A 56,073-nucleotide genomic window follows, 5' to 3' on the forward strand; every position below is an offset into this window, starting at 1 on the left:
CCCGAACGCCGCTGGCGCTCACCCTGGTGGTCACGACCCTGGCCGTCGCCGCGGGCCTGCTGCACCAACGTCGCGCCGACCGGGTCGCGGCGATGACGCCGGTGAAATAGCCACCGGCAGAACAGGATCAGACGCCGTCGGCGGCGTATACGCCGAATTCGCCCAGCAGTCTCTCCTCCTCCAACAAGGTCTCGCGGACCTCACGGCCGAGGAGGTGCGCCACCGCGCCGGACAACGCCTGGACGATCGACGTGAAGGCGGTGATCGAGCGCAGCACGCTCGCGCTCGACGCCTCGACGTAGAAGGTCTCGTGCGCCGCCGCCGCCAGCGGCGAGGCCGGGGTGTCGGTCAGGGCCACGACGTGGGCGCCACGCTGGCGGGCCCACCGCGCCGCACGGACCGTGTCGGAGCTGTAGCGATGGATCGATATCGCCACGAAGCAATCCCCCGCGCGAACACGGCGCAGTTCGTCGGTCAGCGACCCCCTGGTCCCCGTCACGGTCGCCACGTCCTCACGCAACAGACCGAGCAGGTAGCCCAGCAGATAAGCAGGCGCGTGGCACTTGCGCAGGCCCATCACGTGGACGCGGGGCGCGCGCGCCAGCTGGGCGGCCACCGCGTCCCAAGTGGTGTCCGCGATGCCCGCGAAGGAACGCGCGATGTTCGCCTGGTCCAACACCACCTGGCTCTCCCGCAGGCCCGCACCCTGCGCCACCAAGTGTTCGAGATTCTCGAAACGGCGCAGCAACTGCGCCCGCTCCTGCAGCCGCTCCTGACACAGGCGGGCCAAGCCGGGATATCCCTTCAGCCCGAGGCCATTCGCGAACCGCACCACCGTCGCCTCGTTGACGCCGACCGCGCTCGCCAGATCGGACACGGTCATGAACGCCACCGCCTCCGGGTCGGACAGCACGCGCTCGGCCAGCTTCTTGTGCGAGGCCGACAGCGAATCCCATCTGGCGCGGATCTCGGTGACCAGATCGTCGAATGTCGCCGGACCCGTCGCCGACTCCGCACTCGCGCCCACCGCGCCTCCTCCACCACTTCGCCCACCACGGATTCTTTCCCAATCTATCCGACCGAGCCGAGCGGCCCCCCGGGGTCGGCCCCCGATCCGGGGCGCAGGAAATCGGTCCCGCTGGAGCGCACATCCCGTCCCCACCGCCCGGCTCGCACCGGATTTCGCGGCATTGTCGCGTTCGCCGTCTGATGCACACCACGAACACGACTTCATTGGTGATGCCAATCAAAGGTAGGTATAGTTGGCACCGCCAATGTTAGTGGCGCCAACGAAAGGGGCTCTCATGTCCACGAATACCCTGATCGCCGATCGGATCGAGATCGCCGATCTGTTCGCGCGCCTGGCGCGCCTGCTCGACGAGAAGCGATGGGAGGACGCGGCCACCGTCTTCGCCGACGATGTGGCGATCCACTCGCCCCGCAACGGCGACCTCCAGGGCATCGACAACCTGGTCGGCCTCATGCGACAAGCCGAGGTCGCGGAGGAGCACACCCAGCACGTGACCACCGACCTGTTGGTGGACGTCCACGGCGACCAGGCTGCCGCCTCGGCGAACTCGCTCGTGTACTTCTTCCGTGAAGGCCGAGCACCCCATCGAACGAGCGGCCTGCGCATGGCCTGCACCGTCGTACGGACGCAGGCGGGCTGGCGACTCAGGGAGTCGCGGACCACACTTGCCTGGATGCACGAGGAGTGATCTCTCCCCACCCCGCCGGCTCGGCCCGGCGGGCTCCGGATCGTTACCGCGTAACCGGATCAGGACGCGGTCAGCTCGGCGGCGAAGAGCTCGCGCACCCGCTGCCAGGAATCCTCGGCGGCTTGCTTGTCATACACCTCACGGCCGGGGAAGAAGAAGGCGTGCCGAGCCTCGGGATACACCACCACGTCGTGCCGGACACCCGCCGCCGACAACGCCGCACCGATCCGCTCCCGCTGATCGGCATCGATGATGTGATCCTGCCCGCCGAAGAACAGCGCCAGCCGAGCGGTGATACCAGGCGTCGCCGCCGACAGCGGATCCGGAACGCTCAACGCCATACCCGAGTCGGGCACCCATCCCGGGTAGTAGATGGCGGCGGCGCGCAGCGGCAGCCGGGTCGCCGCGAAATAGGTGACGTGGCCACCGAGGCTGAAGCCCAGCATGCCGACCCGGTCACCGGCCCCGGCATGCTCGCGGGCATGGTCGGCGGCGGCGCGCAGGTCCGCCTCGACACCGTCGCGGGTCAATCGGCCCAGCAGTTCGAACGCGCGGGCCCGGTTGGCATCGCTCTCCTCGAACCCGGCAGAGGTCTCGGGACCGCTGCGGTGGTACAGATTCGGCGCGATCGCCACATATCCCAGGGCGGCGACATCGCGCACGACGGCCCGGACCTCATCGGTCAACCCCCACAACTCGGCTCCGACCAGGACGAGCGGGTAGTCGCCCGCCCCCTCCGGCCGGGCGAGATAAGCCGCCATGGGTGTCGCGTCATCCTGGGGGATTTCGATCTGCTCGGCCGTGATCTCGTATGTCACGAGGCCACTCTAACCGCTTCGGATCTCCACCGCGCCAGAGGAAATCGCGCACCGGCTCTCCGGAATCACGGGCACTGCGCCAGGACGCCTGGCGGACCGCACCCGGGCGGCGGATCCGGCCCGACGTCCTCGGCTGCGCCGGGATCGTCAGCGACCGCCTATCCGATGTGTAGCGGCGCCCGCCCCGGACCGCGAGGGCCCCCGACTCGAGCGGCGAGGGTTCGCGCCGCACACCGTCACAGGTGGCAAGTCGTCCGGTTGCGGCGAGGTCGCTGCTGGGCCTGTAATGAGCGCGAGCACCCGCTGAGGCGGGGTGATACCCAGGTGGACGGCGTGGCGGTCCGCCGACCGCGAGGAGTGCACGATGACAACCGGATACGTGTGGAACACCCTCTACGGGTGGGCCGACACCGGCAGCGGCAGTTTGTTCCCGTCCGACGTCACGGTCGGTCTCCAGCCGATCGGCCATCACCTCGCGCATCCCGACACCAAACGACGCTTCCACGAATTGGTCTCGGTGTCCGGACTGCTGGACGAGTTGCACTCGATCAAGGCGGAACCGGCCGACGAGGCCGACATCTTGCGGGTGCACACCACGCAACATCTGGAGCGCATCAAGACCGAGAGTCTGCAGCCGAAGGGCGGGGATGCCGGCGACGGCGTCTCGTCCTTCGGCAAGGGCGGATACGAGATCGCCGCGCTTTCGGCGGGCGGTGCGATCGCACTCGTGAAACATGTGCTGGCCGGGACGGTCGACCATGGTTACGCGCTGGTCAATCCGCCTGGGCACCACGCTACCCGCGCTACCGGCATGGGCTTCTGCGTCTTCAACAACATCTCCATTGCCGCCGCCTACGCGAAAGACGTACTCGGCGTGCGACGCGTCGCCGTCGTCGACTGGGACGTCCACCACGGCAACGGCACGCAGGACATCTGGTATGAGGATCCGTCGGTCCTGACCATCTCGATCCACCAGCATCTGTGTTTCCCACCGGATTCCGGCTACCGGGAGGAGCGCGGCACGGGCGACGGACACGGCTACGCGATCAACGTGCCGCTCCCGCCGGGTAGTGGAGACGCCGCGTATCTCCATGCGATCGACCGAGTCGTCGAACCCGCGCTGCACGCCTTCGCGCCCGAGCTGATCATCGTCGCGTCCGGTTTCGACGCGAGCATCCTCGATCCGCTGGCTCGGCAGATGGTCACCAGCGGCGGCTTCCGGCACCTGACCCGCCGGATGCTGGACATCGCCGCCGCGACCTCCGCGGGCCGGATCGCCTTCGTGCAAGAAGGCGGCTACAGCCCGCACTATGTTCCGTTCTGCGGGCTGGCGGTGCTCCGCGAACTGCTGGGCGAACCGTTCGTGGACGACCCGTACACACCGATCGTCACAACGCAAGGCGGCGACGTCCTCCTCGACCACGAGGCGGCCGCGATCGAAGCGGCCGCCGCCTTGGTCGCCGATCTCTGACCCCAGTCGGCCCATGGCGACACCTGCTGTCCGGCGCAGATTCAGAACGGCTCGGCGGGACGCGGTTTCGTCGAACCGCCGCACCGGGATTCGCTGGACAATCGCTACTGGTGACGACGACAACTGCGCCTCCGCTGGAGACATCGTTCAGTTCGCGGCGAACGCTTCGCCACGAATCCACTTCAGCAGGGTCGGATTGTCCACGGTGGTGATGACGCTGACCTCGTGCCCGGCATCGAGCGCCTGGCCGGTGAGCAGACGGCCGGTGGGACCATTGGCTCCGAACACCGTGATACGCATGGCAACTGTTCCTTCCCGAGCACGACACGCACTGACAATCGGTTCGGAGGGCCGTGCACAGCCGAGTGACGCCTATCGCCCGTGCCCGAAAGGGCTTCGGTCACGGCCACGGCGACGATCTCGACCGTCACGACCAACCGAGCGACCACAAGACGCCGTTGACGGCGCCCGCGTGACAGGTACGGACGCGTGACATGTGTCACCTGAAGGGGCGACACCGGTTGGACCAGGTCCAGCGCCTGGCGCATCGGTCGGTCTCGGCTCGGAGTCACCTATGCCGAGGAGGCGAGGACGCCCGGGTTCACACCGTGCCGGCGTGCACCAGGTGCGGCACCGAATTCGCAGGCCGAGCGGCGGCTCCGACGCCATACGCGCTCAACAACTCTGTCGCAGTACGGTCTTCGATCCGTGTGAAGCCGAAGGACAGCAACGCATCGCGGATCTCCTCCGCGGTGAAGAAGCTGAGCCACGGCTCACCGACCGCGGCGACGCGATCCGCGCGTGCCTGCCTGTCGTCGGCCGCGACGTCATGCGGCGCCGAGGAGGGCGGGTACAGATAGTCGAAGACCACCTCCGCGGCGGCGCCGTGACCGGCGATGTAGCGCAGTGTGTCATCGATCGATGCCCTGGTCAGGTACATGACAACACCCAGCCAGACGAACAACGCGTCGCTGCTGCGGTCCAGACCGGCCGCGGCCAATCCGGCGGCGAGCGTGGACTCCTCGAAGTCGATCGGGGCGAAAGTCAGCGATGGCGGGACGGCGATTTCGGCCTCGGCAAGCCTGCGCCGCTTCCATTGCTGGGTGTCGGGATGATCGACCTCGAAGAATCGCACGTTCTCGTGGGCATTGCGGTAGGCGCTGGTGTCCAGCCCCGCACCGAGGACGACTACTTGGTTGGTCCCCCGGGCCACCGCGGCCGCCACCACGTCATCGGCGAAGCGGCTGCGCGCCGCGATGAACAAGCGCCGTCGACGAGCCAGATCCTGGTCGATCCCTCGCTCGAATTCGCTGGCGCCTATGGCTGCTTCGCCGACGATCCGCACAGCCAGCGGATCCGTGAACACCCGCGGCTCGTCGGCGATTTGATGGTGGGCCCTCGCTCGCGCTACGGCCATGGCGGTTCTACTCGGTTCCCCGACCTGCATTCCGCCACCCTACCGATCGGACCGGATCACCCACACACCAGACGGTGACCGTCGCCGCTTGACGCATCACCACCTGAATGAGAGCATTGCTCTCAAGAAAGAGCGGTTATCACTGGAGGTAGTTGTGCTCGGCGCGGTCAAAGCGGCCAATCTCGGCCTGATGTTCTTGTTGGAGTTGAGCGTGCTGGGGAGCGCCGGATATTGGGGTTTCACCGTGAATGCGCAGTGGCCGATCAAGATCGTGGCGGGCATCGGCGCACCCCTGCTGCTCGCGGTGCTGTGGGGACTGTTCGCCGCAGGCGGCGGAACCAATGCCACGTACCCTTTACACGGTTTCGCTCGAATGCTGTTCGAATTGGCCTGGTTCGGCACCGGCGCATTGGCGCTGTACGGCGCCGCGTCACTCACCCCGGCCGCGATCCTGTTCGCCTGCTACCTCGTCAACGGCGTGCTGCGCGTGGCATGGAACCAGGGGTGACGCGGCACCGACGCAGCTCCACGCCGAGAAGCCCGCCGAAGACCAGTTCCCCGCGGAGAACGGCGATTCGAATCCCGAGCGCGAGCCGGTCGTCCCATTCCGCGCTCCCGGTCGCGCGGCCCGCAGTCGGGCGCGCTGTCCACGATGGTTCACCGATCCCGGCCGCCGCTGGTGAGTAATGCCGCGCCGCAACTCTATTCGATGAGAGGATCCTCGACGACGGTGTCCAGGTGCGTCGACAGGTCGTCGACCAAGCGACCGAGCAGGCGAACGAGGTCGCGCTGATCGGACGCCGACCATCCGGACAGGGCCTGGTCGAACCATCCGTCGATGACTCGCAGATAACGGCCGATCAGCTTCTCCCCGGCCGGAGTGAGGGTAATCAATCGGGCGCGTTGGTCGTCCGGGTCCGGGACACGCTGCACCAAGCGGCGCCGTTCGAGACCGTTGAGCTGGCGCGTGACGTGCGGCCCGGCCACCTGCATCCGGGCCGCTATCTCCCCTACCCGCAACGGTCGCCCCGCGGATTCCAGGATCACGAGTATTGTGACCGCGGGCCGCTCCAGGGTGATTCCGGCTGCCGCCGTGGCTGTTTCGAACAACTGCCCACGACCCAGCGTGTTGCTCAGCTGCGTCATGCGCGGCAGCAGCCCCTTCAGCGCGTCGTTGTCGCCGCTCATTTCCCACCTTGTTCAGATACCTAAGTTAGGTATATAGTACTCGGCATCCCATCCCTCGACAGCGACGACGTGCGGTCGAAAAATAGATACCTAAGGTAGGTAGATGAAAATGCAGACATCAACGGACATCCTGATCGTCGGCGCGGGCCCGACCGGTCTGGCCCTCGCGATCGACCTGGCCCGCCGAGGCGTCGGTTACCGCATCGTCGACCGCGCCGCCGGACCCAGCACGGCGTCGCGCGCCAAGACGATCCAGCCCCGGGCCTTGGAGGTCGCCGACGACCTCGGCGTGATCGATCGAGTGTTGGAGCTGGGGCGGGTGCATGTGCCGACCCGGCACTACGACCGTGACCGCGTGATCTCCGAGGCCGTGGAGGCCGCGCTGGGCGTACGCGATCCAGGGGTGCCGTACCCGCCGGTGTGGTTGTCACAGCCGCTGTTCGAGCAGATCTTGCGCGATCGGCTCGCCGAACTCGGCGGCCGGGTCGAGTGGGGAGCCGAGGTGACGGCCGTCGCGCAGACAGCTGACGCCGTGGAGGTGACCGTGTCCACGACCACCGGTGATCGGCGAATGCGCGCCCTCTACGTCGTCGGTTGCGACGGTGGGCGCAGCGTGGTCCGGGAGCGGATCGGCGCCACACTCGCCGGGGTGTCCTATGGCGACCACCGCTGGTGGCTCGGCGATGTGCGGATCGAGGGCTTGGACAATCGCTGCCAGCACGTGTGGATGAGCCCCGAGCACGGGATCCTCTCGCTGTTCCCGCTGCCCAGCACCGATGTCTGGCAATTCCAGGCGTCCATTCCCGCCGATGACCCCGATCCTGCCGCGCCGACGCTCGACCTGTTCCGGCGCCTGTTCGCCGAGCATTCCGGACTGGGAGAGGTCCGCATCGAGGATGCCGGTTGGTTGTCGCTCTACCGGATCAATGTCTGCCTGGCCGACCGTTACCGGGTCGGGCGGGTCTTCCTCGCCGGGGATGCCGCGCATATCCACTCCCCCGCCGGTGGGCAGGGCATGAACACCGGCATCCAGGACGCCTACAACCTCGGCTGGAAACTCGCCGCCGTTCTCGACGGGGACGATGAAAGCCTGTTGGACACTTATGAACTCGAACGCCGCGCGGTCGCGCGGGCCGTCCTCGACGACAGCACCGACCGTATGCACGCACTCATGCGCTCCGCGGGCAACGGCGACGGAGCGTCGGCCGTCCGCAGGCTCACCGACGATTTCACCACCGGGCTCACCGTCGCCTACCCCGACAGTCCGCTCACCGGCCCCGGCCCGAGGACCGGCCGCGTTCGCGCCGGTGACCGCGCTCCCGACGCCGTCGGTATCAAGGCCTCGTCCGGTCGCGAAGTCCGGGTGTTCGATCTGCTGCGCGGTCCCCATTGGACCCTGCTCACCTTCGACCAGGGCAACGCTCCCGACCGGACCGACGCCCGCGGCACCGCAGCGACGCGAACGATCCGGATCACCACCGACACAGCCGCTACCGAGGCCGACACTCTGATCGATGGAGACGGCAGTGTCCACCGCAACTACGAGATCACCGGTGACACCGCGGTACTCATTCGTCCCGACGGCTACATCGCAGCCGTGTTCCGCGACGAACCCACGGTCGCGGGACGGCGGCACCGCTCGGCCGACATCGGAGAGGACGTGCGGCCGGGCGTGGAGAACCAGGACTCGACGCGATCGGCATAGGGGGGATGACAGAGCAAACCCGTCCTGAGCGGCCCGCTCCCATCGCGGGTCGAGGCGGTTAGCCTGAGCGGGTGGGACCGATCGGGCTCGAGCATGACACCGGGTGGGATTTTCGCCGTTCGGCCGGTGACGCGCCGGTGGGCGGCACGGCGATGATCGGGTATCGCGCTCATGGGGCCGGCGGGTTGGACCTCCGGGTCACCGCGCTACCGGCGGTCACGGTGCTGATCGAGTTCGGGGAGAACGAACTGATCGTCGACAGCACGGCGGGCCGGCAGGCACTCAGCGGCTTCGTCTCCGGGTTCCCGCACGGGACGATGCGGGTGCGCACCGAGCGGGCCGAATGCATCGAGGCGCGCTTGTCGCCGCCGCAGTTCTATTCGTTGTCGACTATCGATCCGGTCGATCTGGGCCGCACGGTCGTCGGCTTGGACGATCTGTGGGGTCGCGGGGCGCTGTTGCTGCGTGAGCGGCTCGCCGGTGCCGCGACATGGGAGGAGCGTTTCGCGCTGACGAATTCGTTTCTGCGGCAGTGCGCCGACCCGACCCGGACCCCGGACCCGGAAGTCGTCGCCAGTTGGCGGCGCATCGTCGCGAGCCGAGGGCAGGTCTCGGTCGGCGGACTCGCCGGATCCTGCGGATGGAGCCGCAAACGGCTGTGGTCCAGGTTCGAAGCCCAGATCGGACTGACCCCGAAGCGGGCCGCGATGCTGGTCCGGTTCCGGCACGCGGTCGAAGGCCTGCTGACGGGCCTTCCTGCCGCCGACGTCGCGGCGACCTGCGGCTACACCGACCAGTCCCACCTCTGCCGGGACGTGTCGAGCTTCGCGGAGATCACGCCGGGTGCGCTGACGGCGGAGCCGCTCACCGCCATCTCGAAACACCGCTACCGAGTGTGGGGAACATTCTTCCGGTGAACGGCTTCAGCTCCTATTGGGGCAGGCGGAGGGCCGATTCCGCGCATTCGACGCCCGATCACTCCCGACGGGAACGATCGCGTCGCCCATTTCGATCCGGCTGACTGTAATGCTGGCCGCACCGGGGTGGGCGTGGTTTCCTCTGACCCGATCATCCGGTTCGAGCGAAAGGCCCTGGTATGTCCGCCGATCACACAGCCGGCATCGCATCCGCTCCGCAGGTGGTCGGGTCAGGCGGTCACGTCGGCGCGCCGAGCACCGTGATGGCGGGCAATGCCGGGCTCCACTCGACGGTCGACCCCGTCGCACAGGCGGCATAACCCGTTCTCGTGACCAGAGGACTCGTGCCCACAGAACTCCTGTCCGGCAAAGAATCGGTTACGGTCGAAAAGGAGCGCGAAATCGGTCGTGCGGCGATTCGCTTTCCGCGCGCCGCCGGAAATCGAACCCGCAGTGTCCACGACTTTTCGCCGGCTCGCGCGGCTGTACACGGACAGGTACCGACCGGTCTTCGGCTGACGATGGGAATCCCGTGAATTTATGGAGCTATATCCGGGGGCGGGGCGAAGTCCTGGCGTTCCTGACCTATCAACACGCCTCCCTGGCGTTCCAAACCGTGCTGGTCGGAACCGTGGTCGCCGTCCTCATCGCGGTGGCGGTCTATCGGCTGCCGCTGCTGTCCGCGCTCTCGCTGACCACCAGCCGGGTCGCGCTGACGATTCCTTCGCTGGCACTGCTGGCGATCCTGCTGGTCCCGTTCGGGCTGGGGGTGGTCCCGTCGTTCGTGATGCTGGCGTTCTTCGCGGCGTTGCCGGTGGTCGGCAACGCGATCGTGGGGTTGCGGTCGGTGCCGGCCTCGGTCGTCGAATCCGCCCGTGGGATCGGCTTCTCGCGCCGGCGCATTCTGCTGACCGTCGAATTGCCGATCGCCTGGCCGGTGATTCTCACCGGTATCAGGGTGTCCACCCAGATGATCGTCGGGGTCGCCGCCATCGTGGCCTACGTCCTCGGACCTGGCCTCGGATCGCTGATCTTCAACGGACTCTCCCGCCTCGGCGGCGCGAACTCCCTGGAGATGGCGCTCACCGGAACCATCCTCATCGTCATCATCGCGCTGGTGTTCGACGCACTCCTCGTCCTGCTCGGACGCCTCACGATCGCAAAGGGACTGTCATGACCGACGATGTGACCACCGGGCCCGCTCCCGCGCCGACGCAACGCTCGGTGACCGGCGCGTCCATCACACTGGACTCGGTCGTCAAGCGCTACAAAGGCCAGGACAAGCCTGCGGTGCGGCGCCTCGACCTCGAGATCGAGGCGGGAGACATCGTCGCGTTCGTCGGCCCGTCCGGGTGCGGCAAGACGACCACTTTGAAGATGATCAACCGCTTGATCGAGCCGACCGAGGGCCGCATCTTCATCGGCGGCCGCGATGTCACCAGGGAGGACCCGGACAAGCTCCGGCAATCGATCGGATACGTCATCCAGTCCGGCGGCCTGTTCCCGCACTGGACCGTCGCCAGGAACGTCGGCGCCATCCCCCGGGTGCTCGGGTGGGACAAGAAGCGGATCGCCGAACGCACCGAGTACCTGCTCGATCTGGTCGGTCTGGATCCCGCCACCTTCGCCGACCGGCTGCCGAAGGACATGTCCGGCGGACAGCAGCAGCGGGTCGGCGTAGCGCGTGCGCTCGCCGCCGATCCGCCGGTGCTGCTCATGGACGAGCCGTTCGGCGCGGTCGATCCGATCACCCGGGTTCGCCTGCAGGACAGCTTGATCGCGATCCAGCAGGAACTCGGCAAGACCATCGTGATCGTCACCCACGACTTCGAAGAGGCCACCAAGCTCGGCGACAAGGTGCTCATCCTGTCCGAAGGCGGTCAGGTCGAGCAGTACGCGAGCCCGGAGGAGATCCTCACCGATCCGGCCACACCGTTCGTGGAGGAGTTCGTCGGGTCCGGCGCGAAGCTGGCCTATCTGACCGTGTCGCGGGTGCGCGACGTCGCCTACGACGACGTGATCACCGCGCGGATCGGCGAGTCGGCGCAGGGCGTGATCGACCGCGCCGAGGCCGCCGGACAGACCTGGGTCGTCGTCGTCGACGAGGCCGGGCGGCCCCGGTCGTGGCCTTCGCTCACCGAACTGGCGACCAAACCGGAGGTCTCCGACTACCTGGATCGGCGGTTGCCCGTGGTCGCACGATCCTCGACGCTCAACGACGCGCTCGACGCCATGCTCGCCACCAGCCAAGGCGCCGCCCTGGTCACCGACGGCCGCGGCGCGGTCCTCGGCTCGCTCAGCATCGACACGGTCACCGACGTGATCCGGACCAAACTCGCCGAAGGCCGCGCCGACGCGGAGGACCTCTCCTACGTCACCTACGTCGACGGAACCGATCCGGCGCCCACGCCGGTGGTCGCCGCCGACGAGGAACCCGGATCGGACGAGCCGTCATGAGCCGTCTGCGCCGCCTGCCGATCGACGTGTGGTTCGAACCGATCGTCATCCTCGTCATCGCTGTCGGATATGTCCTCTGGTACCGGTCGACGACATTCACCGCGACCGAGCAGGCGTCCCTCGGCTGGGACAACCTGCAGACCACGATCGTCCAGCACATCGAGCTGACCGTAGTGGCCACGGTGATCGTGGTGGTCGTCGCGATTCCGCTCGGCATCGCGCTGACCCGCCCGGCGCTGCGGCGGCTCGAGCCCATCGCGGTCAATATCGCCAATATCGGCCAGGCCGCGCCCGCGGTCGGGCTGCTCGTGCTGTTCACCTTCTGGCTGGGCACGGGATTCCGCACGGCGATCGTCGGTCTCGTCGTGTACGCGGTGCTGCCCATCCTGCAGAACACGATCGTCGGGCTCCGGCAAGTCGATCAGCGCACCATCGAGGCGTCCCGCGGCATCGGCTATTCCGCCGCGCGCACGCTGTTGCAGGTCGAACTGCCGCTCGCGGTCCCGGTGATTCTGAACGGGGTGCGCACGGCGTTGGTGATCCTCGTGGGCACCGCGACGTTGAGCACGTTCATCGGCGCGACCAGCCTCGGCACGCTGATCACCACCGGCGTCACCCTCTTCCTGCCCAAACTGCTGGTCTCCGGCGCGATTCTGGTCGGACTCCTGGCGTTGACCATCGACTGGCTCGGCCGACTGGTGGAACTGGCCGCGACCCCACGAGGTATCTCATGAGGTCGCCACGAGCCCGGCTGGTCGCCCTGCTCTGCGCACTCGTCGTATCGGCGGCGGCGCTCGCCGGGTGCGGTCTGGTGAGCTCCTCGGGAACCTTCCACGACGCGCGCCTGCCCGGCGGTGACCGGCCGCTGGACGGCGCCGAGCTGGTCGTCACCTCCAAGAGCTTCACCGAGGGCGTGCTGCTTGGCAAGATCACCGCGACCTACCTGGCCGCGGCGGGCGCGAAGGTCACCGACCTGACCGGGGCGCCGGGCTCGGCCTCGTCCCGGCAGGCTCAGCTGGGCGGCGACGCCGATGTGCTCTGGGAGTACACCGGCACCGGCTGGGTCAACTACCACAACCGGACCGAGACGATCTCCGACCCGACCGAACTCTGGCAGCGCGTGCACGACATCGAGAAGCGCGACCACGATCTGGAGTGGCTGCCGCCGGCGAACTTCAACGACACGTACGCCTTCGGCGCGTCGACCCCGACCGCCGAACGCCTGCGCGTGAAGTCGCTGTCCGACGTGGCCGCGCTCCCCGTGCCCGACCGTACGTTCTGCGTCGACGACGAATTCTTCAGCCGCTCCGACGGTTTCATTCCGATGCTGCAGAAATACGGTATCCCCTACAACGATCCGAACGGTGTCCCCTCCGGCAACGTCACGCGGATGGACGCCGGTGTCGTCTACACAGCCACGGCCAAGAGCGCCCCGTGCAATTTCGGCATGATCTACACCACCGACGGCCGGGTCAAGAACCTGAACCTGGTGGTCCTCGATGACGACCGGAAGTTCTTCCTGCCCTACAGCGGCACCGCAGTCGTGCGCGGCGCGATCATCGATCGGTACCCGCAATTGCGCGCGCTGCTCGCAACCATCTCCGAGCACCTCACCGACGAGCTGATGCAGGATCTCAACGGCCGGGTCGACATCGACGGCGAAGACCCCGCCGACGTCGCCTACGACTGGCTGAAGAGCGCGAGGCTGGTCGAGTAGGGCCGGCACGATTTCGGCCGCCGCGACATGCCCGGAATGGACCTCGCCCTTCGGACAGTTGCCATGCACATGACCGAGTTCGACAAGGACAGACTGGCTTCCGACACCGACGCGCTGGACGGCTTCAACCGCGGCATCGTGGAAGAGTTCCGCGCCAACGGCGGCGAGGTCGGCGGCTTACCGGGCGGCAGACTACTGCTGCTCCACACGACGGGCGCGAAGTCGGGCGCGCCCCGGCTGTCACCGCTGGCGTATGTGACCGTCGACGGGCGGATGCTGGTCGTCGGTTCCTACCTCGGCTCGCCCAAGGATCCGGCGTGGGTGCACAACCTGCGTGCCGACGCGCGTGCCCGAGTCGAGGTCGGCACCGATGCCTACGCCGTGATCGCTCGTGAGTTGCCGCGCGACGAACGCGACCGGTATTTCGAGCGAGTCGTCGAGCTGGCACCCGTTCTCGCGGAGTACCAGGCGAAGACCGAACGCGTCATTCCGCTGTTCGAACTCACCCGCCTCTGACCCCCTCCACCTACAACCTATAGCGCACCCGGGGGCTTGCGGCAAGACCCGGGTGGTGCCGCAGAATCGCTGGCTGCGGCGTTACTGCTCGATGTGATCAGGCGAGCAGCGGCGTCCGCGCGGGATCGTCGAGCCACGAAACGGAGGGGCCTGTGTCAACTCAGGGGTACGAGGACGAATTGCGGTCCGAGCGGAGCTACGTGGCCGGGCTCTACACGCGGCTCGACGCCGAGCGCGCGCGAGCGAGGCGCGGATACACCGCGGCTCTGCGCGGGAACGGCGGAACGCCGATGGAACGGGATGTCGAGGTGCGCACGCTGGCCAGGGAGGTGAAGCGGCTGGACGTAGCGGACAACGGGCTGTGTTTCGGGCGATTGGACGCCTTGTCGGGCGAACGTTCCTACATCGGCCGGATCGGCCTGTTCGACGCGCAGAACGAGTACGAACCGCTGTTGCTCGACTGGCGGGCCCCCGCGGCGCGCGCGTTCTACGTCGCCACCGCCGCCAGCCCGGAGAACATGCGCAGGCGCAGGCAGTTCCACACCCGCGGGCGCCGAGTGGTCGATTTCACCGACGAGGTCCTCGGCCGCCCCGGCGGCGCCGAGCGCGGCGACGCGGCGCTGCTCGCGGCGGTCGACGCGCCGCGTGGCGAGGGGATGCGCGACATCGTGGCGACGATCCAGGCCGAACAGGACGAGATCATCCGGCTCGACCACCCGGGCGTGCTGGTGATCGAGGGTGGCCCCGGCACCGGCAAGACCGTCGTGGCGCTGCACCGCGTCGCGTATCTGCTCTACACCCAGCGGGAGCGGATGGAACGCCACGGCGTGCTCGTGGTCGGCCCCAATCCGGCGTTCCTGAACCACATCGGCCGCGTTCTGCCGTCGCTGGGCGAGACGAACGTCGTGTTCACGACCACCGGCGACCTGGTGCCCGGCCTGCACGTCACCGCGGAGGACGACCCGGACGCCGCCCGGCACAAAGGGTCGCTGCGGATCCTGGACGTGCTCGCGGCGGCCGTAGCCGATCGGCAGCGGGTGCCGGAGCATCCGCTGTCGATCGAGTTGTCCGACGTCACCGTGCGAATCGACGCCGAAACCGCGGAGTGGGGCCGGGAGGAGGCGCGGGCGAGCGGGCTACCGCACAACGAAGCTCGCGCCGTGTTCACCGAGATCGTCACCTGGGTGCTCACCGAGCGGGCGATCGCCCGCATCGGCCGGGGCTGGCTGACCCGCGACGACCGCGAAGCATGGGAGAACCTGCGGTCGGACCTGCGCGCGGAACTCGCGGACAACGACCGGTTCACCGCCGCGCTCGACGAACTCTGGCCGATCCTGGCGCCGGAGACGCTGTTGGCGGAGCTGTACGAATCCCCGGAACGGCTGGCAGCGGCGGGCGCCGACCCGGCCCTCTTGCGCCGCAGAGGCGATGCCTGGACGGTGTCGGACGTGCCGCTGCTCGATGAATTGGTCGATCTACTCGGCCGTGTGAAGCGGGACGACGACGCCGAGCGGGAACAGCAGGCCCAGGCCGAGTACGCGGCGGGTGTGCTGGATATTCTGGTCAGCCGCGAGGACATGATGGACGACGAGGACCACTTGTTCGCCCAGGACCTGCTCTACGCGGAGGATTTGGCGGATCGCTTCCTCGAGCGCGACAGCCGGGAACTCGCCGAACGCGCGGCGGCGGACCGGGACTGGACCTACCGGCACGTCGTGGTGGACGAAGCCCAGGAACTGTCCGAAATGGATTGGCGGGTGCTGATGCGGCGCTGCCCCGGGCGGTCTTTCACGATCGTCGGCGATCTCGCCCAACGCCGGGCGGCCGCCGGAGCGACCTCGTGGGGCGCGATGCTGGATCGGTACGTACCGGGCCGGTGGGTCTACCGATCGCTGACGGTGAACTACCGCACCCCGGCGGAGATCATGACCGTCGCCGCCGAGCTGCTCGCCACGTTCGCACCCGGCGTCCAGCCACCGGAGTCGGTTCGCGCATGCGGCGTACGGCCGTGGTCCAGGCAGGTCGCCGCCGACGAAATAGGTTCCGCCATAGACGAATTCGTCCGCGACGAAGCCTCCCGCGAAGGCACAAGCGTCGTGATCGGGCCACCGGACGCGCCGGGCGCGGTGGCGGCGGCGGAGACCAAGGGTTTGGAATACGACGCCGTCCTGGTCGTGGAGCCGGAACGAATTCTGGCCGACGGCCCGCGCGGCGCGGCCGAACTCTACGTCGCCCTCACCCGCGCCACCCAACGTCTCGGCGTGCTGCACCAGGGGCCACTGCCGCAGGCGCTGACCGGCCTCGCCGAAACCTCGACGCCCGTCGGGGCCGGAGACCGTCGGCGCGATCAGCCTTCCGGGTAGAAGACGAACAGCGTGCAGCCGGTAGCAGTCCCTGGCACGTGCCACGATCCGGCCGGGGCGTGCAGGAACGTCCCGGCCGGGTAGTCGCGCGCGCCGTCGTTGAAGGTGCCCGCGACCACGTAGACCTCCTCGGGGCCGGGCTCGTGGACGTCGCGGCGCGGCCACGACGTACCCGCGTCCATCTCCAGCACGTTGGCGCTCGCACCGGACGGCCCGGTCCAGAGGTGCCGTACCCGGATTCCGGGAAACAGCTCCCGAGCCGGAGATTCCGCGACGGACACAGCGGTGTAGCCCTCCTGGGCGAGGATTTCGGAATGCATGGCTTTCACGGTGCCGCGCGGAAGCAGGCCGAGAAAGTGTCCAGTCGGACACCACCGGGTACATTCTTGCCATGCATCGCGTGGTGGCCCTGGTGCGGCCGGTGCAGTCGACATTCGAGCTGGGCTGCGCCGCGGAGGTATTCGGCACACAGCGGGCCGGGGTGCCGCACTACTACGAGTTCGAGGTGTGCGCGGAGACGCCAGGACCGGTACCGACATCGGCCGGGTACACGCTGGAGGTGTCGCAGGGCCTTTCGGCGCTCGCTTCCGCGGACACCGTGCTCATTCCGGGCTGGGCGCCGGTGGAGGCGCCACTCTCGGCCCCCGTGCGCCACGCGCTGCTGCGGGCGCACGCCCGTGGGGCGCGGCTCGTGACGATCTGCTCCGGAGTGTTCGCGCTCGCCCGCACGGGCTTGCTGGACGGACGCTCGGCGACCACGCACTGGGCGCGCGCCGCACAGTTGGCGCGGGAGTTCCCGGAAGTTCGGGTGGAACCGGACGTGCTCTATGTGGACCACGGCGATGTCGCCACGAGCGCCGGAGCGGGCGCGGGCATCGACCTGTGCCTGCACCTCGTCCGGAAGGACCACGGGGCCGCGCATGCCACCCTCGTCGCGCGGCACATGGTGACGTCGCCGCACCGCGAGGGCGGCCAAGCACAGTACGCCCCGCCCGCACCACCCACGGACGCGCTCGACGGCCTGCTCGAGTGGGCAGGCGCGCGGCTCGGGACAGCGCTGTCGGTTGGCGATCTGGCCGCGTACCTCAGCGTCTCGCCGCGCACGCGGGCCCGGCGTTTCGCCGATCAGCTCGGCACGAGCCCGGGGGCATGGCTGCTGTCGCGCCGGGTGGCCGAGGCGCGCACCCTCCTGGAGGAGACGAACCTGCCGGTGGAGGCGATCGCGGCACGGGTCGGCCTGACCTCCGCGGTCAACCCGCGCCGCCGCTTCCGCGCCCAGGTGGGCACGACCCCGGGCGCCTACCGGCGAGCGTTCCGTGGCTCGGGAATACGGATGTGACAGGGAAAGTCACCGAGGCGACCGCTCATCCGCGGGTAGTCGGCAACCCACGGTCGCGGTGATCGTCATCGACCGGGCATCGGCGAACACCGACAGCTCGGTGTTGCTGTCCCACTCGGCCCCATCCGAGCCTTCGAACGTGACGTACCGGTCCGGCGACGATGCCGCGCTCGGCAGCATGTCCGTCGCACCCACGGACGCGGCCAGCGCTCGGGCCGTTTCCTGGAACCCGGGCCAGGCTCCTGCGGGCAGGGAACCGTCGGCGCGATAGCGCGGCAGGACGACACGCCTGCCGCCGGTGTGCGCATAGGGCCCATAGCAAGGTCCCACGGCGCGGTCCTCGCTTCGGATCCACCGCAGCGCCGGTTCGATCGCCGAGGCGGCGTTCGCGATCTCCTCGACGACCGACGCCATCCGCTGCTCGGCCACCTCCGAAGCCGGCAGTCCGGCCAATTCCGCTGCTGCGGCGGCGATCTCCTCGGGCGAAGGCGGCGGGGCGGGCTCACCGAGCAAGGTCGCGCATCCGCCCGTCCAAGCCGCGACCGCGAGCACGGCGGACCAGCGCAGCGCTACGGTCGGCCATCGCGGTCCGGTCATCGTCTCCCACGCTTCCCGCGGCCGCACGGATCGCGAGTCCGCCTCCCGCGCAATTCTATTCGTGGCGGGTGATACGGGAGCGACAACATGGCGCGGCGACGAACGCGACCGGTGTCGCGGCCGCACTCTTCGAATCATTGACTCAATGACACAGTCTTTGTATGTTTGTATCATGAGCGAGGGTTCCGACGGCGTCGACGAACGGATCATGGACGCCGCGCTCGAACGCATCCTGCAGGTCGGGATCCGCCGGGCCAGCCTGGAGGACATCGCCCGCATGGCCGAGCTCAGCCGGATCACCATCCACCGCCGGTTCGCGGGCAAGGACAACCTGATCCAAGCGGTACTGGCCCGCGAGACCCGGCGCATGCTCGCGGAGGTGACCGCGATCGCCGCCGGCGCCACCGGCGTGGACGCCCAGATCGAGGACACCATGCTGTACGTCCTCTTGCAGACCCGCATCCACCGGCTGGTCACCCAGCTGCTGCGGGTCGCCCCGGACGAAGCGTTGCGCTTCTCCACCGTGCAGGGCGAACGCCTGGTGTCCATCGGCATCGAGTACATCGTCGGCATGCTCACTCATGCCCAGTCCGCGGGCCTCGTCGACGAGTACGACCCGCGCCCGGTGGCCGAACTCGTCGCCCGCCTGGCCCACTCGCTGATGCTCACCCCCGGCGGCGGCAGCGTCGACTTCACCGACGACGACCGCGCCCGCGCCTTTGTCCGCACCACCATCGTGCCTTTGATGAAACACGGCATCACCCGCCCCGACGAGGAGCCCACCCATGACGACGTCCGCGACAATCCCGGCCCGGCATCCCGATCGGCCTCGTAAGGCGCCCGGCCTGGGCCCGTTCGCCGCGCTGCTGCGCATCGGGAAACCTTCCCCGCAGCGCTGGCAGTTGCTCGGCGCCTCGTTGCTCGTCGGCGACGAGCCGATGGACAGCCTCGTCGAGTGGATGTACACCGAAGGCGTGGCCGTCACGCGGCCGTTGTTCGAGCAGGCACTCCGGTCGGGCATCGACAGCATCCCCGGCGCGCCCGCGCCGCTGCGCGAGTTCTTCACCGCCGTCGAGGACACCCCCGCCTGGGTCGACCCGAAGTTGTTGCGCGACGGCGAGCGTGTGTTCCGTTCCGGCGGCAACGACGGGCTGTATTTCGCCCGTGACGTCTCCTTCATCGGCGGCTATCTGGCCTCCGGTTTCAACAAGACCCTGCTGCGCACCGGCGCCCTGGAGAAAGGCCCCGCCCGCCGGTTCGCCGAGACCCTGCAATGGGCGATGGACGTGTCCACCGAGAACGGCATGGACCGTTACGGTGTCGGCTACCGCTCCACCCTGCACGTGCGTCTCATCCACTCGCTGGTCCGCAGGCACGTCGCCGCCATGCCCGACTGGCGCACCGAGGAATGGGGCCTGCCGATCAACCAGACCGACATGGCCGCCACCCTCGTCGGCGCCCTGCTCGCACCCGTCGTCGGCGGCATGGCGCTCGGCGTCATCCTCGCCCCCCGTGAGCTGGCCGCCGCCGCCCACCTCACCCGCTACGTCGGCTGGCTGATCGGCGTCGAAGAGCAATGGCTGCCCACCAGCTTCCGCGACGGCATCGCCATCCTCGACCACTGCCTGACCGCCATCACCAATCCCGACGAGACCAGCCGCCAGCTCGCCCTACCTATGGCCGATGATCCACTGAACTGGTCCTATCCCAACCTGCCCGCGCTGCGCGGCCGGCTCGCCCGCGCCCAGCACCTGTCCGTCAGCAGCGCCTTCCTCGGACCCAAGGCGATGCGTATCCTCGGCTTGCCCGCCTATGTCCCGCCCTGGTACCTCGCGCTGCGCATCCCCGTCAACCTCGTGCGCACCGCCTACACCCACCTGACTCCCGGCGGCCTCGACCGCGCCGCCATCCACGGACGCGAGCAGCAGGAAGCCTTCCTGCGGCGCCTCATCGGCGAAACCAGCGCCACGATAGGGCATTCCGCGCCGCGGCTGGATCGCACCGCCTGACCGCCGATCCGGCAGCGCGACCCCGCAGGCGCTGCCGGACAACCCACGTCGGCGGCGCGTCGGAGAATCTCGACGAGGAACTCGACTTCCCCGAAGACGGGAAACATCCTGGGACGGATTGCGCGACAACGGAATCGGGACCATCGACACCGATGCCGCAGCGGTCGCCGCCTCCGCCGTCGACGGGTATTACGCAACCGGGCTCCTGCGGACCGAGCTTTCCGGCTGACGCCGCCCGGGAAAGGCCGCCGCCGCTGGGTTCACGCTTGTCAACACGTCCTGATGCCGACGCCGCCCGCGCGGGTCCGAGCACACACGGCGGGGAGCAGGCCCGCCGCAGCGCCGACCTGGACGAACAACCCGCGGCAGTCGGCGAGACGGTGAACCGAGCGCGGTAGCAGAGGCCGTGGGTTCGGACATGCGACGCGGACGAGTATGCGCTGTTGTCGACAACGTCACCGGTCGATCTATCTACACTGACAACGCTGAGCACCACCGGATCGACGCCTGGTCCGAAACCACACTTCGACGGAGAAGTTCTATGTGCGGCCACCGGAACCCCAAGCGCAACAACAACTCACGTCGTCCGGACACCGTACCGGCGATTCGGTATCCGGCCCGATCCGTCATCGACATCCTGCTGCCCGCCATGATCACGCGCCGCAGCGGTGCGCCCACCACCGACACCGGCCTCGTCCACATCTGGGGTTTCACCGGCACCGGCGAGGACGACAGCGCGAGCGCGGCGGGCTTCGCGGAATTCTCGCCCAACGACACCCCCACCGTGGCGGGCTCTCCCATCCTGGACATCGCCGGGCGGATGATGGCGGGTATGAACGGCCGCCTGTGGGGATTCGGGCTGGCCCACCAGGCCGCCGCGGACGCCGTCGTGCACGGGATCGACAACCAGCCCGACACGATCACCTCATCGCCGGACGGGCCGGAAGAATCCTCCACCACCGAGGAAGTGTGGGCCGCCAGCATCTTCGACGCCCGCGGAAGGGAGATCACCCAGCTGCGCTACGTGCATCTGCCGGAGCTCGAACCGATCACCTTCGACAGCGACACCCTCGATCGGCGCAGCACCATTCACGACTGGATCGACCGAGTCCAGACCGGAGTCATCTCGGCGCACGTCTGGGCGGCAGCCCTTGCTCTGGACGCGCAACGCAACCGAGCCGTCCTCGCGCAACTGGAACAGCGACTGCTGAGCTGACCGCAGCGCCCGCCGAACCCGACCCGGCGATGTCACCCACGGCGTCACCGGGTGCGGCGCGGTCCGCGCGAATATCAGGTGTGGGCGCGAGCACCGAACCAACGGGCCAGCGATTCCTCGAGGCCGTCCAGGTCGCCGCCGTCGGCAGCCCACGCCACACAGCCGTCGGGACGGACCAGAATCGCCGAAAGCTCGCGCGGCTGAGCGGCTTTCGCGGTGACGACCCGCACCCGCCCGGACCATCCCGCGGCGCGGGATCGCAAGTCGCCGGAATCGACGAGGTCGAGCAGAATGCCCTCCGCGTCGGTGAAATACTCACCGAGGCGGGTGCCGTCGGCCAATTCGATGTCGGGAGCGACCGATCCGACGAGCGAGTGCCCCCCGCCGATGTCGTAGCGATGCCGAACACCGGAGATGTTCTTGAACACGCCGGTCGCGCCGTCGCGCGAGGCGAGCAGTTCGGCGGCGACGGCGCGCAGGGCACGGCTGCGGATATCGGTGCGCATCAAAGCGACCTGCGCGCGCGTCCAATCCAGCACCCACGCGCCGATGGGATGGCGTTCGGCGGTGTAGGTGTCGAGCAGACCGCCGGGCGCCCATCCGCGCACTTCGGCGGCCAGTTTCCAGCCGAGATTCACCGCGTCGCCGATACCGAGGTTCAGGCCCTGACCTCCGAAAGGTGAGTGCACATGCGCGGCGTCACCGGCGAGCAGCACCCGACCCTTGCGGTAGTCGGGGACCTGGCGGGTGTTGTCGGTGAAACGGGTGGCCGAATGCACGGCAGTGACGACCACCGGGACTCCGCTCACGGCACGGATGCTCTGCTGCAATTCGGCCGCCGTCACCGGGGTCTCCCGGTCGGCGGGCGGGCCGTCCAGTTCGACGGTGAGCACGCGGCCGGGCATCGGTCCATAGGCGTAGATACCGGTCTCGGTGGCATTCCAGCTCATTCGAAGGTTCTCGGCTCCGGTCATGTCCACGATCGCCTGATGGCCGGTGATCTCCGGGTCGAGGCCGGGGAACTCGAACCCGGCGAGCTTGCGGACCGTGCTGCGCCCGCCGTCACAGCCGACCAGCCAGCCGGTGCGCACCCTGCGGTCACCGCAATCGACGGTGACACCCGCGCCGTCGTCGGACAGCCCGATGACCTCCACCCCGCGCCGGACCTCCACGCCGAGTTCGGCAGCGCGGCCACCCAGGATCGCCTCGACGGACTGCTGGGCCACCAGGAAGACCTCGGCGGCCGGACCGACCTCGGCGAATTCCAGATCATCGAAGTCGACGGCGTCCGAATTCAGCATGATGCCCGCGAAGTGACCCACCGCAGGCCGCCGCCCCCGGTCGATCGGCGGCATGCCGCCATCGCGACGGAACTGCGCGAACCGGGCGAATGCGGCGTCCTGCTCGGCGCGCAGCTGCGGCAGCAGCCCGCGCCGGTACATGGCCTGAGCGGTGGGCACATTGATCGCCCCCGCTTTGATCGTGCGGTCCGGCTCGGCGAGGCGCTCCACCACGAGCACATCCACCCCCGCGAGCCGCAGCTCACAAGCCAGCATGAGCCCGACCGGCCCGGCGCCGACCACCACCACTTCACGTGTCTCGTTCATACGAAACACGCTGCGGCGAAAGCATTGCCCGGCACTTGCACCGGCTTGCACGCCGCTTGCGCGGAGTCGTCACCGCCGGAGTCGACAGACACTCGAAGCGCCCGCTGGATATTCCCGCCTTGTCACAGCTGGGGAGAGAATGGCGGACGTTTGCGCTGGTCATGCGAGAATCGTGGACATGGGCTCCCCCTACGACCCGTTGCAGGCGGATCCCTGGGGGCGGGCACGATACGGTCTGCTCGCACTACCGGCCAAGGTACTCGGGGCGGATCCGACCCCGCAGGCGTCTTCGGCGGTCGCCGATACCCGCAAACAGATCGAGAGTCTGATCGCCCCACCACAAGCCTCCGCCACGCTGCGGAAAGTCATCGAATTCACCCGAAACGCTTTCGATCTCATGGTCGACCAACTCGGTAACGGCCACCCCGAGGACATTCCGGACCTGATCGTCCTGCTCGATAAGGCCGACTTGTACGACGTAGCCAACGAGTCCATCGTCACCACGCATTACAACGAGAAGTCCGGAAAGCTGGCCCGCCTCGCCGACGATCTGAAAGCCCAAGCCACACGGATATCCGGCAAGGTGGGCGACGTGGCGAAGGACATCATCGCGTTGATCGGAACGATCAGAGACGAGGCGGCACGTCTCGCACCGGTGCTGCAAGCTGCCACGGTGGCGGTCTCGGCACGCTCGAAGAAATTGTCGCCGACCGAGGAGAAGTCACTCCTGACCGAAGTCGTCGCGACACTCGTGCGGGTGGAGACGAAATTCGCCGCGGTCGCCGGGCACAATGCCGACCGGGCCGGGACAACGGGCCCGCTGACCCTGGAACAACTGGAGCGGATCTTCCCCGGCACATCCCGCGCGAAATTGCAGGAGTACCTGCCCTACCTCGACCAGGCGATGCGCGACTTCGGGATCGACACGCCGAAGCGGGAAGCCGCTTTCCTAGCCCAGATCGGGGTGGAAACCGACGACCTGAAAACGCTCGAGGAATACGGTGACGACGAATACTTCAACCGCCTCTACGGGCCCGGCTCCGGCGTCGGCCGAAACTTGGGCAACAACAAGCCCGGCGACGGCGCCCGCTTCCACGGCCGTGGCGCGTTGCAGTTGACCGGTCGCAACAACTACCAGGAGGCGGGCGAGGCCCTCGGTGTCGATCTCGTCGGCGATCACAAGCTGGCCGCGGATCCGAAGTACGCCTTCGCAACCGCCGGGTGGTTCTGGGACGCCAAGGATTTGAACGACCGGGCCGACGAATCGGATGTCGGCGCGATCACCAGATCGATCAACGGAGGTTCAAATGGCGCTTCGGAGCGCAAGGAGAACTACGACCGTGCCCGCAAGGTACTCGACGCGGAATGAACCCGAATTGTTCGCCACGCATCCGCGGCCCCGGTGAGCTCGGCGATGGATCTCCGTTCGGCGGTCAGAGCGCTCCACGAGTCGGTGCGCGGTCCCGTGCGTCTTCTGACCGTCCCCGGCGCCTACGATCCGGTCATGGCGGAGATCAGGAGTGAGCGGCGGGACAAGGTCGCGGTCATCACCGTGCACGACCCGGATCGGCGGAACGCGTTGACACCGGCGCTGTCCGAACAACTGGCCGCCGCGGTGGCCGAGGCCGAGCGCGATACCGGCGTGCACGCGGTGCTCGTCACCGGAACCCCGCCCGCATTCTGCGCCGGAGCCGATCTGAGCGCGCTCGGTGCGGCACGCGAGGAGGGGCTGCGGGTGATCTACGACGGATTCCTCGCGGTCGCGCGCTGCGCACTGCCCACCATCGCGGTGGTCGGCGGCGCCGCCGTCGGCGCGGGACTCAATCTGGCGCTGGCCGCGGATGTCAGGGTCGCCGGTCCTCGCGCGCGGTTCGACGCGCGATTCCTGCGACTGGGCCTTCATCCCGGCGGCGGGATGACCTGGATGCTGCAACGCGCCGTCGGACCGCAACGGGCCGCCGCGATGACGCTGTTCGGGGAGATCCTCGACGCCCAGGCGGCGCTGAGCGCAGGATTGGCGCACCGGGTGATCGACGGCGATCACGACGCGCTGCTCGCCGGAGCGATCGACTTCGCCGCCGGCGCGGCCGAAGCGCCGCGCGATCTGCTCATCACCACCAAACGCACCATGCGCCACACCGCGAATCTCGACGCCCACGCCGATGCCGTCGACGCCGAGATCGTGCCGCAGGTCGCCTCCCTCGACTCCCCGGAATTCGCCGCGCGCCTGGCGGCGAAGCAGGCCGAGATCGGCGGATCGAGATGAACGGCGGCGGCGCGGTGTGGGCGGAGGTCGTCGAAGCGGGACGGAAACGGTTTGGCGTTTCCGGCGGCGGGTAGCCGCTCCGAGACCGCATAGGAAGCGCACGACTCTGCGGCCGATGGTTCGTATCCGGATCGCAGGGGCCTTTCGTGTGTGCCGGGTGTCTTGCGACCACGGAGAGCGAGAGGAGGGCCCTATGCACTACATCGATGACACCAAACACCTGCTCAGCGATCTCGTGGGACGGGTGATCGAGTCGGCGACCAGCTACTCGGGCAGTCAGACCGTGACCATCGCCCGGCCACGAGCCGAGGTCGAGCAGTTCTGGCGCGACCCGACGAGCCTGTCGGAGGTACTGGGCGACGTCGCCGAGGTCAGATCTCCGGCTCCGTCGACCTACGAGTGGAGGTTGTACGCGGGCGCCGACGGACACACGACCTGGAAGACCACACTGCGCGAGGAGGACGGACACTTCCGGTTCGTCGGCTCCGCCGACCAGGACGCAGGCCAGGGTCTCGAAATCGAACTCACCTTCCGGGAAGCACCGCGGAATCTCGGGACCGAAGTGACGATGCGAGCCCGGACCCCGCTGCCCGACCTGCTGACCGGCGCGGGTATGTTCACCGCGCTCTACCGAGCCCGAGCCCGGCTGCAGACCGGCGAAATGCCCACCCTGGCCCACAATCCGAGCGCCCGCTCTTCCGCTCGGTGAACAGGAGGAGACATGCACGCGCTCTGCTGGAACGGCGTCAACGAACTCGCCGTGGAAACCGTCCCCGATCCGGTTCTGGTCAATCCGCACGATGTCATCGTCCAGGTCCGCCTGACCACCACCTGCGGGTCCGATCTGCACTTCATCGACGGATATTTGCCGGGAATGCGGGAAGGCGACGTCTTCGGACACGAGTTCATGGGCGAGGTCGTAGAAACCGGAGTCGAAGTCACCTCGATCGCCGTGGGTGACCGTGTCGTGGTCCCGTCCTTCATCGGATGCGCATCGTGCTGGTATTGCGACCACGAACTGTATTCCCTTTGCGATACCACCAATCCGAACAGCGCTCTGCAACAACCGCTTTTCGGCTACCCGACGGGCGGCATCTACGGTTACACCCATCCCTTCGGGGGTTATCAGGGTTCCCATGCGCAATATGTCCGTGTTCCCTTCGGCGACACCAACTGTTTCCGGATACCGGAGGGCATCACCGACGAACAAGCATTGTTCCTGTCCGATGCCGTGCCGACGGGACTGATGGGCGCCGAATTCTGCGACATCCACCCCGGCGACACCGTCGCGGTATGGGGCAGCGGCGGCGTCGGATTGATGGCCGGGCACACGGCACGCCTGCTCGACGCCGAGCGGATCTTCGTCATCGACCGCCTTCCCGAGCGGTTGCGCGTGGCGGAAGAGCAGTTCGGCGCGGAAACCATCGACTACACCGCCGTCGACAGCGTCCACGAGATCCTGCGCGAAAGTACCGGTGGCCGCGGGCCCGACGCCTGCATCGAGGCCGTCGGGATGGAAGGACACGGCACCGGACTCCAGCAACTCTACGATCGGGCCAAACAGTTGCTCCGGCTGGAATCGGATCGGGCGACACCGCTGCGGGAAGCGATTCTCGCGTGCCGGAAAGGCGGCATCGTCTCGGTGCTCGGCGTATACGGTCTCACCGACAAATTCCCCATGGGCGTCGTGACGAACAAGGGTCTCACCATCCGCACGGCACAGCAATACGGCCAGCGGTTCGTACCCCGCATGTTCGATTACATCCAACAGGGCGATCTCGACCCCTCCTACCTGATCACCCACGACATGCCGCTCGACGACGCGGTATACGGCTACGACATCTTCAAGCACAAAAAGGAAGGCTGCATCCGCTCCGTTTTCCGGCCCTGAGCGGGCCCATGGGGCCGCAGCGCCGAGATAGCTCGCTGGTTGCCCATCCGATCCGGTAGCCGGATCATCCGCGCCTCGTCGGCTCGATCGAATCGCCGCAAACGCCCACGTGCTCTGCGCGGCAGTGGGTACGCTGCCCGACGAGCCCTCCGGGGCGGCCTCCGCGCGGCACGTACCGCGCAACTTCCGAACAAACTCTTGACTCGTTCCAGAAAACGGACGAGACTTCCGAGCATGCCAACGGCCTCGGAATTCCAGCAGATGCTGCGAGGAGTTTCGCTACGTGTGACCCGCCCGCGGGTCGCGGTGCTCAGCGCGGTCCACGACCACCCGCACGCCGACACGGAGTCGATCATCCGCGCTGTTCGATCCGCGCTGCCCGAGGTGTCCCACCAAACGGTCTACGACTCATTGAACGCACTCACCGCCACCGGCCTGGTCCGGCGTATCCAGCCGTCCGGGTCCGTCGCCCGCTACGAATCGCGGGTCGGCGACAACCACCATCACGTCGTATGCCGAGGATGCGGGGTGATCGCCGATGTCGACTGCGCCATCGGCGAGGCCCCGTGTCTGACCGCGTCCGATGACAGCGGGTTCTCGATCGATGAAGCCGAGGTCATCTACTGGGGCCTGTGCCCCGATTGTGTGGAATCACAGGCTTCCCGATCACATTCGTGATCGCAGCCCACATCACTCATTCAGGAAGGAATGCTGTGTCATCCGATAGCCGCCCGCCCAATCCTGACACCAAGACCCACAGCGCGAGCGAGAGCGAGAACCCGGCGATCCCGTCGCCCACCGCGAAGACGGACCACCGCCCCCGCAGCAACAAGGACTGGTGGCCGGAGCAGATCGACGTCTCGGTGCTGCACGCCCATACGTCCAAGTCCAACCCGCTCGGAGAGGACTTCAACTACCCAGAAGAATTCAAGAAGCTCGACGTCGACGCCCTCAAGGCCGACGTCGCGGCGGTCCTGACCAATTCGCAGGACTGGTGGCCCGCCGACTACGGCCACTACGGCGGCCTGTTCATCCGGATGAGCTGGCACGCCGCGGGCACCTACCGCATCTCCGACGGCCGCGGCGGCGGCGGTCAGGGCGCGCAGCGTTTCGCGCCGCTGAACAGCTGGCCGGACAACGCCAACCTGGACAAGGCGCGCCGGCTGCTGTGGCCGGTCAAGCAGAAGTACGGCAGCAAGATCTCGTGGGCCGACCTGCTGGTGTTCGCGGGCAACGTGGCCCTCGAGTCGATGGGGTTCAAGACCTTCGGCTTCGGCTTCGGCCGTCCGGACATCTGGGAGGCGGAGGAGGTCTTCTGGGGTCCGGAGGACACCTGGCTCGGCGACGAGCGCTACAGCGGTGACCGCGAGCTGGCCAACCCGCTCGGCGCCGTCCAGATGGGCCTGATCTATGTGAATCCCGAAGGGCCCAACGGTCAGCCGGATCCCGTGGCCGCCGCGCGCGACATCCGCGAGACATTCGGCCGCATGGCGATGAACGACGAGGAGACCGCCGCGCTGATCGTCGGCGGCCACAGCTTCGGCAAGACCCACGGCGCGGGCGATGCCGGCCTGGTCGGCGCCGAACCGGAAGGCGCTCCCCTCGAACAGCAGGGCCTGGGCTGGAAGAGCGCGTACGGCACCGGCAAGGGCAAGGACGCCATCACCAGCGGCCTGGAGGTCGTCTGGACCGCCACCCCGACCAAGTGGGGCAACGGCTTCCTGCAGAACCTGTACGGCTACGAATGGGAGCTGACCAAGAGCCCCGCCGGGGCCTGGCAGTGGAAGCCGAAGGACGGTGCGGGCGAGGGCGCGATCCCGGATCCGTTCGGCGGGCCCGCGCGTACGCCGACCATGCTGACCACGGACCTGTCGCTGCGCGAAGACCCGATCTATCGGGAGATCACCCGGCGCTGGCTCGATCACCCCGAGGAGCTGGCCGAGGCGTTCGCCAAGGCGTGGTACAAGCTCCTGCACCGCGACATGGGCCCGATCAGCCGCTACCTCGGCCCCTGGGTTCCCGAGCCGCAGCTGTGGCAGGATCCCGTTCCCGCCGTCGATCACGAGTTGATCGACGAGCAGGACATCGCGGAGCTGAAGAGCAAGGTGCTCGAGTCCGGCCTGTCGGTCGCGCAGCTGGTCAAGACCGCCTGGGCCTCGGCAGCCAGCTACCGCAGCACCGACAAGCGCGGTGGCGCCAACGGTGCCCGGATCCGGCTCGAGCCGCAGAAGAACTGGGAAGTCAACGAGCCGGACGAGCTGGCCAAGGTGCTGCCGGTGCTCGAGCAGATCCAGCAGAACTTCAACGGTTCGGCCTCCGGCGGCAAGAAGGTCTCGCTCGCCGACCTGATCATCCTGGCCGGGTCCGCGGCGATCGAGAAGGCCGCCAAGGACGCGGGCCACGATGTCACGGTGCCGTTCGCACCCGGACGGACGGACGCCACCCAGGAGAACACCGACGTCGAGTCGTTCGCGGTGCTCGAACCGCGGGCCGACGGGTTCCGCAACTACACGCGGACCGGCGAGAAGGCTCCGCTGGAGCGCCTGCTGCTCGACCGGGCGTACATGCTGGACGTGACCGCTCCGGAGCTGACGGTGCTCATCGGTGGTCTGCGCGCTCTGGGCGCCAACTACGGCGGCACCGACCACGGTGTATTCACCGACCGGCCGGGCGTGCTGACGAACGACTTCTTCGTCAACCTGCTCGACCAGAACACCGAGTGGAAGGCGTCGGAGTCGGCGGAGAACGTCTACGAAGGCTTCGACCGCGCCTCCGGTGCGGCGAAGTGGACGGCGACGGCCAACGACCTCATCTTCGGATCGCACTCCGTGCTGCGGGCGGTGGCCGAGGTGTACGCGCAGGACGACGCGAAGGCGAAGTTCGTCGACGACTTCGTCGCGGCGTGGGTCAAGGTGGTCGAAAACGACCGGTTCGATCTCGCCTGATCGATATTCGACGATCCGGGCCGGTTCTTCGGGGCCGGCCTGGATCGTCTCGTCACCCGCCGTCCGATGGACCGTCGAGCGCAACGAATTCCGTTCCGCGCACCCATGATTCGCGGTCCTATAGCGATTGCGCGACCTCGTCGTCCTGGCGGCGCCCGGTGGTCATGTACAGGGTGCGGCGACCCACCTCGACGGCGTGGTCGCCGAAGCGTTCGTAATAGCGGCCGAGCAGAGTGACGTCGACCGCGGCCGCGGTGCCGTTGTCCCATCCTTCGGCCAGGATCGCCGCCAGCAGCGCGCGGTGTAGATCGTCCATGGTGTCGTCGCGAGCGTCGAGGTCAGCTGCGTCGCCGGGGTCGGCGGTGGTCAGCACACCGACCGCGGCGTCGGCGAGGTCGACGGCCGCCGCACCCATATGGGTCACCAGATCTCGCACCGGTTCGGGGACCGCGTCGGCGGGATGCCTGCGTCTGGCGGCGTCGGCGATGTGCTCGGTCAGCGCGCTCATCCGGGTGAGGTCATCGACCAATTGCAGCGCCGTCACCACCTGCCGCAGTTCTCCCGCGACGGGAGCTTCGAGGGCGAGAAGGGTGACCGCGGCGTGCTCGGCGTCCTCGCGCATCGCGGCGGTTTCGGCGCAGTAGTCGATGGTGCGTTCGGCCAGCTCCAGATCCGCGCCGAGAAGGGCGTCGGTGGCCATCGCGATGGCCTCCCGATTGCGCACGCACATCGCTCGCAAGTGGTCGGCGAGCTGCTCGAGGTGATCGTGGAAGCGGGTGCGCACCCCTCCATCATCGCGCGCATCCCGCCGGCGCGCTGCGGGTCCGCGATCGCGCACCGGTCGACTGCCGGAACCTGAGTTAACATCGTGGTTTGCCTGAGAAAGCTGTTCGTCGGCCGCGCCGCTGCCGGTCGGGCTGGAAGGGGCCGGTGTGGATCTGCCATCAGCGGGGCCGTTGACGGCGCGGACCGGTACCGCCGGGACGTGGTGGTCGTGTTGCGCCGCCGGGATGTCGATGCCGTGGCGCACGCTGCAGCCGCGACGTCGCGACACGGAGTTGCTCGACACGCTCACCGACGCGGGATTGCCCCCGGCGCGAGCCAGGGTCCGGCTGACCGCGCTCATCCATGGTGTGCGGCCCGCTCCGGCCTACGGGGTGATCGAAGGAGCGTTGCGACCGCCCGCGGTAGCGATCGCTATGACCAGTTTTCTGGTCGAACACCCGCAGGCTCGTTTCGTGGTCGATCCGGCGATGTGCGCCGACGTACACGCCCGGGTCCTGCCGCAGCTGCGCCGCCCGTATCGCGATCTCGTCGCTCCACGTAAATCGCTTGTCGGCCTAGCTGATTCGCTCGCGATGTCCGCTGTCCCCGTGGCCGCACTCGACTTCGCGATCGCGACGCACATCCACTGGGACCACGTGGCCGGACTGCTCGACCTGCCGGCATCCCTCGCGTTGCGGGTGACCACGGCCGAATTGGAATGGGCGACGAACCCCGAGACGGCCCCCATGGGCGTCGCGGAGTCGCTCGGCTCACGACCGACGCCGTCCTTCGACCTCGACGGGCCTCCCGTACTCACCTTTTCCCGCAGCCACGACCTCTTCGGCGACGGCTCGGTGCTGGCGGTGGACCTCTCCGGGCACACCCCTGGCAGCATCGGGCTCGTTCTCGCGGTAGCGGACGGGGGCACCGTGCTGTTGGCGGGCGACGCCGTCTGGCGGCGGGAGCAGATCCCGCTGCTGCGCGAGAAACCCCCGCTGCCAGGGCTTCTCGTCGACCACGACCGATCCGCCGCCTTCGCAGCGATCCACCGCCTGCACTGCCTGCCCGCGGACGTCGAGGTCGTTCCCACCCACGACCACACCGCGGCGAAAAGATGGGCGCATCGATAACCGCGCGGCCGTCCGCTGCCCCGGCGGGCTCGATCGGCGCCGCGCCGGTCACCGTGCGGTGTACCTCGGTCATCTCCTGACGCGATCGATGAGGGCGGCCGGCAGCGAGCTCATGATCGAGGCTCATATCCCGGCCCAGGAAACTCCACCAGTATTTCTTCGCCCAGTCGAGCAGCCAGCTCACGCCGGTTGCTGATCCGCCCTCTCCGAACCCGCCCGATCACACGCCGAGGACGGGGCCAAGGTCCCTCGACAAGTGTCGGTTCGACTCTGTGCACGGTCTTTCCCGCCGCGTAGCGTCCGTGGTACCCGCGTTCGGCAAGGCGCGGTGCGGAGGAGCCAGCCATGCGCGCACGAGTCGTCTACGAATCGATGTTCGGCAACACCGCGGCGGTCGCGGAAGCCATCGCGGAAGGGCTGCGCGAGCACGCCGACGTCGAAGTCGTGCCGGTGGCCGCGGCCGCCGAAGTGCCCGCTCCGAAGGTGCATCTGCTCGTGGTCGGCGGACCGACCCGCACCTTCCGGCTCAGCTGTCGGCGTACCCGCCGCGACGCCGCCAAGCGAACCGATGCGCTGATCGCCGACATCGGTGTCCGGGAGTGGCTCGAAGCGGCACTGCCCGTTCCGCGGGGGCACACTGCCATCGCCTTCGCCACCAAGCCGGTCGGTCAGTCGTGGCTACCCGGATCGACCGCACGCGGCATCGGAAAACGACTACGGCGTTTGGGCTATTCCCTCGCCGACGACCCGATGGATTTCCTCCTCGAAGACTCGACCGGCCCGCCCGGGCCAGGAGAGCTGGAACGCGCCCGTGCCTGGGCCGCGCGCATCGCCCACACCGAACTGGACCGGATCTCGCACCCGGATTGCCGGCACCGGAACGACGCACGAGATCAACGACTCGACCAATGGGCACCTCCGGCTGACGACCGCGGGCGAGCGGTGCCGCCGCACGGGCGGAAGAGCCGGTGATCATCACTCGCTCACCGAGTTCATCGGCAGGCGGACCGTCGCTCCCGCCTCGAGCCGCGCGGTCTGGTCCCGGCAGGTGACCTCGATCGGCGGCGACGCGCCGGGATCCGAGCCGATCTCGACGCCATCGCCGCTGACGCGCACGGTCAGCCGATGGCCGCGGTAGATCATTGGAAACGACAAGGCGCCCAAGGACTCCGGCCAAAACGGGCAGAACACCAGGCGGTCGCGGCGCAGTTCCATACCGGTGAAACACCGTTGCAGCAGATCGACGCTGCCCGCCATCGCGGCGAGATGAATCCCCTCCGCGGTGGTTCCGCCCTGGATATCGGCGACGTCGGAGCCGAGCACCAGATCGAAGAACTCCACGACGCGCTCCCGGTTGGCCCGCGCCAGCACCCACGAATGCACCAGCGCGCTGAGCGTCGAGCCGTGCGACGTGCGCGACAGGTAGTAGTCGATGGTCCGCGGAATCATCTCGCCGGGCAGTTCGTATCCGAGATGTCCCAGCAGTTCCCGGAGTTCGTCGGCCGACAGTAGATAGAACAGCATCAGGACATCGGCTTGTTTGGCGGCCCGATAGCGGTTCACATCGTCGCCCTCGGCCTCGAGTAGCCGGTCCAGCCGCTGGATGTTGCCGTATCGACGACGGTAGTGATCCCAATCGAGTTCGGCCAGTCGCTCGTATCCCTCGAACTGGCTGATGACTCCGTCGTGGAACGGGACGTACATTCGCCGAGCGACAACGGACCAGTGCTCCGATTCCGACGGTCGCACCGACAGCTTCTCCAGCAGCTCCGATCGTTCGCGCGGTGCCAGCAGGGCGAGCGCGTCGATCGCCCGCAGGATCACCCAGGCCGCCATCACATTGGTATAGGCGTTGTTGTCGATACCGGCCTCCGGCGCGTCCGGATAGCCGGAATGGAACTCGTCCGGGCCGATCACGCCACGGATGGTGTAGCGGTCGCGCTCGGCGTCGTAGCGCGCCAGGCTCGACCAGAAACGAGCGATCTCCACCAGCAACTCCGCGCCGCATTCGACGAGGAACTCCAGGTCGCCGGTGGCCTGGTAGTACTGCCAGACGTTGTAGGCGATCGCGATCCCGATGTGGTGCGCACGGCGGCTCGGATCCGGATTCCAGCGTCTCGACAGCGGATTCAGATGCATCCGCTGGCTTTCTTCACGGCCGTCACTGCCGGACTGCCACGGGAACATCGCCCCGGCGAGTCCCGCTTCGGCAGCCGCTCGCCTGGCCTCGGTCAGACGGCGATAGCGGTACCGCAGCAGAGAACGGGTCAGCTCGGGAAACCGCGGATTCAGCACGGGAAAGACGAACAGCTCGTCCCAGAACACATGACCGCGATAGGCCTCACCGTGCAGGCCGCGCGCGGGCACGCCCACATCCATGCTCGTGGTGTTCGGTGACAAGGTCTGCATCAGGTGCAACAGGTGCAGGCGCACGATGCGCGTCGCGTCCTGGGCACGGTCCAGGTCGATCCGCAGCCGCGCCCACAGATGCTCCCACGCCACCGCGTGTCCCTCGAACAGATCCGCGTAGCTGTCGACGGCGTCGACCCAGCGCGCGGCTTCCTCGTCGGGTCCCGCCGTGGCCGGGTCACGTCCGGTGAACACGGCGACGACCTTCTCCACGGTCACCGCGTCCCCGCTGGTGACCGGCAGCGTGAAATCGTGCCCGATCAGGCCGTCCTCGTGGATCGCTTCGCATGCCGGGTCGATGGGCTCCCCGCCGCGTCGCAGACCGCTGCGCGTCGCGACGGCCACCGGCGTTCTCGAGGCGCGGGTCCGCGCCGAGAGCAGCACCGATCTCGCGGACAGGTGTACGGCGTGTTCGGTCACCAGATGGGTGTCGGACAGGTCCCAATACCGCTGCACCAACTGATTGCGCACGGATCCATCGATCGCCGAGCGGATGGTCAGTTCGCCCGACCAGTTCTCGGCGGTGATCGTCGTCGCCATCGCGCCCGAGTGCGGACGATGCATGGCGGCGAACCGGCGTTGCGTCACCGCGGTGATCCGACCCGACGGATCGCGAAAACGGAACCGCCGCACGAGTTCGGCGCGGCGCAGATCCAGCTGCTGCCGGTAATCCAGCAGTTCCGCGGTATCGATGTCGAACCAGGGGCCGCGTTCGATCCGGAAGGTCAGCGGGAGCCAATTCGGCAGATTGACCAGACTTTCGTTGTCGACCACGTGGCCGGTTATCGTGTCGGAGAGCCGGTTGTACACCCCGCCCACATACGTACCCGGGTAGTGGACCGCTCCCGCCCCGCATTCCGGCGCCGCACCGCGGGTGGCGAAATAACCGTTGCCGACCGTGCACAGTGACTCCCGAAGCTTCTCTCGGGCCGGGTCGTATCCATCGAAGTCGAGTGTCCACGACTCCGGCGCGGCCGCGACGGTATCGGGTCGCAGCCTGCGGGCCAGCCGATCGAGGAAGTCGCGGACCCGATGCGGCCCGTCGATCGCGTACCGGGCGGCGGTGTGCCTGTCGCCGGTCTCCCCGTGGCGCACCACGATGGCGAGCCCATCCGCTTCGACGGCATCGAACGCGTCCTCGTCGGTCAGATCGTCGCCGAGATAGACCGGCAGCACCGGGACGGTGAGATGGTCGAGAATCCACCGCACCGCGGCGCCCTTGTCCCAGTCCACATCCGGGCGCAGCTCGGCGACACGCCTGCCGTGGGTGACGCGCAAACCCGCCGTGTGCCCTGCCTCGTGCACCGCGGCGACCACTCCCCCGACGTGTTCCGCCGTGACGTTGCGGTAGTGAACGGCGACCGCGAACCGCTTGTGCTCCACCAGGATTCCGGGAACATCCCGCAGGCGACGCCGAAGTTCACCGGCCGCCGCGGCGAGCGCATCCTCGGCGCCGGGTGCGGCATCGTGCACGTGCCCGGCGCCGTCCGGGGCCACCAGATCGAAGCCGTGACTGCCCGCGTACCAGATTCCGCCGACGCCGACGCGGGCACGCAAATCGGCGAGATCGCGTCCGCTGACGACCGCGACGGGGCATTCCGCTGCCAGCTTCCGCAATGCGGCCGCCACGCCCGCGACCGGTTCGGCGGCATTCGGATCGGGGACGATATCCGCGACGGTGCCGTCGAAGTCGAGCAGCACCGCAACTTTCGCGGTGCTCAGACGGTCGGCTATCCGCGGCCAGCCCTCCTCGACGTCCGGCAGCTCCGACATCCGCCGGAAGCCCCCGCGCAACCGCACCCGAGCGAGGTCATCGACGACGACGTCGGCTCCCCGGGCCAGCAGCCCATCCGCGTTCGCCCGCCGATCGACACCGATGACCAGCGCGAAGCCCCCACTGCGACCGGCGGCGACGCCCGCCTCGGCATCCTCGACCACAACCGTCCGGTCCGGTCCGGCCCCGAGTCGGCGCGCGGCCTCGAGCAACATCGCCGGATCGGGCTTCCCCGCCAGGCCCAATTCCTCGGCATCGTTCCCGTCCACCCGCACCGTGAACAGGTCCGCGACACCGGCGGCCGTGAGCACCTGCGCGCAATGCCGGCTGGCGGAGAAGATGCCCGTGCCGATGCCCGCGGCCGTCAGACGACGAACGAGGTCGACGGTCGACGGGAACACCCGGACACCGTCACGTGCGACGCGCTCGCGGAACAGGTGATCCTTGCGGTTTCCGAGCCCACATACGGTTTCGGCCGTCTCCGGATCGGCGGCGGTGCCCCAGGGCAACGCGATACCTCGCGCCGCGAGGAAGTCCGCGACGCCTCGATAGCGTGGCTTGCCGTCGACGAAGCGGAGGTAATCGGTTTCGGTGAACGGCGACCGGTCCTGTCCGGCACCGGCGGGACGCCGGGTGAGGAAGTCGTCGAACAATTCCGTCCACGCCGCGGCGTGCATCGACGCGCTGTCGGTCACCACCCCGTCCATGTCGAAGATCACCGCGTCGTGGCGGCGCGAATCGATCCGCGGCGTCGCCCGCACACCGTTGCCCACGACTTCAAGCCTGACCGAGCCGCCGGTGTCCCGTCCAGGGACGAAAGTCCGCAACAACCGCCTGACGTGGGGGCCACCAGCGACGAGATCCGGGACCAACGACTGTTTTCCCATCGGCGTGGGAGACCTACCGTCGGCCATATGAACGAGCTACCCACCGGAGAAACCATCGAGAAGGCCGTCCTCCTCGCCGGCCGGGCGCCGTCGCTGCACAACAGCCAGCCCTGGCACTGGACGTTCGACGGCCAAGCGCTGCGGCTGTTCGCGGTACCCGAACGCCGCCTCCCGGCGACCGACACCGCCGGTCGTCAGATGCTGATCAGCTGCGGTGTCGCGCTGGGCCATCTCCGCGCGGCCATGTCCGCTGCCGGTTGGCGCACCCTCGTCGCCCATTTCCCCAACCCGAATCGTCGCAATCATCTCGCCACCATCACGTTTCATCGGGCGCATTTCGTGACCGACGCCGACCGCGCCCGCGCCGACGCCATCCTGCGCAGGCACACCGACCGGCTGCCGTTCGCGGCGCCGCCCGGATGGCCCGATTTCGAAACCGTGCTGCGCAGCACGTTCGATCCCGCCGACGCCACGCTGAACGTCCTGCACGACGACAGCCGCCCCACGTTGGCCCGCGCCTCGGAGATGACCGCGTCGCTGCGCCGCTACGACCCGGATTACCACGCCGAATTGCAATGGTGGACGGGGCACGTCGTCGCCGACGCCGGTGTCCCCAAGGAGTCGCTGATCTCCGAGCAGGAACGGCAGCGGGTGAGCGTGGGCCGCAAGTTCCCCACCGTCTCCGGTGACCGGCGCGGTGAGGTCGCCGACGACCATTCGGTGATCCTGGTCCTCTCCACCGACAGCGACACCCCCGACGACGTGGTGCACTGCGGTGAGGTGCTGTCCACGGTGCTGCTGGAGTGCACCCTCGCGGGGTACGCGACCTGTCCGCTGACCCACCTGACCGAAGTCCCGCAGAGCCGCGCGCTGGTCCGCACGCTGACCGGCGGTTTCGGCTTGCCGCAGGTGCTGGTCCGGGTCGGCTCGGCACCCGAATCCGCGCAGGACGCTCCACTGACGCCGCGCCGTCCACTCTCGGAGATCCTCGAGATGTCCGGTCCACAGGGCGAGGTGGACTGAGGCCACATCGATATCCGGGACGTTAGCCCCCGCTCTACGGGCAGCAGTACCCTCCCCTCGCACCCGCCCCCCGAGCAGGCTGTGTGCTATGTCACCCCGTCGTATACCTCCACGTCCATCCGACGGAACTCCGGACCCGGACTCGGTGCCGCTGGCGGTTCCCGCGGTGGTGCTCGCTTCGATCATGCTGATCGGGATGCTCGTGGCGCTCGTCCTGTTGCTGCCCAATTGGGCGCGCGACTACGGCGCGGACCTGGTGTATCTGGCGGTGTTGATCTACGCCGGTCTCGCGCTGCGGCTGTTGTGGTGGGGCGTGACGGTCCTGCGTGCCGGTGTGGCGGACACCGAGAAGTAGAACGCCGCGCGGAAGGTCACGGCGGCCTCGCACCGGCCCGGCGGGCGACGGTGACCAAGGACCCTGCGTCGCGGGCGGAACGCCCGTATCCGGTCCGGACGATCCCGCGAAGACTCGAACCATGACCGCGAACGACGAAGCACCCGCCATATCGGTACCCGAGCATCGGGTGATGCTGGCTGCGTTGCGGCTGGCCACCCGGGCGCCGTCGGTGCACAACACCCAGCCGTGGCGGTGGGTGTTCGACGGAACCCGCCTGCACCTCTACACCGACGCCGACCGGCTGCTGCCCTCGACCGACCCGCACGGCCGCCAGCTGGTGATCAGCTGCGGAGCCGTCCTGCATCACGCGCGAACCGCCTTCGCCGACCAAGGCTGGCACACCGACACGGTGCGCGTGCCGGATCGGCAGCGACCCGACCATCTCGCCGTGATCGAATTCCGGCCGTGGACCGACCCGCCGGAGGGGATCCACACCCGAGCACGCGTCATCGACCGGCGCCGCACCGACCGGCTGCCGATGCTCGAACCGCAGGGCTTCGCAGGCCTGCTGCCCCGGCTGCGGATGCTCACCTCCCCGCACGAGGTGGAACTCGACGTCTTGGACGACAGCGCCCGGCCTCGGCTCGCCGCCGCTTCGGAACAGATCGGTGCGCTGCGCCGCCAGGACTTGCTGTATCAGACCGAATTGGAATGGTGGGCCGGGCATTCGGAGACGCTCGAAGGCGTGCCGGCCTCCGCGCTGGTGTCCGACGCGGAATTCGCCCGGGTCGGAGTCGGGCGCGCGTTCCCCCCGGCGCCGCGTTCGATGCGACGGGCCCGGCTCGACGATCGCGCGCGGCTGGTTCTGCTCGGCACCGACGGGGATTCGGTGACACGCTGGCTACGCACCGGCGAGGCGCTGTCGGCCGTGCTGCTGGAATGCACCGCCGCGGGTCTGGCGACCTGCGCGCTCACCCATGTCACCGAACTGCCGACGACCCGGGGACTGCTCGCCGGCCTGGTTCCCCGTCCGGCGACGCCTCAGGTGCTGCTCCGTGTCGGCACCGCGCCCGACGACGCCGACATGGTCCCGCCGACTCCCCGGCGCCCGGTCACCGACGTCTTCACCGTCACCGGCTCCCGCTGAGCCCACCGACACCCGAAGGGCGGCGGCCCGCGCCCACGGCACGACGAATCGAGGAGGACGCGGTGGAATACCGGATCGCCCTGGTCGAGTCCGCACCGGAAACGGTGCTGCGGATGGCACGCAGGCTTCGTCCCGACCCAGGTTTGCTCGGCGAGGACATCGCGGAGGGAATGCGGGAAGTGACCCGCGTCGTGCGGCAGGCCGGTTTGGTCGCCAGCGGCGCGCCGACGATCACCTTCCGCGACGACACACTCGAAGGCGAAGCGGCCGCGGTGGAATTCGGCGTCGCGGTGGAGCCCGCACCCAACCTCGGGCCCAGCTCCGGCGCGCAAGTGGTCGTCCTGCCGGGAACTCTCGTCGCTCGCACCTGCCACCGCGGCAGCTACCGCGACCTCGCCGCCGCGTATCAGGCGCTCCAGGAATGGCTGCGCGACAGCGGCTACCGGCCGATCGGTCCCCCCACCGAGGCCTACCTCATCGGCCCGGACGAGGTCACCGACGCCCGGCGTCTGCTCACCGAGATCCGGTTGCCGGTTGCCCCCGCCGCCACCGTCGCGGTGCACCTCGACGCCCCCTTCGAGGAGGCGGTGCGCAGAACCAGGGATGCCTTGCGCGGTGCGGAACTGGCGGTGATCGCCGAAGTCGACCTACAGGCCACGCTGCGCGAGACGATCGGCGAACAGATCGAGAACTATCTGCTGCTGGGCGTCTGCGACCCCCAGCTGACCTACCGGGCGCTGTCGGCCGACCGCCACGCCGGGGCGATGTTCTCGTGCGGTCTCGTGGTGCGCTCGACCGACACCGGCACACAGGTCGAGGTCGCCGATCCGGAACTGCTGGTCTGCGTCACCGCGCAGCCGGGGCTGCGGTCCGTCGCGGGCGAGCTGCGGCGGCGGCTCGCCGCCGCATTGGCGATCCTCCGCGATTCGTCGCCCGCGCGGACGTGATCACGTCGCGTCCACGGCGATCCGGCATCCGGGGTGACCATGGTCCCGTCAGTGCGGGTAGGAGTCCTCTCACCGGTCCCGGCTCGGACGAGCAGTCTCGTGGATATCGCACCTCGACGACCACGATTTCATCCGTGAAAGGCACACGTCATGAGCTACCACCGCGACCCCCTCGCACCCGCGGTGCACACCGCGCACGAGTGGCTGCGCACTCTGACCGACGAACTCGCCACCGAAGACCGGGCATTCGCGCACCGCGCACTGCGCGCCTGGCTGCACACGGTGCGTGACCGCATCGGTGTCAACGCGGCCGCGCATCTGAGCGCCCAGCTGCCCGAACTGCTGCGCGGGATCTTCTACGAGGGCTGGGTGCCCGCGCACGTTCCCTTCCCGCACGACGTGCCCTCCTTCCTCGATCAGTTCGCATTGGAAGCAGGCGTCTCCCGAGACGAGGCCTACGCTCTCGCGGGTGCGGTGACCGACGCGCTGGCCGATCTGTTCTCGCCCGGCCAGCTCGATCACGTGTTCGCGCTGTTGCCCGAAGATCTGCGGGCCGTCCTGCGCGGAGCCGACCTCGCGGGCACCTTGCAGCAGGACGCCACTCCGGTCACGCGACCGGAATCGTCTCGTCTCGACGAGTTGGACGGCCGGCTACGCGCACTCACCGACGCGGTGGCGGTGCTCGCCCGCAGCCTGGAAGGTCTTTCCGGCGGCGAACCGCCCGACAGCGCGCAGGTCTCCGCCGCGCAGCAAGCCCACCGGATCCTGATCGCCGAAGGCCTCACCCGCTCGGAGGCGCCGACCTGATCGCTGCCGGGCAGCTCCACGACCGGCCCTACCGAATACTTCCCAGCGCGGTGCGTCGCACCGCGAATGACATGCCTGCGCGGCGAGTCCCGTCGCCACGCAGGAAGGGACTTTTGGCCCGTACCGAGCGGCCTGCCCGATGCGTAGTGTCGACCCCACCCCCGCTCCCGGATTGGACACTCGATGATCACGGTGTTTCTGGTCGACGACCATGAGATCGTCCGCCGCGGCCTCGCCGACCTGCTTTCCGACGACCCGGAACTCACCGTGATCGGCGAAGCAGGCGACGTCGCCCAGGCCCTCGCCCGCATTCCCGCACTCCGGCCGGACGTCGCCGTTCTCGACGTGCGCCTGCCCGATGGCAACGGGATCGAACTCTGCCGTGACCTGCTGTCCAAGCTCGACGATCTGCGCTGCTTGATCCTGACCTCGTTCACCGACGAACAGGCGATGCTGGACGCGATCCTGGCCGGAGCCAGCGGCTACGTCGTCAAGGACATCAAGGGCATGGAGCTGGCCAAAGCCATCAAGGAAGTCGGCGCGGGCCGCTCCCTGCTCGACAACCGCGCCGCCGCCGCCTTGATGCAACGACTACGCGCCAACACCCACCACGACGGCCCCCTGGCCGGACTCACCGATCAGGAACGCAAACTGCTCGACCTCCTCGGTGAAGGACTGACCAACCGCCAGATCGCTCAGCGCATGTTCCTCGCCGAGAAGACGGTGAAGAACTACGTATCCCGCCTGCTCGCCAAACTCGGCCTGGAACGGCGCACCCAGGCCGCGGTCTACGCCTCCAAACTCCGGTCCCGGCCGTCCGGCTCCACCATCGACTCCTGACCGGTGGCGTGTCCATATCCACTCGGCGGTGGCGTTCATTTCCGGAACCGGGTGAAATATTCTTGAGCCATGGCGAGAAGCCGCGCTGACGGCGTTTCAGGGGCGCATGCGACTGATTACGCGTCGGCCGACCCCTACTCCGTGCGGGATACGCTTTCCCAACTGCGGCTGCGCGAACTGCTCGGCGAGGTCAAGGATCGCATCGAGCAGATCATCGATGCCCGGGACCGCATGGACGGCTTGGTCGAGGCCATGCTCACCGTCACCTCCGGCCTCGACCTCAATCGCACCTTGCGCACCATCGTGCACACCGCTATCTCGCTGGTCGATGCCCGCTACGGCGCGCTCGGCGTCCGCGGCCACGACCAGCAACTCACCCAATTCATCTACGAGGGCATCGACGAACCGACCCGCGAGTTGATCGGCGACCTCCCCCAAGGCCACGGCGTGCTCGGACTACTGTTCAGCCAGCCCAAACCGATCCGGCTCGACAACCTGGCCGACCACCCCTCCTCGGTAGGATTCCCCGCCCATCACCCGCCGATGCGCACCTTCCTCGGCGTGCCCGTCCGCATCCGCGACGAAGTATTCGGCAACCTCTATCTCACGGAGAAAGCAGGCGGCCAACCCTTCACCGAAGACGACGAAGTCATCGTGCGAGCCCTGGCCGCCGCGGCCGGAATCGCCATCGACAACGCCCACCTCTACGAATCCGCCCGCACCCGCCAAGCCTGGATCGAAGCCACCCGCGACATCACCACCGAATTCCTCGCAGGCACCGCCCCCGGCCAGGTCCTCACCCACCTCGTCGAAGCCACGCACCGGCTCACCGGCTCCGAACGGACCTATCTCGCGGTCGTCCCGGACTCCGAGGGGCCACCCGAAGAGATCACCGAACTTCTGATCACACATACCGCCGGCGCCACGCACGACCAGCGGCTGATCAAGCTGCCGTTGGGAGACACCACCATCGGTCAGGCCTTCCGACAGCGTTCTCCCCAGCGGGTGGACGACGCTCGCCGCGCGGATCTCGGCAAGATCTTCCCCGACGCCGGGCCCGCACTCGTGCTGCCCATGCAGACCTCCGATTCCACGGTGGGCGTGCTGGTCGCGCTGCGGGCGGTGGAATCGGCGCCCTACAACAACGAGATCCTCGAACTGACCTCCGCCTTCACCGACCAGGCCGCGCTGGCGATGCAACTGGCCGACGCGCAACGGCGCATGCGGGAACTGGACATCCTCTCCGACCGCGACCGCATCGCCCGCGACCTGCACGACCACGTCATCCAGCGGCTGTTCGCCGTCGGGCTGAGCCTGCAGGGCACCGTCCCCCGAACCCGCGTGCCCGAAGTGCGCGAGCGGATCACCGAGGCGATCAACGACCTGCAAGACGTCGTCCAAGAAATCCGCACCTCGATCTTCGACCTGCACGGCGGCGACAGCGCGCGGGTGCGCCAACGCATCGAGGAAGCCATCCGCCAGCAGACCGCGCCCAGCGGCATCCGCACCTCCGTGCGCATCAGCGGGCCACTCTCGGTCATCGATCCCGAACTGGCCGATCACGCCGAAGCCGTTGTGCGCGAAGCGGTCAGCAACGCCGTACGGCACTCCGGAGCCGACACCGTCTCGGTCGAGATCACCGTGGCCGACGACCTGATCATCGTCGTCGAGGACGACGGCTGCGGGGTGCCCACCGACGTCGCCCCGAGCGGTCTGACGAATCTGGCCCGGCGCGCCGAGGAAGCGGCCGGGACCTTCACGGTCACGGCCGGTACCGAACCGGACGGGCGTACCGCGGGCACGCGGTTGTGCTGGCAGGTGCCGCTGCGCTGACCGCCGGAGCCATGTGATCGGCGACCCGGAGCCGACGAGCGAGGAGGGTTATGGCCGAGGAGCCGATCGAATGGGGCGGGGCGCTGTGGGCCGCCGCCGACCTGGTGACGCCGATGGCCATCCGCGTGGCCGCGACGCTGCGGCTGGCCGACCACGTCGCCGCGGGCAGGCGGACGAGCGAGGCGCTGGCCGCCGCGGTGGACGCGGACCGGGACGCGCTGGGGCGTCTGCTGGACCACCTGGTGACCGCCGGTGTGCTGTCTCGTGGAAGTACCGGCGGCTATGGGCTGACGTCGTTGGGTGAGCGCCTGCGGGACGATCATCCGGAAGGGGTGCGGCGCTGGATCGATCTGGAGGGCGCCGTCGGGCGCGCCGATCTGTGCTTCGTCCAGCTGTTGCACACCGTTCGCACCGGTGAGCCCGCCTTTCCACGTCAGTTCGGCCGGACGTTCTGGGAAGATCTGTCCGCCGATCCCGCGCTGGGAGCGTCGTTCGACGCTCTGATGGGCTCCCGGTTGACGGCGGATGCCCCGGCGGTGGCCGACGCCTACTCATGGGGCGCGCTCGGTCACCTCGTCGATGTGGGTGGAGGCGACGCCAGCTTGCTCGTCGCCCTTCTTCGCGCCCATGGCAACCTGCGCGGGACGGTGCTCGACTTGGCAGGCCCGGTCGCTCGTGCACAGCAGGCCATTCGCTCGGCAGGCCTCGACCACCGGGCCGACGCGCAGGTCGGCAGCTTTTTCGATCCCCTTCCCGCCGGAGCGGGCGGCTATCTGCTCTCGGGTGTCCTGCACGACTGGGACGACGAGGCCGCCGTTCGCATCTTGCGACGCTGCGCCGACGCGGTTCCGGAGCACGGGAAGGTGCTCGTGCTCGACCACATCGGCGATGCCGACGGTGGCGCACCTGATACCGAAGGCGACCTGCGGATGCTGTGCTACGTCCGCGGCCGGGAACGCCCCCTCGGCAGGCTGCGTGAGATCGCCGAGTCGGCCGGTCTACGGGTCGGCTCGGTCATTCCGGCCGGTTCCCGCTCGATCATCGAGTTACACCTCGCCGATCCGCGTTCACCCAGCTGCCCGGCGGTGGCGCCGGGGTAAGCGGCCCCAGGATTCGCGAATTCGGGCATCTTCCGGGTGAGCGCGTCCGTCGCGCCGATGAGTGTGCGCGCAAGGATACGAGCCAACTCGTCGACGGTGGCCCGCACGCCCAGTTCCGCGGCGATCGTCGCGGACACCGCGGCGGCGAGCCTTCCAAAAAGACGTTGCGCGAAATGCTTATCGCGGTGGGAGATTCGGATGTGCCTCAGGACTCGAACAGCAAGTAGAGACCGGTGAAGGTGAAACCGACCATGGTCAGCATCAAAGCCAGTTGACCCGTCACCCGATGGGCCCGCGGCAGCAGTCGCAGGCAGCGGTCGTGCGCGGCGGCGACGCCGAGAATATGTCCGATCACCACGGCCAGCACCTTGATCGTCCCCAGCACCGCGGGATGGGTGGACAAGAGGTAGGCGACGTCGCGGTCGGCCAGTCCGGCCAGGTTCCATCCTCGTCCGAACGGATCCGCGAACAAGAGCACCGTCGCCTGGCCCTTCTCGACCAAGAAGGTGAGGTAGTGGGCGACGAGATAACCCGCGACGATCGGGGACAGACTGTACGCGAGGCGAGCCGGCAGCAGTTTCCGCTCGGCTTCGGGCAGGCCTCCGGTCGCCCTCGCGGCGGTACAGAACAGGCCGCCGACGACCACGATGAAACCCAGCAGCCCCACCGTCTTCAGCACGGTCGGCAGGAACTCGTATCCGCCGCCACCGGCGTCGGCCAGCAGACCACGCCAGGAAGGGAAGGTGCTGAAGCTGTCGAACGCCGTCGAGCCGAGCAGGGTGGCGGCCACGGCCACCGCGGCCACCCGGACCGGAGTTCCCGCCAGATTGTTCAACGGCGATCGCAGCACGAGTTCACCGGTATCGCGACGCCCCAACGGGCTCAGCCTGCCCAGCAGACTGCTGTACACCTCCAGCGGATCGGCACGCTCGGCCCAGACGGTGCCGCACATGATCAGTCCGGCCGTGTTCACGACGAGATACGCCACGAGCCAGGTGGTCACGGCGGCCACCGAACCCGGTTCCGGGTAGGCCAGTTCCATCCACACGAAGGAGAACAGGCCCAGCACCGCGGGCCACTGCCCCCAAGAACCGGGATAACGCATCAATCCCTGGGCGGGTGGACGGCGCCGCATCAGGCACAGGGCGCGGTGCACGGCGCGCACCGGCGACAAGATCTTCCACACGGGTCCTGCGACCAGTGAGGCGACCATGACACCGACCCAGAGGTAGATGTAGACGACACCGGGCACGGGATTGCGCGCCGGATCCGAACTTCCGAAGACACCGATCGCGACGACCACGAGAGTGACGGCCACGCTCGCTCCCGAAATCACGACCCGGACCGCCCTGGAGTCCAGGATCGCACCGACCACCGAGGGAAGCGCGATTCCCGGTGATCGCGGGTCCAGCCGCGGTTCGCGCCAGGCGAGCACCAGCACCGCGAACGAGAACGTCAAGGCCCAGGCCGCTCCGACAAGCGCGTACGACAGTGGGATCGGCAGATCCGTGGCGCCGCCGATGCCGTGCGCGAGAACCGTCATCCGCGAACGAGCAATGTCGCCACCGTTCGCCGCGCGTGATGCAGTTCGATCTCCACCCGGCCCGGCACATCCACGGTGAAGCGGAACCGCTGTCCAGCCCCCGGGGTGATCGCGAACGTGTGCTGCGGCGTGCCGTGTACGTGCAGTTCGTCGTCGGCGTCGCTGTCGACCACCACCTCGATCGGTCGTCCCACCCGGGTCTCGAGGCGGACATCGGCCGGGCTCACCGACCCCGCCGCGATCCGGACCGCGACGACGAGACTCTCCGAGTCTCCAGCCGTCCCGCTCGCCGACGAGGCGGTGTCGGGATCGGAGGAGGCACAGCCGCTCACTACCAGACCGCTCAGCAGCACGAGCGCGCCCCACCGCCACACAGATGCCATCACCGCTCCTTCTCCGCGCCGTGCTCGGACGGCGAACCAGATGTGCGATCACGCGCCTCGGCGCGGCGGTCTCGCACGGCGACGAACACGACGACGGCGACCACGGCCAGGGCGGGCAGGAAGGCCGGTATCGCGAGCAGCAGCGAGTGATGGGCCAACACGTCCACGCTGTCGGCGCCCCCGGTCATCGCGAGACCGCCGGTTCCGCCACGGCCGTCCGGCTCGTGTGCGGATACCGGTCGTTGATCCGCGCCGCGCCCCAGGACAGCGCGCCGACGAGGACGAGGCTGCACACCAGGACGACCAGCGATGCCGCGCCGAACAACCAGGACGGGTAATCGAACGAGCGCTCCCGCTGCAGCACCGTGATCTCGGCGATGAACGGGCGGTCGAACGACGCGAGCGCGGGAACCTCGTCGACGCCGATGCCGGGGTCGGCGGCCATGAAGATCGGCGCGGCGGTCAGGACGCGCCCGTCCTGCAGCCGCAGAACTGTTTTCCACGACCCATGAGCCGGGACGGGTTCGGTGGAGACGTAGTGCCCTGAACCCACTCGTCGCAGGTGGTCGACGACCAGGCCGCGGCCGGGACTGTCACTGCCGATGCCACCTTGCCAGGACAGGATCTGCATCCATTCGGGGTCGGAGCCGACCAGATCGGCGGGCGTGACGCGGACGTCCGCCAGCACCATCCTGCCGCCTGAACCTGATTCGACGTCACGCAGCGCGACCGTGGCGGTGGCCTGCTCCGGCACGTCGATGAGCAGCCCATTGGCGGTGGCAGCCGCCACGATCACGACCGCGGCGACCATCAATCCGCGCCGCACCGGCGGGCGTGGCAGCGGTTCGCCGCGCAGCGTCATCGCCAGCAGTGCGCCGACGACACCACCCGCGATACCGGTGGGCACGGCCATCGCCAGCAGTTCCGGCCACATGGCGGCAGGCCACGGATTGACGTACACCGCCCGAACCCAGAGGGATTCGAGCCACAGGCCGACTGTCGCGATCCCGAGTCCGCACAGCGCGCCCCACCAGATCGGCCGCCGGATGAGCGGTAGCAGCGCGAGCAGTTCCACCACGACCGCGCAGCCGAGATACAGCGGGAAGACATTGCGCGGGGCATCCATGATCGGTCCGCCCACCAGCACGGCCACCACGGTGCGGACCAGGGCGGCGAAGCCGACTACCACCAGTGTGCTGAACGGCCCCAGGCTCGCACGGGCGGCGACGAGGGACACCGCGGCCGCGGCGGCGATGAGCATCGGCTGCAGAACGAGCCGGAATTGCTGCACCCCGAAGTCGAATTCCACCTGGAATACCGACAATCCGATGAGCAAGCCACCGAAGGCGAAGGACCGCAGCAGCCACATCAGCCTGCCGTCGGCGCGGTCGGGCTCCGGTTTGCTGTGCCTGCCTTCGAACTCGAGCAGCAACACACCGATCAGTGACAACCCGGCGCCGCCGATGAGCATCAGATGCGTCGGCCCCCAGAGCGTGACATCTTGCCCGAAGATCCGATGCCAGATGTCGTCGAGGGGAAAGCCGATCAAGGCGTAGAGACCGGCGCCCGCGATGAGGATGCCGCCGACGGGCGCGTACCAGGTGCGGGTGATCCGCACCGCGGCGACACCGGGCTTCTCGTCCAGGGGCAGCACGATCGCCGACATCCCGGCGGTGAACAGGAAGAACAATCCCGCCAGGATGAAATAGTGCGCCGGATTCGCCAGTGGCCCGTTGTCCCGGCCGTTGCCGACGTGCAGGCTGACATCCCAGATGAAGCCCAGCAACGCGGTGAGGATCGTCGCGAGGAACATCGCCAGCGGAAGGGCCACCCATCCGGGGCGGTTGAGCAGCCGCCCGAGACGGTCGGCGACGCGTTGTAACCAGGTGATCCGGCGGGTTCGGTGGAGATACCCGATCCACAGCAGAACGACCGCGACCAGTCCGGCGGCGCCGGTCATGATCGCCACCTGGTCCAGCGCCGCTCCCCCGCCCTCGGTGCCGGGAGCGGCGAACCATTCGATCCGTGCATGCGCGGCGTCGCGCATGGTGACCTCCATCACACGAGCGAGTATATGTTACTAACGGTATCATGAAAGCGGCGGACAGCGGCCGTAATCGCGCCGCCGTTTCGGGTCAGCCGACGATCGGCAGGTCGCGCTCTTCGTCCAGCCTGGTCAGCGCCCCTTGCATGATTCCGGTGACGTGCCGGTAGGCCTCGTCCAGATTCAGTTCGGGCCCCAGCACGTCGCGAAGATCGATCGGGTCGAGGAACTCGACGGTGATCTTGCTGGGCAACGGCAGATGCCCAGCGAGATCACCGAGGTCGAGTCCCCACGGCAGCGCGATCGAGATCGGGAACACCTTCAGCCGCAGCATCCGATCCAGCCGCAGCAGGCGCGCGATCCGATCACCGCGGGTGAGCACCAACTGAGTCTGCTGCGCACCGATGTTCACCACCGGCACGATCGGAACCCGCTCGTTCCAGGCGAGGCGGAGAAATCCGGTGCGACCGGCGAAGTCGATCCGGTCCTCCTCCCACGTCGGACGGTGCACCTCCCAGTCACCGCCGGGGTAGACCAGCACCGCCGCGCCGTCGCGCAGCACTCGCTCGGCATTACCCGGGTCGGCGTTGACCGTTCCGAAGCGGCGCAGCAACGAGCCGATCACCGGGTAGGCCATCACCATGTCGTGGGCGAGCTGGAAGAAGGGCCGCTGCGGTCCGAAACGCCGGACGAAGGCGAGCGTGGTCACCAAGACTTCCGGCGATACGTTCCCGCCGGAATGGTTGCCGACCAGTAAGACCGGCCCCTCTTCCGGAACCCGCTCCAAGCCGCGCACCTCCGCCCGGAAGTAGAGGCGCACGAGAAGCCAGCCCAGATCGACGGTGTCGGCGATGAACTCCGGGTCGCGATCGGCGGGGTCGGCGGTGGGCACTCGCGCCTTCACCTGCCGGGCGACCCAGTCCGTCGCCCGGTCGACCGTCCCGCCGGCCAATCGGAAGACCTTCATGACCAACGGCTTCCGGCTAGCCGCCGATCGAGAGCAACTGGTCGAAGAACGCCCGGTACCCACGCAACGCCTGCCGCAGCCCCTCGGTGTCGGACGTGTCGCCGAGCCGCTCGTCCAGTTCGCGTTTGCGCTGGTCATAGGTGGTGGTCAGCTGGTGGATGGTATCGCCGAGCAGCTCGTCCGCGCGAGCGACCGCGTCTTTGGGGTTGTCGACGAAGGTAACCTGCACTTCCCGCCACTGGGTGCGTAGGCGATCGAGATCGGCATCGGGCAACAGCGGCGCAGGCCCGCCCGCCGCGGTTTCGGCCGTCGGCGCACCGTGGGCGGCGGTTTGCCGAGTCGTGCCGGTGTCGCTCCACTCGCTGTCGATCACATCCCGTCGCGAGGCATCCGCGCGGGCCGGCTCCGATCCGTGGGCCGCGGGCGTGTTCGATTCGGGCGCCGTACCGGTGGTCTGCGCGGACTCGGCCTCGCCGATCCCGCGGGACGCCTCGGTCTGCCCGGGATCGCGCCGCACCGCTGCCGTTTCGCCTGCCGGTCCGGCCTGCCGACCACGGTCCGCCTGCCCGCTTCCTTCGTACTGCGACTCGACCCGCCGCTCACCTACTGTCGGCGAATTCTCCTCCGCCCCATCGTGATAGGGGCGACGCTCGGATTCGGTGCTCATGCTTTCACGTCCTTCTTGCCTTCGCCGCCAACGCCGATCAGATCTTCGAACACTTCCCGGTAGTGCACGATGGCTGTGCGCCGGTCCTCAGTGGATACCGCCGTGCCTGCGGGGCGGGTCGCGATGTCGTGCGCGGCGCGATAGTGGCCCAGCGGCTCGGCATGCTCCACGGAAAGATCAGCCACCTGCTGCTCGTAGTTCTCCGTGGGGTAGCCGCGCTCGGACATGATCGTGGTGACGAGGCGGTCGGCTTCGGTCAACGCCCCGGCGGGGTCGTCGATGAATCGCTCCTGCACCTCTACCCAGCGGGTGGAATAGACCCGCTTCTCGTCGTCCGACAGGTCGCGTAGCCGCAGTTGCGCGTGCCTGCGCTCGCGCTCTGCGAGTTCCCGCTCCGCGGTCTTGCGATCCTCGTGCTCCTGTACCGTCCGGTCGTATTCCGGGCCGAATCTGCGGCGTAGTCGCTGTCTGCGCAGCATCGGCCACACCAGGAGCGCGACAACGGCCGCGACGACGACAATGGCGATGACGACGATGATTACCCATACTCCAGCCGACATCTGAACCTCCTTGTCGAGCTTGTCCGCTGGGGTAATGCCTCCTGACCGTGGTCCCAAACATATGTTCGCCACGAGGCTTCGACGTGGTGAAGTCAGCGAACCAGAACTCGTTCGCGGCGGCGACCTGTTCCTCGCCGAGCTCGGCGCCGAGACCGGGGCGCCACAGCAAGGTGCGCAGCTTCAGGAAGAAGTGTTCGGGCCCGGCGGCGCGTGGACGGGGCCATCACGCGGGACCGAGACCCGGTCCGCGCGTATACGAAGCCGCGCGGCCGCCGCTGAGGGCGAAACGAGCGGCTTTCAGCGACAGCGATGGTGAGCAGGTCCAGGCGGTGCATTCACCGAGGTAACCGGCTCACGCCCAAGCCCGTTGCCTGGTCACCACGGGCAGTGGCGGGATGAGTTTGTCCCAGAATTCGCGGCGCACCGCGTCCCAGAGCCGCGTCAGCTCCGGAAGAAGTTCTCGTGCCTGCGCGAGGTCAGGGTAGTTGCCGGGGCCGAACGCGACCAACGGAGAAGCATCCGATGCCTTGTCCACGGCGACGATCGCGATCAGGTGGTGGTGAACGAAACGCCACGTCACGCATACACCGTCGACTTCGGTATGGCGTATGTCACTCATCGTCGGAACCCTGGCGTCGTACGCTCGGCTCGCACTTGCGCCGATCCGCGCCCCCGGCCGTATACCCCTCCGCGCCACCTGCCGGGCCGCCGACTCGGCACGGTCGCGGCGAAGCGACCGTAGTGCACGCTATGGCTGTTCTGGTTCGTTTCGAACATGGGAAATCCTGTTTCGATCGTGACGCCGCCGCGTCCCGGTGCCCAGAAAGGCAGTTCCACGCGTCTGAACATAAGACATTAGATTTCATAGTTCAACGCGTGGCAGGTAATGATTGCGTTAAGTTCACTGCCAGGCCGGTATGCGACCGAGACCTCCGGGGCGAAGTCGGAGCCCATAGCGTCAGGCGCGACCGCGATCGGCAGCGGACCGGGGCAGGATCGCTCGGTCGCAGCGTGTACCTCTAACTCTAGAGTTCATAGTTCAAGTGTTCGTTGGCTAGGATCGAGTTACATCCCCCACCGAGGAGTCGCGTTGTCCAAGCAGGAGAGCGCCGGATTGACCGCTCTCGGCGCCGTGCTGGCCCCCCTCGAGGGCGGCGGCCCGAAGACCGAGGCCGTGGTGCAGCGACTCTGTGCCGCCATCAGCCTCGGCCTGATGGTCGACGGCCAGCAGTTGCCGAGCGAGACCGATCTCGCCGGTCAGCTCGGGGTGTCGACGATGACCCTGCGCGAGGCACTGGCCGTGCTCCGCCAGCAGGGAATCGTGCAGACCAAGCGCGGACGCGGCGGCGGCAGCTTCATCCGCGGTGCGGCGGAGATCCTCGAGAGCAGCTCACTGGTGCGCTTGCAGGAGATGAGCATCCAAGAATTGCGCGATCTGGGGGACGAACACTTCGCCGTCACCGGAGCCGCCGCCGTGTTCGCCGCACGCCGCGGGTTGCGAGCCGATATCGCGCGGCTGCGATCCCTGGCCGACCGGCTGAAGGACAGCAGCGAGCCCATATCGGCCCGCCGGGCCGACAGCCGCTTCCATATCGAAATGGCGGTGTGCGCGCAATCCACCCGTTTGACCCGCGCCCAGGTCGCGCTACAAGCTGAACTCTCCGCCCTGCTCTGGTTACCCCGACTGAAACTCGACCCCACCGCCGAAGCCACCGTGCATCGCGATTTAGTGGACGCGATCGAAAGAGAAGACGACGCCCGGGCGAGAGAACTGGCAGAATCACAAATCGAATCACGCATCCGCCGCCTCGTCGCCCTACGTTTGGAGCTCAGTTGATCGATGAGGGATACCGATAGTTCTTCCACCCCGGTGACCGTCGAATCGCTCGTCCACGCCGTCACAGAACTGGCCGAGGAGGTCTACGAATCGCTGGGCATCATCGGGGCCGAATTGGCGGCACTGTGGGCGAGATCGACCGAGAAGCTGCAGCGCCCGCCCCGATCGACCGACCTCGCACCGCTGCTCGACACCATCGTCGGCGAGCTCGAGCGGCGTGGAAAACTGCTCGAAAGCGCGGGCGTAGTGATGGCCGACGGCGTTCTCGCGGATCGCCCCCGATTCCTGGAGTGGTGGTTCCTCGATACCGATCGCGGACCGCAACGTCTTGTGCTGGAATTGAATCCGCACAATGAGTACTTCTACGACTACACGGCCATGGACTGGTTCACGATTCCGCGCGACCAGGGTCGGCGCTGGGCGTACGGGCCGACCGTCGATTACGCGTGTACCGATCAGTACGTCTGCACCTTCGCAATTCCGGTGACGATCGATTCGGGAGCCTTCCTCGGAATCGCCGGTGCCGATGTTCCGGTCGCTTCGATCGAGGCAGTCCTGCTTCCGCGACTCCGGGCATTCGGTCAGCGGGTGGTGCTGGTCAACAGCGAGGGGCGCGTCATCATGGGCACCGATCCCGAATTCACCACCGGATCCAAGATCAGCCGCATGGCCCGATCCGCCGCGGCGATGCCGATCGAGGCCACCTCGTGGTCGTTGCAGCCGCTGGACTCACACTGACGCGACGCGACAGCGCTGCGGGGCGCCCGCCACGAGCCGGATGGCACGCGGTGCGCCCCGATGAATGGGGTCGTGCGGCACGGAGGGGTTCGCCGAATACTCGTCCCCATGAAGGCGATCACCGCGGGCCTCCTTGCGCCGGCCACACTCCTCGCACCACTGTCGACCGCGCACGCCACGCCATTCGAGCAGGAGGCGACCATCGCGGAACGGCAACCGTTGTAGACGCAACCTGAACTATCGCCGTGATCGCCTGTCGGGCTTGCCATCTGGGAATTTCAGGCGGAACCTTCGCGGCGGAGCCGCATTAGCCACGGAAGAAGTCGACCGGAATCATCGTCTGGGTCGGTGCCGCATTGGCACACTTGATCAGTGAAAGGTGTGAAACACAGCATAATTCGCCGGCGCCGCCGTATGCCGTGCCGTAAGCGGGTTACCGGCTGTGTACTGTCCCGACGGGGCCGAACAGTCCGGGCCTTCTCGCGAGAGAGCTCCCGTGCTGTCTGCGACACCAGTGCGAGCAAGTAGCGAGGTTGTGGGTTGGATCGTTGGTGTGCGGCCGCGAGTGCCGGCACCACCTGAAGGAGAAAGCACGGAAATGAAGATGGACCGCCGTTCTGCGCGTGGAAACCGCCGTCGCCGTTCCGGCAGTCTGCTCTTCGGGCAACTGCTCACAGCCGCGGTCGAGTCCGCCGCCGACACGGTGGCGATCCGGTTCAGTCCGACAGGCGATCCCGCCGATACCACCCAACTTACCTACCGAGAGCTCGACGAATCCTCGTCGCGGCTGGCGCGGGAGTTGATCGACCGGGGATTGGGGCCCGGCGACGTGGTGGCGATCGGCATTCGGCGCTCGATCGAGTCGGTGCTGTCGGTGTGGGCCATCGCCAAGACAGGCGCCGCGTATGTGCCGATCGATCCCACCTACCCGCCGGAGCGGATCGCCTACATGGTGTCCGATTCCGGAGCGGCGCTGGGTTTGACCACTTCCGCGTACCGCGAAGCGCTGGGCACGTCGGTCCCGTGGATCGAACTCGACGACCCGCAAGACCGGGAACGGATCGAACGGCGGCCCGCGCACCCGGTCTCGTACGCCGATCGGGTGCGACCGCTGACCGAACAGCATCCCGCCTACGTCATCTTCACCTCGGGTTCGACCGGTCGGCCCAAGGGAGTCGTGGTCACCCACTCCGGATTGGGCGCGATGGTGGCGTCCGAACGGGAGCGCTACGACGTCACCGAGGGCTCGCGGGTGATGCACATCTGCTCGCCGAACTTCGACGTGTCGGTACTGGAATTGCTGCTCGCCTTCGCCACCGGGTCCACCCTGGTGATCGCGCCGCCGACCGTATTCGGCGGATTCGAACTCGCCGATGTGCTGAGGCGCGAACGCGTCACGCACATGCTGATCACGCCGGGCGCTCTGGAATCGGTCGACCCTGAGGGGCTCGCGGACCTGCGCGTCGTGATGGTCATCGGCGATCGGTTCGGTCCGCACCTGGTCAGCCGGTGGAGCGGGAACGGCCGCGCGATGATCAACGGCTACGGCCCCACCGAAGCCACGGTCATCGCGACCAGCAGTGCGCCGCTGGTTCCCGGCGAGACCATCACCATCGGCGGCGCGATACCGGGCTTCGGTCTGTTCGTGCTCGATTCCCGCTTGCGCCCGGCCCCGGCCGGAGTGATCGGCGAGCTGTATCTGTCCGGCCCCGCGCTCGCGGAGGGCTACCTCAACCGGCGCGGTCTCACCGCGGCGCGTTTCGTGGCCAACCCGTTCGGCGGCGAGGCGGGCAATCCGGGATCGCGCATGTACCGCACCGGCGACTTGGCCCGCCGACTCGGCGGGGGCGGCATCGAGGTATTGGGACGTTCCGATTTCCAAGTGAAGGTCCGTGGTTTCCGCGTCGAACTCGGCGAGATCGATGACGCGCTGAGCCGCCATCCGGATGTCGAGTTCGCGGTGACGTTGGGCAAGCGGCAGCAGAACGGCACGACCATGTTGGTGTCCTACGTGCTTCCCGAGGCGGACGCGGTGGGCATCGGGGCCGAGTTCGACACCACGGCGCTGCTGGACTTCATCTCCGAGTCGTTGCCGGGGTACATGATTCCGGCGTCGATTGTGGTGTTGGACGAGATTCCGTTGACGCCGGTGGGGAAGTTGGATCGGGCGGCGTTGCC

53 protein-coding genes (1 of these 53 cut by a window edge) are annotated in these 56,073 nt (G+C 68.1%); 35 read left to right on the forward strand and 18 right to left on the reverse strand.

The features are described from left to right. Positions 1 to 110 carry the end of an amino acid permease gene (locus tag ACIHAX_RS08750; RefSeq protein ID WP_397276625.1) on the forward strand. Its footprint begins 1,285 nt before the window's first position, so the window shows 110 of its 1,395 coding nt (coding positions 1,286-1,395); the start codon falls outside the window, past its left edge; the stop codon is at positions 108 to 110. Positions 111 to 127: 17 nt separating this feature from the next. On the opposite strand, the gene ACIHAX_RS08755 is transcribed toward ACIHAX_RS08750, so the two are convergent. After that, complete coding sequence (locus ACIHAX_RS08755) at positions 128 to 1,027, reverse strand: MurR/RpiR family transcriptional regulator (RefSeq protein WP_364435466.1); 900 nt, start codon at positions 1,025 to 1,027, stop codon at positions 128 to 130. A 277-nt stretch (positions 1,028 to 1,304) separates the two neighbouring features. Here ACIHAX_RS08755 and ACIHAX_RS08760 point away from each other — a divergent pair, with 277 nt between their 5' ends. After that, positions 1,305 to 1,718, forward strand: a complete 414-nt coding sequence (locus tag ACIHAX_RS08760; RefSeq protein ID WP_355079339.1) for a nuclear transport factor 2 family protein — start codon at positions 1,305 to 1,307, stop codon at positions 1,716 to 1,718. Between the two features lie 59 nt (positions 1,719 to 1,777). On the opposite strand, the gene ACIHAX_RS08765 is transcribed toward ACIHAX_RS08760, so the two are convergent. Next, positions 1,778 to 2,536 (reverse strand): dienelactone hydrolase family protein, encoded by a 759-nt coding sequence (locus tag ACIHAX_RS08765; RefSeq protein ID WP_364435462.1) that lies wholly within the window; start codon positions 2,534 to 2,536, stop codon positions 1,778 to 1,780. A gap of 364 nt (positions 2,537 to 2,900) precedes the next feature. Here ACIHAX_RS08765 and ACIHAX_RS08770 point away from each other — a divergent pair, with 364 nt between their 5' ends. Next, positions 2,901 to 4,007 (forward strand): class II histone deacetylase, encoded by a 1,107-nt coding sequence (locus ACIHAX_RS08770; RefSeq protein WP_397079943.1) that lies wholly within the window; start codon positions 2,901 to 2,903, stop codon positions 4,005 to 4,007. A 147-nt stretch (positions 4,008 to 4,154) separates the two neighbouring features. Here the strand turns inward: ACIHAX_RS08770 and ACIHAX_RS08775 are convergent, their stop codons facing one another. After that, on the reverse strand, positions 4,155 to 4,307 hold the full coding sequence (locus ACIHAX_RS08775) for a hypothetical protein (RefSeq protein WP_355079345.1): 153 nt from the start codon (positions 4,305 to 4,307) through the stop codon (positions 4,155 to 4,157). A 301-nt stretch (positions 4,308 to 4,608) separates the two neighbouring features. Next, positions 4,609 to 5,424 carry a class I SAM-dependent methyltransferase gene (locus ACIHAX_RS08780; RefSeq protein ID WP_379255893.1) on the reverse strand — a complete coding sequence of 272 codons (816 nt, stop codon included), beginning with the start codon at positions 5,422 to 5,424 and terminating at the stop codon, positions 4,609 to 4,611. 88 nt (positions 5,425 to 5,512) lie between these two features. Here ACIHAX_RS08780 and ACIHAX_RS08785 point away from each other — a divergent pair, with 88 nt between their 5' ends. Next, positions 5,513 to 5,932, forward strand: a complete 420-nt coding sequence (locus ACIHAX_RS08785; protein ID WP_364435451.1) for a YrdB family protein — start codon at positions 5,513 to 5,515, stop codon at positions 5,930 to 5,932. 194 nt (positions 5,933 to 6,126) lie between these two features. Here ACIHAX_RS08785 and ACIHAX_RS08790 read toward each other — a convergent pair whose 3' ends face one another. After that, positions 6,127 to 6,612, reverse strand: coding sequence for a MarR family winged helix-turn-helix transcriptional regulator (locus ACIHAX_RS08790; protein WP_397276628.1), 486 nt, complete (start codon positions 6,610 to 6,612; stop codon positions 6,127 to 6,129). Positions 6,613 to 6,721: 109 nt separating this feature from the next. On the opposite strand from ACIHAX_RS08790, the gene ACIHAX_RS08795 reads away from it, so the two are divergent. From ACIHAX_RS08795 to helR, 8 genes are all read left to right on the forward strand, one after another. Then, positions 6,722 to 8,317: an FAD-dependent monooxygenase gene (locus ACIHAX_RS08795; RefSeq protein ID WP_397276630.1), complete on the forward strand. Its 1,596-nt coding sequence runs from the start codon at positions 6,722 to 6,724 to the stop codon at positions 8,315 to 8,317. Between the two features lie 71 nt (positions 8,318 to 8,388). Beyond that, a complete protein-coding gene (locus tag ACIHAX_RS08800) occupies positions 8,389 to 9,234 on the forward strand; it encodes a helix-turn-helix domain-containing protein (protein ID WP_397276632.1) in 846 nt (281 codons plus the stop codon). 532 nt (positions 9,235 to 9,766) lie between these two features. Beyond that, positions 9,767 to 10,411: an ABC transporter permease gene (locus ACIHAX_RS08805; protein WP_355079357.1), complete on the forward strand. Its 645-nt coding sequence runs from the start codon at positions 9,767 to 9,769 to the stop codon at positions 10,409 to 10,411. After that, complete coding sequence (locus tag ACIHAX_RS08810) at positions 10,408 to 11,691, forward strand: ATP-binding cassette domain-containing protein (protein ID WP_397276635.1); 1,284 nt, start codon at positions 10,408 to 10,410, stop codon at positions 11,689 to 11,691. Before ACIHAX_RS08805 ends, ACIHAX_RS08810 begins: the two co-directional genes overlap by 4 nt. Then, positions 11,688 to 12,425 (forward strand): ABC transporter permease, encoded by a 738-nt coding sequence (locus ACIHAX_RS08815; protein ID WP_397276637.1) that lies wholly within the window; start codon positions 11,688 to 11,690, stop codon positions 12,423 to 12,425. Before ACIHAX_RS08810 ends, ACIHAX_RS08815 begins: the two co-directional genes overlap by 4 nt. Further along, positions 12,422 to 13,408, forward strand: coding sequence for a glycine betaine ABC transporter substrate-binding protein (locus ACIHAX_RS08820; protein WP_355079363.1), 987 nt, complete (start codon positions 12,422 to 12,424; stop codon positions 13,406 to 13,408). Before ACIHAX_RS08815 ends, ACIHAX_RS08820 begins: the two co-directional genes overlap by 4 nt. Positions 13,409 to 13,477: 69 nt before the next feature. After that, positions 13,478 to 13,924, forward strand: a complete 447-nt coding sequence (locus ACIHAX_RS08825; protein WP_364435425.1) for a nitroreductase/quinone reductase family protein — start codon at positions 13,478 to 13,480, stop codon at positions 13,922 to 13,924. 152 nt (positions 13,925 to 14,076) lie between these two features. Next, the gene (helR, locus tag ACIHAX_RS08830; protein WP_397276640.1) at positions 14,077 to 16,287 is read left to right on the forward strand and encodes an RNA polymerase recycling motor ATPase HelR; all 2,211 of its coding nucleotides are present in this window, start codon (positions 14,077 to 14,079) and stop codon (positions 16,285 to 16,287) included. Here the strand turns inward: helR and ACIHAX_RS08835 are convergent. After that, the gene (locus ACIHAX_RS08835; RefSeq protein ID WP_355079368.1) at positions 16,272 to 16,607 is read right to left on the reverse strand and encodes a cupin domain-containing protein; all 336 of its coding nucleotides are present in this window, start codon (positions 16,605 to 16,607) and stop codon (positions 16,272 to 16,274) included. The genes helR and ACIHAX_RS08835 overlap by 16 nt on opposite strands. Before the next feature lie 71 nt (positions 16,608 to 16,678). Between ACIHAX_RS08835 and ACIHAX_RS08840 the strand changes: the two genes are divergently transcribed. Further along, positions 16,679 to 17,626, forward strand: coding sequence for a GlxA family transcriptional regulator (locus ACIHAX_RS08840; protein ID WP_397276642.1), 948 nt, complete (start codon positions 16,679 to 16,681; stop codon positions 17,624 to 17,626). 9 nt (positions 17,627 to 17,635) lie between these two features. Here ACIHAX_RS08840 and ACIHAX_RS08845 read toward each other — a convergent pair whose 3' ends face one another. Next, the gene (locus tag ACIHAX_RS08845) at positions 17,636 to 18,223 is read right to left on the reverse strand and encodes an LppA family lipoprotein (protein ID WP_397276644.1); all 588 of its coding nucleotides are present in this window, start codon (positions 18,221 to 18,223) and stop codon (positions 17,636 to 17,638) included. Positions 18,224 to 18,395: 172 nt separating this feature from the next. On the opposite strand from ACIHAX_RS08845, the gene ACIHAX_RS08850 reads away from it, so the two are divergent. From ACIHAX_RS08850 to ACIHAX_RS08860, 3 genes are all read left to right on the forward strand, one after another. Continuing rightward, a complete protein-coding gene (locus tag ACIHAX_RS08850) occupies positions 18,396 to 19,058 on the forward strand; it encodes a TetR/AcrR family transcriptional regulator (RefSeq protein ID WP_397276646.1) in 663 nt (220 codons plus the stop codon). Beyond that, positions 19,009 to 20,232, forward strand: a complete 1,224-nt coding sequence (locus ACIHAX_RS08855) for an oxygenase MpaB family protein (RefSeq protein ID WP_397276648.1) — start codon at positions 19,009 to 19,011, stop codon at positions 20,230 to 20,232. The genes ACIHAX_RS08850 and ACIHAX_RS08855 overlap by 50 nt, the downstream gene beginning before the upstream one ends. 541 nt (positions 20,233 to 20,773) lie before the next feature. Further along, positions 20,774 to 21,448 (forward strand): hypothetical protein, encoded by a 675-nt coding sequence (locus tag ACIHAX_RS08860; RefSeq protein ID WP_397276650.1) that lies wholly within the window; start codon positions 20,774 to 20,776, stop codon positions 21,446 to 21,448. Between the two features lie 74 nt (positions 21,449 to 21,522). Here ACIHAX_RS08860 and ACIHAX_RS08865 read toward each other — a convergent pair whose 3' ends face one another. Continuing rightward, positions 21,523 to 23,055 carry an FAD-dependent monooxygenase gene (locus ACIHAX_RS08865; RefSeq protein WP_397276652.1) on the reverse strand — a complete coding sequence of 511 codons (1,533 nt, stop codon included), beginning with the start codon at positions 23,053 to 23,055 and terminating at the stop codon, positions 21,523 to 21,525. A gap of 178 nt (positions 23,056 to 23,233) precedes the next feature. Between ACIHAX_RS08865 and ACIHAX_RS08870 the strand changes: the two genes are divergently transcribed. The 6 genes from ACIHAX_RS08870 to katG all read left to right on the forward strand — a co-directional run bounded on the left by ACIHAX_RS08870 (position 23,234) and on the right by katG (position 30,157). After that, positions 23,234 to 24,424 carry a glycoside hydrolase family 19 protein gene (locus tag ACIHAX_RS08870; RefSeq protein WP_397276654.1) on the forward strand — a complete coding sequence of 397 codons (1,191 nt, stop codon included), beginning with the start codon at positions 23,234 to 23,236 and terminating at the stop codon, positions 24,422 to 24,424. Positions 24,425 to 24,559: 135 nt separating this feature from the next. After that, a complete protein-coding gene (locus tag ACIHAX_RS08875) occupies positions 24,560 to 25,321 on the forward strand; it encodes an enoyl-CoA hydratase (RefSeq protein WP_364435400.1) in 762 nt (253 codons plus the stop codon). Positions 25,322 to 25,514: 193 nt separating this feature from the next. Then, entirely contained in the window at positions 25,515 to 26,030 is a 516-nt protein-coding gene (locus ACIHAX_RS08880; RefSeq protein ID WP_355079388.1) for an SRPBCC family protein, read from the forward strand. Positions 26,031 to 26,042: 12 nt separating this feature from the next. After that, positions 26,043 to 27,212: a zinc-dependent alcohol dehydrogenase gene (locus ACIHAX_RS08885; RefSeq protein WP_397276658.1), complete on the forward strand. Its 1,170-nt coding sequence runs from the start codon at positions 26,043 to 26,045 to the stop codon at positions 27,210 to 27,212. A gap of 234 nt (positions 27,213 to 27,446) precedes the next feature. Continuing rightward, on the forward strand, positions 27,447 to 27,890 hold the full coding sequence (locus tag ACIHAX_RS08890; RefSeq protein WP_355079392.1) for a Fur family transcriptional regulator: 444 nt from the start codon (positions 27,447 to 27,449) through the stop codon (positions 27,888 to 27,890). A 35-nt stretch (positions 27,891 to 27,925) separates the two neighbouring features. Beyond that, positions 27,926 to 30,157: a catalase/peroxidase HPI gene (katG, locus tag ACIHAX_RS08895; RefSeq protein WP_356968487.1), complete on the forward strand. Its 2,232-nt coding sequence runs from the start codon at positions 27,926 to 27,928 to the stop codon at positions 30,155 to 30,157. A gap of 118 nt (positions 30,158 to 30,275) precedes the next feature. Here the strand turns inward: katG and phoU are convergent, their stop codons facing one another. After that, positions 30,276 to 30,941, reverse strand: a complete 666-nt coding sequence (gene phoU / locus ACIHAX_RS08900) for a phosphate signaling complex protein PhoU (RefSeq protein WP_397276661.1) — start codon at positions 30,939 to 30,941, stop codon at positions 30,276 to 30,278. Positions 30,942 to 31,089: 148 nt separating this feature from the next. Here phoU and ACIHAX_RS08905 point away from each other — a divergent pair, with 148 nt between their 5' ends. Together ACIHAX_RS08905 and ACIHAX_RS08910 are read left to right on the forward strand one after the other, a co-directional pair. After that, positions 31,090 to 32,052, forward strand: a complete 963-nt coding sequence (locus tag ACIHAX_RS08905) for an MBL fold metallo-hydrolase (protein ID WP_364435391.1) — start codon at positions 31,090 to 31,092, stop codon at positions 32,050 to 32,052. 345 nt (positions 32,053 to 32,397) lie between these two features. Further along, positions 32,398 to 33,024 (forward strand): flavodoxin family protein, encoded by a 627-nt coding sequence (locus tag ACIHAX_RS08910; protein WP_364435388.1) that lies wholly within the window; start codon positions 32,398 to 32,400, stop codon positions 33,022 to 33,024. Between the two features lie 3 nt (positions 33,025 to 33,027). On the opposite strand, the gene otsB is transcribed toward ACIHAX_RS08910, so the two are convergent. Further along, on the reverse strand, positions 33,028 to 37,008 hold the full coding sequence (gene otsB / locus ACIHAX_RS08915) for a trehalose-phosphatase (RefSeq protein WP_397276664.1): 3,981 nt from the start codon (positions 37,006 to 37,008) through the stop codon (positions 33,028 to 33,030). A gap of 141 nt (positions 37,009 to 37,149) precedes the next feature. On the opposite strand from otsB, the gene ACIHAX_RS08920 reads away from it, so the two are divergent. The 8 genes from ACIHAX_RS08920 to ACIHAX_RS08955 all read left to right on the forward strand — a co-directional run bounded on the left by ACIHAX_RS08920 (position 37,150) and on the right by ACIHAX_RS08955 (position 45,156). After that, positions 37,150 to 38,145, forward strand: a complete 996-nt coding sequence (locus ACIHAX_RS08920; RefSeq protein WP_356968497.1) for an Acg family FMN-binding oxidoreductase — start codon at positions 37,150 to 37,152, stop codon at positions 38,143 to 38,145. Positions 38,146 to 38,233: 88 nt separating this feature from the next. Next, positions 38,234 to 38,500 carry a hypothetical protein gene (locus tag ACIHAX_RS08925; protein ID WP_397276667.1) on the forward strand — a complete coding sequence of 89 codons (267 nt, stop codon included), beginning with the start codon at positions 38,234 to 38,236 and terminating at the stop codon, positions 38,498 to 38,500. A 121-nt stretch (positions 38,501 to 38,621) separates the two neighbouring features. Then, positions 38,622 to 39,629, forward strand: a complete 1,008-nt coding sequence (locus ACIHAX_RS08930; RefSeq protein WP_355079408.1) for an Acg family FMN-binding oxidoreductase — start codon at positions 38,622 to 38,624, stop codon at positions 39,627 to 39,629. 62 nt (positions 39,630 to 39,691) lie between these two features. Continuing rightward, positions 39,692 to 40,576, forward strand: coding sequence for a DUF302 domain-containing protein (locus ACIHAX_RS08935; protein ID WP_364435377.1), 885 nt, complete (start codon positions 39,692 to 39,694; stop codon positions 40,574 to 40,576). 150 nt (positions 40,577 to 40,726) lie between these two features. Then, positions 40,727 to 41,383 carry a DUF2267 domain-containing protein gene (locus ACIHAX_RS08940; RefSeq protein WP_355079411.1) on the forward strand — a complete coding sequence of 219 codons (657 nt, stop codon included), beginning with the start codon at positions 40,727 to 40,729 and terminating at the stop codon, positions 41,381 to 41,383. A gap of 183 nt (positions 41,384 to 41,566) precedes the next feature. Then, on the forward strand, positions 41,567 to 42,223 hold the full coding sequence (locus tag ACIHAX_RS08945; RefSeq protein ID WP_355079413.1) for a response regulator transcription factor: 657 nt from the start codon (positions 41,567 to 41,569) through the stop codon (positions 42,221 to 42,223). A gap of 69 nt (positions 42,224 to 42,292) precedes the next feature. Beyond that, positions 42,293 to 44,056: a GAF domain-containing sensor histidine kinase gene (locus ACIHAX_RS08950; RefSeq protein ID WP_355079415.1), complete on the forward strand. Its 1,764-nt coding sequence runs from the start codon at positions 42,293 to 42,295 to the stop codon at positions 44,054 to 44,056. Between the two features lie 50 nt (positions 44,057 to 44,106). After that, a complete protein-coding gene (locus ACIHAX_RS08955; RefSeq protein WP_397276672.1) occupies positions 44,107 to 45,156 on the forward strand; it encodes a methyltransferase in 1,050 nt (349 codons plus the stop codon). A gap of 205 nt (positions 45,157 to 45,361) precedes the next feature. Here ACIHAX_RS08955 and ACIHAX_RS08960 read toward each other — a convergent pair whose 3' ends face one another. From ACIHAX_RS08960 to ACIHAX_RS08995, 8 genes are all read right to left on the reverse strand, one after another. Then, entirely contained in the window at positions 45,362 to 46,699 is a 1,338-nt protein-coding gene (locus tag ACIHAX_RS08960) for a hypothetical protein (RefSeq protein WP_397276674.1), read from the reverse strand. Then, positions 46,696 to 47,082 carry a hypothetical protein gene (locus tag ACIHAX_RS08965; RefSeq protein ID WP_379255946.1) on the reverse strand — a complete coding sequence of 129 codons (387 nt, stop codon included), beginning with the start codon at positions 47,080 to 47,082 and terminating at the stop codon, positions 46,696 to 46,698. The genes ACIHAX_RS08960 and ACIHAX_RS08965 overlap by 4 nt, the downstream gene beginning before the upstream one ends. Beyond that, on the reverse strand, positions 47,082 to 47,270 hold the full coding sequence (locus ACIHAX_RS08970) for a hypothetical protein (RefSeq protein ID WP_397276676.1): 189 nt from the start codon (positions 47,268 to 47,270) through the stop codon (positions 47,082 to 47,084). Before ACIHAX_RS08970 ends, ACIHAX_RS08965 begins: the two co-directional genes overlap by 1 nt. Further along, the gene (locus ACIHAX_RS08975) at positions 47,267 to 49,141 is read right to left on the reverse strand and encodes a hypothetical protein (protein WP_397276701.1); all 1,875 of its coding nucleotides are present in this window, start codon (positions 49,139 to 49,141) and stop codon (positions 47,267 to 47,269) included. Before ACIHAX_RS08975 ends, ACIHAX_RS08970 begins: the two co-directional genes overlap by 4 nt. 76 nt (positions 49,142 to 49,217) lie before the next feature. After that, a complete protein-coding gene (locus ACIHAX_RS08980; protein WP_355079425.1) occupies positions 49,218 to 50,093 on the reverse strand; it encodes a lysophospholipid acyltransferase family protein in 876 nt (291 codons plus the stop codon). 16 nt (positions 50,094 to 50,109) lie between these two features. After that, positions 50,110 to 50,760, reverse strand: a complete 651-nt coding sequence (locus ACIHAX_RS08985; RefSeq protein WP_364435354.1) for a hypothetical protein — start codon at positions 50,758 to 50,760, stop codon at positions 50,110 to 50,112. After that, positions 50,757 to 51,320 carry a hypothetical protein gene (locus tag ACIHAX_RS08990; protein ID WP_355079429.1) on the reverse strand — a complete coding sequence of 188 codons (564 nt, stop codon included), beginning with the start codon at positions 51,318 to 51,320 and terminating at the stop codon, positions 50,757 to 50,759. The genes ACIHAX_RS08985 and ACIHAX_RS08990 overlap by 4 nt, the downstream gene beginning before the upstream one ends. A gap of 352 nt (positions 51,321 to 51,672) precedes the next feature. Further along, positions 51,673 to 51,939 carry a hypothetical protein gene (locus tag ACIHAX_RS08995; RefSeq protein ID WP_355079431.1) on the reverse strand — a complete coding sequence of 89 codons (267 nt, stop codon included), beginning with the start codon at positions 51,937 to 51,939 and terminating at the stop codon, positions 51,673 to 51,675. A 495-nt stretch (positions 51,940 to 52,434) separates the two neighbouring features. On the opposite strand from ACIHAX_RS08995, the gene ACIHAX_RS09000 reads away from it, so the two are divergent. The 3 genes from ACIHAX_RS09000 to ACIHAX_RS09010 form a co-directional block, all read left to right on the forward strand. Continuing rightward, positions 52,435 to 53,157, forward strand: a complete 723-nt coding sequence (locus ACIHAX_RS09000) for a FadR/GntR family transcriptional regulator (RefSeq protein ID WP_397276680.1) — start codon at positions 52,435 to 52,437, stop codon at positions 53,155 to 53,157. Positions 53,158 to 53,160: 3 nt separating this feature from the next. Continuing rightward, on the forward strand, positions 53,161 to 53,895 hold the full coding sequence (locus tag ACIHAX_RS09005; protein ID WP_397276682.1) for a cache domain-containing protein: 735 nt from the start codon (positions 53,161 to 53,163) through the stop codon (positions 53,893 to 53,895). Between the two features lie 598 nt (positions 53,896 to 54,493). Beyond that, positions 54,494 to 56,073 (forward strand): amino acid adenylation domain-containing protein (locus ACIHAX_RS09010; protein ID WP_397276684.1); only part of this gene is annotated, 1,580 nt, incomplete at its 3' end.

The sequence above is a fragment of the Nocardia sp. NPDC051929 genome, from assembly GCF_044548645.1.
In the GTDB taxonomy this organism is placed as follows: domain Bacteria; phylum Actinomycetota; class Actinomycetes; order Mycobacteriales; family Mycobacteriaceae; genus Nocardia; species Nocardia sichangensis.

What these genes read in the sequence shown, in the direction of transcription:
- ACIHAX_RS08880 (WP_355079388.1), top strand. Translation starts at nt 25,515, where the DNA reads ATGCACTACATCGATGACACCAAACACCTGCTCAGCGATCTCGTGGGA.
- ACIHAX_RS08920 (WP_356968497.1), top strand. Translation starts at nt 37,150, where the DNA reads ATGAACGAGCTACCCACCGGAGAAACCATCGAGAAGGCCGTCCTCCTC.
- ACIHAX_RS08820 (WP_355079363.1), top strand. Translation starts at nt 12,422, where the DNA reads ATGAGGTCGCCACGAGCCCGGCTGGTCGCCCTGCTCTGCGCACTCGTC.
- ACIHAX_RS08970 (WP_397276676.1), bottom strand. Translation starts at nt 47,270, where the DNA reads ATGACCGGGGGCGCCGACAGCGTGGACGTGTTGGCCCATCACTCGCTG.
- ACIHAX_RS08810 (WP_397276635.1), top strand. Translation starts at nt 10,408, where the DNA reads ATGACCGACGATGTGACCACCGGGCCCGCTCCCGCGCCGACGCAACGC.
- ACIHAX_RS08795 (WP_397276630.1), top strand. Translation starts at nt 6,722, where the DNA reads ATGCAGACATCAACGGACATCCTGATCGTCGGCGCGGGCCCGACCGGT.
- ACIHAX_RS08850 (WP_397276646.1), top strand. Translation starts at nt 18,396, where the DNA reads ATGAGCGAGGGTTCCGACGGCGTCGACGAACGGATCATGGACGCCGCG.
- ACIHAX_RS08835 (WP_355079368.1), bottom strand. Translation starts at nt 16,607, where the DNA reads ATGCATTCCGAAATCCTCGCCCAGGAGGGCTACACCGCTGTGTCCGTC.
- ACIHAX_RS08780 (WP_379255893.1), bottom strand. Translation starts at nt 5,424, where the DNA reads ATGGCCGTAGCGCGAGCGAGGGCCCACCATCAAATCGCCGACGAGCCG.
- ACIHAX_RS08860 (WP_397276650.1), top strand. Translation starts at nt 20,774, where the DNA reads ATGTGCGGCCACCGGAACCCCAAGCGCAACAACAACTCACGTCGTCCG.
- ACIHAX_RS08985 (WP_364435354.1), bottom strand. Translation starts at nt 50,760, where the DNA reads ATGAGCACCGAATCCGAGCGTCGCCCCTATCACGATGGGGCGGAGGAG.
- ACIHAX_RS08815 (WP_397276637.1), top strand. Translation starts at nt 11,688, where the DNA reads ATGAGCCGTCTGCGCCGCCTGCCGATCGACGTGTGGTTCGAACCGATC.
- ACIHAX_RS08965 (WP_379255946.1), bottom strand. Translation starts at nt 47,082, where the DNA reads ATGGCATCTGTGTGGCGGTGGGGCGCGCTCGTGCTGCTGAGCGGTCTG.
- ACIHAX_RS08825 (WP_364435425.1), top strand. Translation starts at nt 13,478, where the DNA reads ATGACCGAGTTCGACAAGGACAGACTGGCTTCCGACACCGACGCGCTG.
- ACIHAX_RS08870 (WP_397276654.1), top strand. Translation starts at nt 23,234, where the DNA reads ATGGGCTCCCCCTACGACCCGTTGCAGGCGGATCCCTGGGGGCGGGCA.
- ACIHAX_RS08845 (WP_397276644.1), bottom strand. Translation starts at nt 18,223, where the DNA reads ATGACCGGACCGCGATGGCCGACCGTAGCGCTGCGCTGGTCCGCCGTG.
- ACIHAX_RS08885 (WP_397276658.1), top strand. Translation starts at nt 26,043, where the DNA reads ATGCACGCGCTCTGCTGGAACGGCGTCAACGAACTCGCCGTGGAAACC.
- ACIHAX_RS08945 (WP_355079413.1), top strand. Translation starts at nt 41,567, where the DNA reads ATGATCACGGTGTTTCTGGTCGACGACCATGAGATCGTCCGCCGCGGC.
- ACIHAX_RS08960 (WP_397276674.1), bottom strand. Translation starts at nt 46,699, where the DNA reads ATGACGGTTCTCGCGCACGGCATCGGCGGCGCCACGGATCTGCCGATC.
- ACIHAX_RS08980 (WP_355079425.1), bottom strand. Translation starts at nt 50,093, where the DNA reads ATGAAGGTCTTCCGATTGGCCGGCGGGACGGTCGACCGGGCGACGGAC.
- ACIHAX_RS08995 (WP_355079431.1), bottom strand. Translation starts at nt 51,939, where the DNA reads ATGAGTGACATACGCCATACCGAAGTCGACGGTGTATGCGTGACGTGG.
- ACIHAX_RS08975 (WP_397276701.1), bottom strand. Translation starts at nt 49,141, where the DNA reads ATGGAGGTCACCATGCGCGACGCCGCGCATGCACGGATCGAATGGTTC.
- ACIHAX_RS08990 (WP_355079429.1), bottom strand. Translation starts at nt 51,320, where the DNA reads ATGTCGGCTGGAGTATGGGTAATCATCGTCGTCATCGCCATTGTCGTC.
- ACIHAX_RS08790 (WP_397276628.1), bottom strand. Translation starts at nt 6,612, where the DNA reads ATGAGCGGCGACAACGACGCGCTGAAGGGGCTGCTGCCGCGCATGACG.
- ACIHAX_RS08930 (WP_355079408.1), top strand. Translation starts at nt 38,622, where the DNA reads ATGACCGCGAACGACGAAGCACCCGCCATATCGGTACCCGAGCATCGG.
- ACIHAX_RS08875 (WP_364435400.1), top strand. Translation starts at nt 24,560, where the DNA reads ATGGCGGAGATCAGGAGTGAGCGGCGGGACAAGGTCGCGGTCATCACC.
- ACIHAX_RS08760 (WP_355079339.1), top strand. Translation starts at nt 1,305, where the DNA reads ATGTCCACGAATACCCTGATCGCCGATCGGATCGAGATCGCCGATCTG.
- ACIHAX_RS08855 (WP_397276648.1), top strand. Translation starts at nt 19,009, where the DNA reads ATGACGACGTCCGCGACAATCCCGGCCCGGCATCCCGATCGGCCTCGT.
- ACIHAX_RS08910 (WP_364435388.1), top strand. Translation starts at nt 32,398, where the DNA reads ATGCGCGCACGAGTCGTCTACGAATCGATGTTCGGCAACACCGCGGCG.
- ACIHAX_RS08925 (WP_397276667.1), top strand. Translation starts at nt 38,234, where the DNA reads ATGTCACCCCGTCGTATACCTCCACGTCCATCCGACGGAACTCCGGAC.
- ACIHAX_RS08770 (WP_397079943.1), top strand. Translation starts at nt 2,901, where the DNA reads ATGACAACCGGATACGTGTGGAACACCCTCTACGGGTGGGCCGACACC.
- ACIHAX_RS08940 (WP_355079411.1), top strand. Translation starts at nt 40,727, where the DNA reads ATGAGCTACCACCGCGACCCCCTCGCACCCGCGGTGCACACCGCGCAC.
- ACIHAX_RS08950 (WP_355079415.1), top strand. Translation starts at nt 42,293, where the DNA reads ATGGCGAGAAGCCGCGCTGACGGCGTTTCAGGGGCGCATGCGACTGAT.
- ACIHAX_RS08840 (WP_397276642.1), top strand. Translation starts at nt 16,679, where the DNA reads ATGCATCGCGTGGTGGCCCTGGTGCGGCCGGTGCAGTCGACATTCGAG.
- ACIHAX_RS08890 (WP_355079392.1), top strand. Translation starts at nt 27,447, where the DNA reads ATGCCAACGGCCTCGGAATTCCAGCAGATGCTGCGAGGAGTTTCGCTA.
- ACIHAX_RS08775 (WP_355079345.1), bottom strand. Translation starts at nt 4,307, where the DNA reads ATGCGTATCACGGTGTTCGGAGCCAATGGTCCCACCGGCCGTCTGCTC.
- ACIHAX_RS08865 (WP_397276652.1), bottom strand. Translation starts at nt 23,055, where the DNA reads ATGAACGAGACACGTGAAGTGGTGGTGGTCGGCGCCGGGCCGGTCGGG.
- ACIHAX_RS09005 (WP_397276682.1), top strand. Translation starts at nt 53,161, where the DNA reads ATGAGGGATACCGATAGTTCTTCCACCCCGGTGACCGTCGAATCGCTC.
- ACIHAX_RS08955 (WP_397276672.1), top strand. Translation starts at nt 44,107, where the DNA reads ATGGCCGAGGAGCCGATCGAATGGGGCGGGGCGCTGTGGGCCGCCGCC.